Annotated in this window: 59 protein-coding genes (1 of these 59 running past the window's edge); 36 read left to right on the top strand and 23 right to left on the bottom strand. The window is 62.7% G+C overall.

The features are described 5' to 3' along the window. Window positions 1-71: 71 nt before the first annotated feature. The 4 genes from pgeF to A3AI_RS0102465 are packed head-to-tail and all read right to left on the bottom strand — an operon-like array spanning window position 72 to window position 3,566. Window positions 72-839: a peptidoglycan editing factor PgeF gene (gene pgeF / locus A3AI_RS0102480; RefSeq protein ID WP_024514050.1), complete on the bottom strand. Its 768-nt coding sequence runs from the start codon at window positions 837-839 to the stop codon at window positions 72-74. Beyond that, window positions 836-1,954, bottom strand: coding sequence for a class I SAM-dependent methyltransferase (locus A3AI_RS0102475; protein WP_024514049.1), 1,119 nt, complete (start codon window positions 1,952-1,954; stop codon window positions 836-838). Before A3AI_RS0102475 ends, pgeF begins: the two co-directional genes overlap by 4 nt. 26 nt (window positions 1,955-1,980) lie before the next feature. Then, entirely contained in the window at window positions 1,981-2,823 is an 843-nt protein-coding gene (gene lgt, locus A3AI_RS0102470) for a prolipoprotein diacylglyceryl transferase (protein WP_024514048.1), read from the bottom strand. Continuing rightward, window positions 2,823-3,566 carry a dienelactone hydrolase family protein gene (locus tag A3AI_RS0102465; RefSeq protein ID WP_024514047.1) on the bottom strand — a complete coding sequence of 248 codons (744 nt, stop codon included), beginning with the start codon at window positions 3,564-3,566 and terminating at the stop codon, window positions 2,823-2,825. The genes lgt and A3AI_RS0102465 overlap by 1 nt, the downstream gene beginning before the upstream one ends. 184 nt (window positions 3,567-3,750) lie before the next feature. Between A3AI_RS0102465 and A3AI_RS0102460 the strand changes: the two genes are divergently transcribed. The 4 genes from A3AI_RS0102460 to ychF all read left to right on the top strand — a co-directional run bounded on the left by A3AI_RS0102460 (window position 3,751) and on the right by ychF (window position 6,835). After that, window positions 3,751-4,029 (top strand): accessory factor UbiK family protein, encoded by a 279-nt coding sequence (locus A3AI_RS0102460; protein ID WP_024514046.1) that lies wholly within the window; start codon window positions 3,751-3,753, stop codon window positions 4,027-4,029. Between the two features lie 283 nt (window positions 4,030-4,312). After that, complete coding sequence (locus tag A3AI_RS0102455; RefSeq protein WP_024514045.1) at window positions 4,313-5,041, top strand: 50S ribosomal protein L25/general stress protein Ctc; 729 nt, start codon at window positions 4,313-4,315, stop codon at window positions 5,039-5,041. 21 nt (window positions 5,042-5,062) lie between these two features. Next, window positions 5,063-5,674, top strand: a complete 612-nt coding sequence (pth, locus tag A3AI_RS0102450) for an aminoacyl-tRNA hydrolase (RefSeq protein WP_024514044.1) — start codon at window positions 5,063-5,065, stop codon at window positions 5,672-5,674. A 63-nt stretch (window positions 5,675-5,737) separates the two neighbouring features. Then, the gene (ychF, locus tag A3AI_RS0102445) at window positions 5,738-6,835 is read left to right on the top strand and encodes a redox-regulated ATPase YchF (RefSeq protein ID WP_024514043.1); all 1,098 of its coding nucleotides are present in this window, start codon (window positions 5,738-5,740) and stop codon (window positions 6,833-6,835) included. Between the two features lie 142 nt (window positions 6,836-6,977). On the opposite strand, the gene A3AI_RS0102440 is transcribed toward ychF, so the two are convergent. Continuing rightward, the gene (locus tag A3AI_RS0102440; protein WP_024514042.1) at window positions 6,978-7,271 is read right to left on the bottom strand and encodes a DUF4282 domain-containing protein; all 294 of its coding nucleotides are present in this window, start codon (window positions 7,269-7,271) and stop codon (window positions 6,978-6,980) included. Window positions 7,272-7,438: 167 nt separating this feature from the next. On the opposite strand from A3AI_RS0102440, the gene A3AI_RS0102435 reads away from it, so the two are divergent. The 5 genes from A3AI_RS0102435 (at window position 7,439) to A3AI_RS0102410 (ending at window position 10,677) form a co-directional block, all read left to right on the top strand. Next, complete coding sequence (locus A3AI_RS0102435) at window positions 7,439-8,104, top strand: DUF6610 family protein (protein ID WP_024514041.1); 666 nt, start codon at window positions 7,439-7,441, stop codon at window positions 8,102-8,104. Beyond that, window positions 8,097-8,726 carry a hypothetical protein gene (locus tag A3AI_RS0102430; RefSeq protein ID WP_024514040.1) on the top strand — a complete coding sequence of 210 codons (630 nt, stop codon included), beginning with the start codon at window positions 8,097-8,099 and terminating at the stop codon, window positions 8,724-8,726. The genes A3AI_RS0102435 and A3AI_RS0102430 overlap by 8 nt, the downstream gene beginning before the upstream one ends. 664 nt (window positions 8,727-9,390) lie before the next feature. Then, window positions 9,391-9,855 carry a MaoC family dehydratase gene (locus A3AI_RS0102420; protein ID WP_024514039.1) on the top strand — a complete coding sequence of 155 codons (465 nt, stop codon included), beginning with the start codon at window positions 9,391-9,393 and terminating at the stop codon, window positions 9,853-9,855. Then, window positions 9,855-10,337 (top strand): MaoC family dehydratase, encoded by a 483-nt coding sequence (locus A3AI_RS0102415; protein ID WP_024514038.1) that lies wholly within the window; start codon window positions 9,855-9,857, stop codon window positions 10,335-10,337. Before A3AI_RS0102420 ends, A3AI_RS0102415 begins: the two co-directional genes overlap by 1 nt. A gap of 160 nt (window positions 10,338-10,497) precedes the next feature. Then, the gene (locus A3AI_RS0102410; protein WP_024514037.1) at window positions 10,498-10,677 is read left to right on the top strand and encodes a hypothetical protein; all 180 of its coding nucleotides are present in this window, start codon (window positions 10,498-10,500) and stop codon (window positions 10,675-10,677) included. Here A3AI_RS0102410 and A3AI_RS47175 read toward each other — a convergent pair. From A3AI_RS47175 to A3AI_RS0102380, 6 genes are all read right to left on the bottom strand, one after another. Continuing rightward, on the bottom strand, window positions 10,665-10,877 hold the full coding sequence (locus A3AI_RS47175; RefSeq protein ID WP_156927598.1) for a hypothetical protein: 213 nt from the start codon (window positions 10,875-10,877) through the stop codon (window positions 10,665-10,667). The two genes, A3AI_RS0102410 and A3AI_RS47175, sit on opposite strands and share 13 nt — an antisense overlap. A gap of 100 nt (window positions 10,878-10,977) precedes the next feature. Then, on the bottom strand, window positions 10,978-11,400 hold the full coding sequence (locus A3AI_RS0102400; RefSeq protein ID WP_024514036.1) for a hypothetical protein: 423 nt from the start codon (window positions 11,398-11,400) through the stop codon (window positions 10,978-10,980). Window positions 11,401-11,599: 199 nt separating this feature from the next. Further along, window positions 11,600-12,574, bottom strand: coding sequence for a hypothetical protein (locus tag A3AI_RS0102395; RefSeq protein WP_024514035.1), 975 nt, complete (start codon window positions 12,572-12,574; stop codon window positions 11,600-11,602). 200 nt (window positions 12,575-12,774) lie between these two features. After that, a complete protein-coding gene (locus A3AI_RS0102390) occupies window positions 12,775-13,212 on the bottom strand; it encodes a nuclear transport factor 2 family protein (RefSeq protein ID WP_024514034.1) in 438 nt (145 codons plus the stop codon). A gap of 192 nt (window positions 13,213-13,404) precedes the next feature. Continuing rightward, window positions 13,405-13,668: a hypothetical protein gene (locus A3AI_RS0102385; protein WP_024514033.1), complete on the bottom strand. Its 264-nt coding sequence runs from the start codon at window positions 13,666-13,668 to the stop codon at window positions 13,405-13,407. A gap of 99 nt (window positions 13,669-13,767) precedes the next feature. Continuing rightward, window positions 13,768-14,217 (bottom strand): nuclear transport factor 2 family protein, encoded by a 450-nt coding sequence (locus A3AI_RS0102380; protein WP_024514032.1) that lies wholly within the window; start codon window positions 14,215-14,217, stop codon window positions 13,768-13,770. A gap of 311 nt (window positions 14,218-14,528) precedes the next feature. Between A3AI_RS0102380 and A3AI_RS0102370 the strand changes: the two genes are divergently transcribed. From A3AI_RS0102370 to A3AI_RS50165, 4 genes are all read left to right on the top strand, one after another. Further along, window positions 14,529-14,762, top strand: coding sequence for a hypothetical protein (locus A3AI_RS0102370; RefSeq protein WP_024514031.1), 234 nt, complete (start codon window positions 14,529-14,531; stop codon window positions 14,760-14,762). Between the two features lie 418 nt (window positions 14,763-15,180). Further along, complete coding sequence (locus tag A3AI_RS0102360; protein WP_024514030.1) at window positions 15,181-15,744, top strand: hemerythrin domain-containing protein; 564 nt, start codon at window positions 15,181-15,183, stop codon at window positions 15,742-15,744. 123 nt (window positions 15,745-15,867) lie between these two features. Further along, on the top strand, window positions 15,868-16,191 hold the full coding sequence (locus A3AI_RS0102355) for a c-type cytochrome (RefSeq protein ID WP_063615446.1): 324 nt from the start codon (window positions 15,868-15,870) through the stop codon (window positions 16,189-16,191). A gap of 246 nt (window positions 16,192-16,437) precedes the next feature. Further along, entirely contained in the window at window positions 16,438-16,845 is a 408-nt protein-coding gene (locus A3AI_RS50165; RefSeq protein ID WP_024514028.1) for a hypothetical protein, read from the top strand. A 108-nt stretch (window positions 16,846-16,953) separates the two neighbouring features. Here the strand turns inward: A3AI_RS50165 and uvrB are convergent, their stop codons facing one another. The 4 genes from uvrB to A3AI_RS0102330 all read right to left on the bottom strand — a co-directional run bounded on the left by uvrB (window position 16,954) and on the right by A3AI_RS0102330 (window position 21,709). Beyond that, window positions 16,954-20,031 (bottom strand): excinuclease ABC subunit UvrB, encoded by a 3,078-nt coding sequence (gene uvrB, locus A3AI_RS0102345; RefSeq protein ID WP_024514027.1) that lies wholly within the window; start codon window positions 20,029-20,031, stop codon window positions 16,954-16,956. A 200-nt stretch (window positions 20,032-20,231) separates the two neighbouring features. After that, window positions 20,232-20,444, bottom strand: a complete 213-nt coding sequence (locus A3AI_RS0102340; protein ID WP_024514026.1) for a hypothetical protein — start codon at window positions 20,442-20,444, stop codon at window positions 20,232-20,234. A 14-nt stretch (window positions 20,445-20,458) separates the two neighbouring features. Next, window positions 20,459-20,710, bottom strand: a complete 252-nt coding sequence (locus A3AI_RS0102335) for a hypothetical protein (RefSeq protein WP_024514025.1) — start codon at window positions 20,708-20,710, stop codon at window positions 20,459-20,461. 84 nt (window positions 20,711-20,794) lie between these two features. Next, entirely contained in the window at window positions 20,795-21,709 is a 915-nt protein-coding gene (locus A3AI_RS0102330) for a LysR substrate-binding domain-containing protein (RefSeq protein ID WP_024514024.1), read from the bottom strand. 102 nt (window positions 21,710-21,811) lie between these two features. Between A3AI_RS0102330 and A3AI_RS0102325 the strand changes: the two genes are divergently transcribed. From A3AI_RS0102325 to A3AI_RS0102315, 3 genes are all read left to right on the top strand, one after another. Next, a complete protein-coding gene (locus tag A3AI_RS0102325; RefSeq protein WP_024514023.1) occupies window positions 21,812-22,048 on the top strand; it encodes a hypothetical protein in 237 nt (78 codons plus the stop codon). Between the two features lie 126 nt (window positions 22,049-22,174). Further along, the gene (locus tag A3AI_RS0102320; RefSeq protein ID WP_024514022.1) at window positions 22,175-22,882 is read left to right on the top strand and encodes a glutathione binding-like protein; all 708 of its coding nucleotides are present in this window, start codon (window positions 22,175-22,177) and stop codon (window positions 22,880-22,882) included. A gap of 137 nt (window positions 22,883-23,019) precedes the next feature. Then, complete coding sequence (locus A3AI_RS0102315; RefSeq protein ID WP_024514021.1) at window positions 23,020-23,715, top strand: glutathione S-transferase family protein; 696 nt, start codon at window positions 23,020-23,022, stop codon at window positions 23,713-23,715. On the opposite strand, the gene A3AI_RS0102310 is transcribed toward A3AI_RS0102315, so the two are convergent. Further along, on the bottom strand, window positions 23,716-24,630 hold the full coding sequence (locus A3AI_RS0102310; RefSeq protein ID WP_024514020.1) for a PepSY domain-containing protein: 915 nt from the start codon (window positions 24,628-24,630) through the stop codon (window positions 23,716-23,718). 594 nt (window positions 24,631-25,224) lie between these two features. Between A3AI_RS0102310 and A3AI_RS0102300 the strand changes: the two genes are divergently transcribed. Both A3AI_RS0102300 and A3AI_RS0102295 read left to right on the top strand, forming a co-directional pair. After that, complete coding sequence (locus A3AI_RS0102300; RefSeq protein WP_024514019.1) at window positions 25,225-26,790, top strand: DUF1800 domain-containing protein; 1,566 nt, start codon at window positions 25,225-25,227, stop codon at window positions 26,788-26,790. Then, on the top strand, window positions 26,787-28,025 hold the full coding sequence (locus tag A3AI_RS0102295; protein ID WP_024514018.1) for a DUF1501 domain-containing protein: 1,239 nt from the start codon (window positions 26,787-26,789) through the stop codon (window positions 28,023-28,025). The genes A3AI_RS0102300 and A3AI_RS0102295 overlap by 4 nt, the downstream gene beginning before the upstream one ends. A gap of 52 nt (window positions 28,026-28,077) precedes the next feature. On the opposite strand, the gene A3AI_RS0102290 is transcribed toward A3AI_RS0102295, so the two are convergent. From A3AI_RS0102290 to A3AI_RS0102255, 6 genes are all read right to left on the bottom strand, one after another. Further along, window positions 28,078-29,016, bottom strand: a complete 939-nt coding sequence (locus tag A3AI_RS0102290) for an aldo/keto reductase (protein ID WP_024514017.1) — start codon at window positions 29,014-29,016, stop codon at window positions 28,078-28,080. A gap of 300 nt (window positions 29,017-29,316) precedes the next feature. Then, window positions 29,317-29,775, bottom strand: coding sequence for a GNAT family N-acetyltransferase (locus tag A3AI_RS0102285; protein ID WP_024514016.1), 459 nt, complete (start codon window positions 29,773-29,775; stop codon window positions 29,317-29,319). 657 nt (window positions 29,776-30,432) lie between these two features. After that, window positions 30,433-30,657: a hypothetical protein gene (locus A3AI_RS0102270; RefSeq protein WP_156927597.1), complete on the bottom strand. Its 225-nt coding sequence runs from the start codon at window positions 30,655-30,657 to the stop codon at window positions 30,433-30,435. A gap of 5 nt (window positions 30,658-30,662) precedes the next feature. Further along, window positions 30,663-31,478, bottom strand: coding sequence for a PAS-domain containing protein (locus A3AI_RS0102265; protein WP_024514014.1), 816 nt, complete (start codon window positions 31,476-31,478; stop codon window positions 30,663-30,665). 148 nt (window positions 31,479-31,626) lie between these two features. After that, window positions 31,627-31,803 (bottom strand): hypothetical protein, encoded by a 177-nt coding sequence (locus A3AI_RS48660; RefSeq protein WP_198030044.1) that lies wholly within the window; start codon window positions 31,801-31,803, stop codon window positions 31,627-31,629. A 260-nt stretch (window positions 31,804-32,063) separates the two neighbouring features. Further along, window positions 32,064-32,717 carry a glutathione S-transferase family protein gene (locus A3AI_RS0102255; protein WP_024514013.1) on the bottom strand — a complete coding sequence of 218 codons (654 nt, stop codon included), beginning with the start codon at window positions 32,715-32,717 and terminating at the stop codon, window positions 32,064-32,066. Between the two features lie 758 nt (window positions 32,718-33,475). Here A3AI_RS0102255 and A3AI_RS0102250 point away from each other — a divergent pair. The 12 genes from A3AI_RS0102250 to A3AI_RS0102190 all read left to right on the top strand — a co-directional run bounded on the left by A3AI_RS0102250 (window position 33,476) and on the right by A3AI_RS0102190 (window position 47,442). Continuing rightward, on the top strand, window positions 33,476-34,678 hold the full coding sequence (locus A3AI_RS0102250) for a pyridoxal phosphate-dependent aminotransferase (protein WP_024514012.1): 1,203 nt from the start codon (window positions 33,476-33,478) through the stop codon (window positions 34,676-34,678). Window positions 34,679-34,859: 181 nt separating this feature from the next. Further along, a complete protein-coding gene (locus tag A3AI_RS0102245; RefSeq protein ID WP_024514011.1) occupies window positions 34,860-35,342 on the top strand; it encodes a DUF992 domain-containing protein in 483 nt (160 codons plus the stop codon). Window positions 35,343-35,569: 227 nt separating this feature from the next. Next, window positions 35,570-37,618, top strand: a complete 2,049-nt coding sequence (locus A3AI_RS0102240) for an elongation factor G (protein ID WP_024514010.1) — start codon at window positions 35,570-35,572, stop codon at window positions 37,616-37,618. A 233-nt stretch (window positions 37,619-37,851) separates the two neighbouring features. Next, window positions 37,852-38,124 carry a helix-turn-helix domain-containing protein gene (locus A3AI_RS0102235; protein WP_024514009.1) on the top strand — a complete coding sequence of 91 codons (273 nt, stop codon included), beginning with the start codon at window positions 37,852-37,854 and terminating at the stop codon, window positions 38,122-38,124. A gap of 56 nt (window positions 38,125-38,180) precedes the next feature. Further along, window positions 38,181-39,941: a SulP family inorganic anion transporter gene (locus A3AI_RS0102230; protein ID WP_024514008.1), complete on the top strand. Its 1,761-nt coding sequence runs from the start codon at window positions 38,181-38,183 to the stop codon at window positions 39,939-39,941. A 182-nt stretch (window positions 39,942-40,123) separates the two neighbouring features. After that, window positions 40,124-40,759 (top strand): YoaK family protein, encoded by a 636-nt coding sequence (locus tag A3AI_RS0102225; protein ID WP_024514007.1) that lies wholly within the window; start codon window positions 40,124-40,126, stop codon window positions 40,757-40,759. Window positions 40,760-40,796: 37 nt separating this feature from the next. Then, window positions 40,797-41,642: a shikimate dehydrogenase gene (locus A3AI_RS0102220; RefSeq protein WP_024514006.1), complete on the top strand. Its 846-nt coding sequence runs from the start codon at window positions 40,797-40,799 to the stop codon at window positions 41,640-41,642. A 235-nt stretch (window positions 41,643-41,877) separates the two neighbouring features. Further along, on the top strand, window positions 41,878-42,504 hold the full coding sequence (locus A3AI_RS0102215) for a hypothetical protein (protein WP_024514005.1): 627 nt from the start codon (window positions 41,878-41,880) through the stop codon (window positions 42,502-42,504). 126 nt (window positions 42,505-42,630) lie between these two features. Further along, complete coding sequence (locus A3AI_RS0102210) at window positions 42,631-43,245, top strand: hypothetical protein (RefSeq protein ID WP_024514004.1); 615 nt, start codon at window positions 42,631-42,633, stop codon at window positions 43,243-43,245. A 629-nt stretch (window positions 43,246-43,874) separates the two neighbouring features. Beyond that, window positions 43,875-46,079: an FUSC family protein gene (locus A3AI_RS0102200; RefSeq protein WP_036047286.1), complete on the top strand. Its 2,205-nt coding sequence runs from the start codon at window positions 43,875-43,877 to the stop codon at window positions 46,077-46,079. A gap of 14 nt (window positions 46,080-46,093) precedes the next feature. Beyond that, window positions 46,094-46,306: a DUF1656 domain-containing protein gene (locus A3AI_RS0102195; protein ID WP_024514002.1), complete on the top strand. Its 213-nt coding sequence runs from the start codon at window positions 46,094-46,096 to the stop codon at window positions 46,304-46,306. 5 nt (window positions 46,307-46,311) lie between these two features. Next, window positions 46,312-47,442 carry an HlyD family secretion protein gene (locus A3AI_RS0102190; RefSeq protein WP_024514001.1) on the top strand — a complete coding sequence of 377 codons (1,131 nt, stop codon included), beginning with the start codon at window positions 46,312-46,314 and terminating at the stop codon, window positions 47,440-47,442. Between the two features lie 271 nt (window positions 47,443-47,713). On the opposite strand, the gene A3AI_RS0102185 is transcribed toward A3AI_RS0102190, so the two are convergent. Beyond that, the gene (locus tag A3AI_RS0102185; RefSeq protein WP_024514000.1) at window positions 47,714-48,850 is read right to left on the bottom strand and encodes an alpha-hydroxy acid oxidase; all 1,137 of its coding nucleotides are present in this window, start codon (window positions 48,848-48,850) and stop codon (window positions 47,714-47,716) included. A 95-nt stretch (window positions 48,851-48,945) separates the two neighbouring features. Between A3AI_RS0102185 and A3AI_RS42025 the strand changes: the two genes are divergently transcribed. The 6 genes from A3AI_RS42025 to A3AI_RS0102155 all read left to right on the top strand — a co-directional run. Beyond that, window positions 48,946-49,131: a hypothetical protein gene (locus A3AI_RS42025; protein WP_036047285.1), complete on the top strand. Its 186-nt coding sequence runs from the start codon at window positions 48,946-48,948 to the stop codon at window positions 49,129-49,131. Between the two features lie 193 nt (window positions 49,132-49,324). Then, window positions 49,325-50,671 (top strand): phosphoglucosamine mutase, encoded by a 1,347-nt coding sequence (gene glmM, locus A3AI_RS0102175; protein ID WP_024513999.1) that lies wholly within the window; start codon window positions 49,325-49,327, stop codon window positions 50,669-50,671. Between the two features lie 192 nt (window positions 50,672-50,863). Beyond that, window positions 50,864-52,117, top strand: coding sequence for an MFS transporter (locus A3AI_RS0102170; protein WP_024513998.1), 1,254 nt, complete (start codon window positions 50,864-50,866; stop codon window positions 52,115-52,117). A gap of 276 nt (window positions 52,118-52,393) precedes the next feature. Next, a complete protein-coding gene (locus A3AI_RS0102165) occupies window positions 52,394-53,224 on the top strand; it encodes an outer membrane protein (RefSeq protein WP_024513997.1) in 831 nt (276 codons plus the stop codon). Window positions 53,225-53,410: 186 nt separating this feature from the next. Further along, a complete protein-coding gene (locus A3AI_RS0102160; protein ID WP_024513996.1) occupies window positions 53,411-54,226 on the top strand; it encodes an outer membrane protein in 816 nt (271 codons plus the stop codon). Window positions 54,227-54,311: 85 nt separating this feature from the next. Then, window positions 54,312-54,708, top strand: partial view of a glutathione S-transferase family protein gene (locus A3AI_RS0102155; protein ID WP_024513995.1) — the 5' portion only. It continues 194 nt past the right edge of the window; the window shows 397 of its 591 coding nt (coding positions 1-397); the start codon lies at window positions 54,312-54,314; its stop codon lies off the right edge, out of view.

Genomic DNA, 54,708 nt, shown 5'->3' with positions numbered 1-54,708 from the left:
ATATCGTTAAAATCGATTAACGTCTAGGGCAGGAGGAACACACCGGGGACAGGCCCCTTCAACATCCCCGGTCACGATTCCAGCGCAATCGCATGGATGTGGCGGCCGTAGTCCGGCTCCTTGCGGTGCACCGAACGGCGATAGCTGAAGCAGCGCTCGTCGGAATAGGTATCGACGCCGAGATCGTCGATCATCAGGATGCCGGCATTCTCCAGCCGCATGCGGATGAAGCCGGCGAGATCGAACATCGCGTGGCCCTCGCGCTCCGAGGGAATGAAGAACACGGCGTTGTTCGCGTCCGCATCGAGAAAACGTTCGACGAACTCGCCGCCCACCTCATAGCTCGGCTGGCGAATCAGGGGGCCGATCGCGGCGACGATGCCGCCGCGGTCTGCCCCCAATCTCTCCATCGCCGCAATGGTCGACTCAAGGATGCCGGTGAGCGCGCCTTTCCAGCCGGCATGCGACGCACCGATCACGCGCGCATGTGGATCGACGAACAGAATTGGCCCGCAATCGGCCGTAGTGATACCGATCGCGAGATTGGGTGTCGACGTCACGACGGCATCGGCCTTCGGTCTTGTGCTCGTCTCCCACGGTCCAGTTGCGACCACCGCATCCGGCGAGTGGACCTGGTGGGCGTTGATCAGGCGATCGGCTGTCACCCCCATCTGCTCGGCCATGCGACGGCGATTTTCCGCAACGATTGCGGGATCGTCATTGGAGCCGAGGCCGCCATTGAGGCTTTCATAGATGCCGCTGGAGGCGCCGCCCTCGCGGGTGAAGAAGGCGTGGCGCAGGCCGGGGATGGCCGAGAGCAGGGGGGATGCGAGGATCATGATGATGCGGCAGGTTGCTCGTCGCTCAAGCCCGGAAGGGCCGGGATATCGGGGGCCGACACGCCCAGCACCTTGAACATCATCCCCATGCCGCCAGGGCCGCCGCCGACGAGCCGCTTCAGCGCGGAGGAAATGTCCTCGGATACTTCAGGCGAAGCCTTGGCCATCAGGGTCACCGCGCGGGTCTCGATGCCAATCCTCTTCAGGAACTCGCCTTGCGTCACCGGGCCGTGCACGCGCGCGCCGACATCTTCGGCAGCGTGTGCCAGCGCCTGGAAATCGACATGGGCGGTGACGTCGGCCAGTCCCGGCGTCTTCAGGGGATCAGTGAAGCTGTGACGGGCGATGGCCTGGAACGTGTCGCCGGCGTCGCTGCGCAAATGGCCGTAATCGATGATCAGCGCCGCGCCGCCCTGCTCGCGCAAGCGGCGGGCGATCTTCATCATCTCCGCATCCGGCCGCCATTCGAAGACGGCGCCAATGGGAGCTGCGCGGACCAAAGGTGGCAGCAGCACGTCGAAACGCGGGATTGGTTCGGCGCTGGCGCCGAATTCGAGTAAGCCCTCGCCATCGAGTTCAATGACGCGCTCGTGCCAGCCATTCTCGCCCTTGATCGCCTGGTGGATCGGCAGCACGTCGAAATATTCATTGGCGAGAATGATGACCGGACCTTCCGGGATTTCGTCGATATTGTCGTGCCAGCTGATATTGCGCATGCCGGTCAACGTCGTTCGCTGCTTCTCGCGCAAGACCGGATTGATCTCGACCAGGTGTACGTTCAAGGTCTGGTACAGCGGCGGCACCACGCGAAGCGCGCGCAAGGCATCCGCCATCATCGTGCCGCGGCCCGGGCCGATCTCGACCAGATGGAATGCGGCCGGCGAGCCCATCGATTTCCACACGGAGGCTGCCCAGAGGCCCAGGAGCTCGCCGAACATCTGGCTGACTTCCGGCGCGGTGGTGAAGTCGCCTTCGCGGCCGAGCGGATCGCGTGAGACGTAATAGCCCAGCGTCGGGTGCATCAGGCACAGTTCCATGTAGCGCCAGACCGGCATCGGGCCGGAGGATCTGATCAGTCGCTTGATCTCTGACAGGAGCGGCGAAAATTCGGTCACGGGCCTCAACGCTTTTGAAAAAGGAATTAGCTAACTGACTGGGCCTGTGGCGTCTTACGCCGCAGCGCCCTCACTATGATAATAATGCCTGCAATGACCATGGGCACCGACAAGAGCATTCCCATGGTCAAACCACCCCACAAAAAGCCGAGCTGCGGGTCCGGCTCCCGGAAATGCTCCCCGGTGATCCGCGCAAGGCCGTAGATGGTGATGAAGGAGCCGAGGATCAGCCCCGGCCGCTTCAGGGCGCCGAAGCGAATCATCACCGCCAGCACTGTGAACAGCAGAATGCCTTCCATACCCGCTTCATAGAGCTGGCTCGGGTGCCGCGGCAGATGCAAGACATCGTTGGGGAAGATCATCGCCCAGGGCAGATCGGCGTCGGCCGCGCGGCCCCATAATTCGCCGTTGATGAAATTGGCGATGCGGCCGAGGAACAGGCCGATCGGGCCGACGGCGGTGGTGATGTCGCCGAGCGAGAGGATCGGGACGTTGTTTACGCGCGCGAACCAGATCACAGCGATCACGCAGCCCATGAAGCCGCCGTGGAAGGACATGCCGCCTTTCCAGAGTTCGAAAATCTCCAGGGGGTGCTGGATGAAGAAGGGCAGGTTGTAGAACAGCACGTAGCCGGTGCGGCCGCCGAGGATGATGCCGATCGTGACCCAGAGAATGAAATCGTCGAGCTGGACAACGGAGATCGGCGCCGGGCCGCCCCACAATCTCTCATTCTTCAGAAGCGAGCGCGCATAGATCCAGCCGAGTACGATGCCGCCGATATAGGCGAGCGCGTACCAGCGGATCGCGAACGGTCCAAGCGAGATCGCGATCGGGTCGAAGACCGGAAATTTGATCAGCAGGAAGGACATCAAGCGGCGATGCCTGAGAGGTTGCTGCGATAGAGCGCGAGCAGCCGTTCCCAGTGCCGTTCGGCCGCGTCGCGGTGATAGACGGGGCGCTTGGGAAAAGCGAAGCCGTGATGGGTGCCGGGATAGATTTCGACCTCGGCATTGGCGCCTGTCATGCTGTCCTTCACCTTCTTGATGATGTCCATCGGCGCGTAGATGTCGGTCTCGGCGCAGGCAAAATAGAGTTCCGCCCTGGTCTTTTGCGCCGCGAGGTGCGGGCTGTCCGGCTGGTCGGTGACCAGATGCGTGCCGTAGATCGAGGCGGCGGCCTTGACGCTGTCAGCAAAATGCGTCGCCGCGTTGATCGCATAGCGTCCGCTCATGCAGTAGCCGACGGTGCCGACGATGTCGGTGCGCGCCGCGGCTTGCGTCCTGGCATGGGCGAGCAGTGCGCGCGTGTCTTCCATGACGAGCGGGATGTCGATCGAGTTCATCAACTCGTACATACGCTTTCGCCCAGGCGAGTCCGGATCCGGCGGCACCGGGCCGATTTCCATGACGCCGGAGCGGTAATAGAGGTTCGGCAGCATCACGTAATAGCCTGATGTGCCAAGCCTTCGCGCCATGTCGCGCAGCTCTTCGCGGATGGCCGGCGCGTCCATGTAGAAGATGATCGCCGGAAACGGGCCGCCGCGCTCGGGATGGGTGATGAAGGTCGTGGTCTGACCGTCCCTGGTGGGGATGTCGATCTGCTGGTCGATCATGGCGTTTCTGGTGCCGTTTCGGTCTGTGTTGGATTCGCAAGGCTATTCATACGAATACAGCGAAACCGCCGCGTGACAAGGCAAGAGGTCGCGAGGGGGCGGGCGGGTCTTGAACGCCGCCGCGTCTATCGCCATTCTGTGCGGCAGGACAGTTGCGCAAACCGCGGGCCACCGGAGTTGTTTCATGACCCAGACCACCAACCGCTTTTTTGACGAGATCGGCCGCCTGATGAACGATGCCGCCGGTGCGGCGCAGGGCATGAAAAAGGAGGTCGATACGCTCTGGCGTGCCCAGGCCGAAAAAATCCTGCGCGACCTCGACCTGGTCAAGCGCGAGGAGTTCGAGGCGGTCAAGGAGATGGCCCGTATCGCGCGGGAAGAGAACGAGGGGCTGAAGGCGCGGATTTTGGCACTGGAGGCCAAGCTCGGCGTGTCCGCCAATAGCTCCAGCGCCGCCAGCTGAAGACCGACGGCTGAGGCGGTTTACGCGCTCCCTGTGGTCAGTCCGAGGTGGTCCGAAGGACCAGACCCGGAATCTCGGGTTCTGGTTCGCTGCTTGCGCATGGTCCCGGCATGACGCGGGTCGGTCACTCGCATAAAAATCCCCTTCATTTCCTTGTCATTTCGCCGCTTTGCGGCTAAAAGCCCGCCACGTCCGCGGCCCCCGCACCCCTGGAGGCATGCTAGCGGACAGGAAAACGGGCCGCATTGCGGCCTTTAGCTTTTAAAAACAAGGACTTAAGACAATGGCGACCGTCAAGGAATTGAAGGCGACCGCACGTCCGTCAGTCGGCAAGGGGGCCGCACGGGCAGAGCGTCGCGCCGGGAGAGTTCCCGGAGTGATCTATGGCAACAACCAGCCCCCGCTGCCGATCTCGGTGGAAGACCGCGAACTGCGCCAGCGCATCCTGGCAGGCCGGTTCCTCACCACGATTTACGACATCGATCTCGAGGGCAAGAAGCACCGCGTGATTCCACGCGACTTCCACCTCGATCCGGTGCGCGACTTCCCGATCCATGTCGACTTCATGCGGCTCGGCGAAGGCGCGACCATCCGCATCAGCGTTCCCTTGCATGTGCAGCGCGCGGAGTCCTCTCCGGGCGTGAAGCGCGGCGGCACGGTCAACATCGTCACCCACACGATCGACCTGGAATGCACGGCCGAGAACATCCCTCAATATCTCGAAGCCGATGTCGGCGCGCTCGAGATCGGCTATTCGCTACATCTGTCCGATATCAAGCTGCCGACGGGCGTGAAGGCGCTGAGCCGCGAGGACGCAACGCTGGTCACCATCGTGCCGCCGTCCGGTTACGCCGAAGAGCAGAAGGCGGCTGCGGCCGCGGCTGCAGGTGCCCCGGCGGCTGGTGCTGCGCCTGCTGCTGCCGCACCCGCGGCGGCTGCGCCGGCGGCCGGTGCCGCTGCTCCGGCAGCGGGCGCCAAGGCGCCTGCCGGTGGCGGCGACAAGAAGAAGTAAGCTGGCGCGGGATGCCGCGTCATGCAGCTCTTCGTCGGACTCGGCAACCCCGGCTCGAAATACGCGCGTAACCGACACAATATCGGTTTTCTCGCGGTCGACGAAATCGCGCGGCGTCATGGTTTCGCGCCATGGCGCCGCCGCTTCCAGGGCGAGACCTCGGAAGGTACGATCGACCATGAGCGCGTGATCCTGCTCAAGCCCACGACCTACATGAACGAGTCGGGGCGCGCGGTGCAGGAGGCGGCGAACTTCTTCAAGCTTGCCGCTGGCGAAGTCACGGTATTCCAGGACGAGCTCGAGCTTCCGCAGGCGAAGGTCCGCGTCAAGGTCGGCGGCGGCATTGCCGGCCACAACGGCCTGCGCTCGGTCACCTCGCATATCGGCAACGAGTACCGCAGGGTGCGGCTCGGTATTGGTCATCCCGGCGTCAAGGAGCTGGTGCACAGCCACGTGCTGTCCGACTTCGCCAAGGACGAGATGGGCTGGGTTGCGGCCCTCTGCGAGGCAGTTGCGGATAATGCCGGCCTGATTGCGACGGGGCGCGACTCGACGTTCCAGAACAAGGTGCATCTGGCGATGCAGGCGAAGGGATTTTTCGACAAGGGCGAGAGCGGAGAGAAGCAGGGCTAATGCCTCCGCGGCGTCATGGCCGGGTCAGATCCCGACATGACCAGAATGGAATTTGAGGACACGATGGGATTCAAATGCGGTATCGTCGGGTTGCCCAATGTCGGCAAGTCGACGCTGTTCAACGCGCTGACCGAGACGGCAGCGGCGCAGGCGGCGAATTATCCGTTCTGCACCATCGAGCCGAATGTCGGTGAGGTCGCGGTCCCCGATCCGCGACTCGACAAGCTCTCGGCCATCGCCAAGTCGGCGCAGATCATTCCGACGCGGCTGACCTTCGTCGATATCGCAGGCCTTGTGCGCGGCGCGTCCAAGGGCGAAGGCCTCGGCAACCAGTTCCTCGCCAATATCCGCGAGGTCGATGCCATCGCGCATGTGGTGCGCTGCTTCGAGGATTCCGACATCACCCATGTCGAGGGCAAGATCGCCCCGCTGGCCGATATCGAGACCATCGAGACCGAGCTGATGCTCGCCGATCTCGACAGCCTGGAGAAGCGGGTCGACAATCTCGCAAAAAAGGCCAAGGGCAACGACAAGGACGCCAAGGAGCAGCTCGACCTCGTCAACCGCGCACTGGTACTGCTCCGTGACGGCAAGCCGGCGCGCCTGCTCGAGCGCAAGGCGGAGGAGGAGCGCAATTTCGCCATGCTTGGGCTTCTCACATCAAAGCCCGTCCTCTATGTCTGCAATGTCGAGGAGGCCTCGGCGGCGACAGGCAATTCGTTCTCCAAATCCGTCGAAGAGCAGGCGGCGAAGGAGGGGGCGGTTGCGGTCGTGATCTCCGCGAAGATCGAGTCGGAGATCGCAACGTTGTCGCGCGAGGAGCGTGTCGACTTTCTTGATACGCTGGGCCTGGAGGAGGCCGGCCTCGATCGCCTGATCCGCGCCGGCTACAAGCTGCTTGATCTCATTACCTATTTTACCGCCGGTCCGAAGGAAGCCCGCGCCTGGACTATCCATCGCGGCACCAAGGCGCCGGGGGCGGCCGGCGTAATCCACACCGATTTCGAAAAGGGCTTCATCCGCGCCGAGACCATCGCCTATGGCGACTACGTCGCGTTCAACGGCGAAGCCGGCGCGCGCGACGCGGGCAAGCTGCGGCTGGAAGGCAAGGAGTACGTCGTCGCCGACGGCGACGTGATGCACTTCCGGTTCAATACGTAGGCTATCTCGACGTTATCGCTCTTGAATGTTGCCGTCATTCCGGGCGCCTCGGAGAAGCTCAACCGGAATCTCAAGATTCCTTGATGTGCGAGCGCGCATCATGGTTCGATGCTTCGCATCGCCCCGGAATGAACAAGCTACATCACCGCATCCCGCCCTGGTCGCGGATGGCGCCGAGATGCTCGTTGATGCGGAACACGATCAGGATGAATTCCGCCACGATCCGCGAGAACACGATGCCGACGAGCACGCTTGCGATCGAGGACAAGAGCACCAGAAAGCCGCCGAACGGGCTGATCGCCATCGCGGCGAGGCCTGAGAAAATCCCTGAAAGGCCGAACAGGCAGATCAGCGCAATGACGAGCCAGTAGAACGTCTTGATGATGGTCGGCGTGATAAACCTATCCCATTGGAATAGGTCGCGAAATTGAAACATGGGTGGTCCCCCCTCAGTCCCACTAGAATTGTGACGACAGGCATGAATTGCTGCAAATAGCGGCCACAATCGGGCCCCCAAAAAAGTCTGCAAAATCGTAGTTTATAACATGAATATCTCGCTTACTTTAGGTTGAAATCGCCTCATGGCGCGCTCATTCTCCCTCAATGGGGCGAAGGAACGTTCTGAAATTCGTTGCACATAGTGCGACGGTTTTAGAGATTGCTGTGCAGCATGGTTGGATGCCGGGCGCGCGCTACACTAATTTGCGTGACGTCAAGCGTTTCTCCAAACTTGGATTTTTAGACATAGATTGGAAGAGCTATGACTTCCGTCGACACCTTGCGGCGGCGGAGGTGACGCGTCCTCTGATAACGGTGGCCCGGGATATCGAGGAGCGTCGCGACCTAAAGCGGATCGTAGACCAAGCCTATAGGCTGCTTGAATTTGCTACCCACGTCGTTGTGGTGCCGAAAGACCCATTGCTAGAAGCGCGCCTGTGCAAATGCATTCCTACAGAGTTTTTGCTTGGGTTTAGTGTTCCGACAAAGTACGGCGGAACGAAACTTTCACCGAAGGCGTTTCGACGACCGGTTCACTTGCTTGGTGGAAGACCAGACGTGCAAAGAAGGTTGGCTGATCTGATGCCGGTATTTAGCTTCGACACAAACAGGTTTACCTTGGATGCTGCTTTCGGTGACTATTTCGATGGGCGTATGTTTCGGCCTCATCCCATTGGCGGGTACAGAAACTGTCTAGCGGCCTCTTTGAAAAACATGACTTCGCTCTGGGCCACCTATCACGCTAAAGCAATTGTGAAACGAGATGGCTGACGACACTGATCCTGATAAACCCCGTCGCGACTTCCTGTTGGCAATGTACGGGCAGCTCATGAATGACATAAACCGTCATATCGTGGTTGTCTGGCAATCAGTGGGCGTGTTGTTCGGTGCGTTTGCGATTTTCGCGCTGGTGGAGAAAAAGGTGGTGTCGTTGGACATCGCCAGTTCGCTAATCCTGCTGTTGTGCGCTTGGCTGATTGCTCACGTTTATGACGCTGGTTATTGGTATAATCGTAATCTGGTAATCATTGCGAACATTGAACGCCAATTCTTGCGACCATCAGACCTTAGAGAGATACACTACTACTTTGGGCGACACAGGAGGGCTGGCGCACTAATCACGCATCTTGAAATCCAGCTATTTCTCGCTATTGGCGTTGGCCTCTTAGTTTTGGCTTTGCATTTCTTTACGGTAGTGCTGCCGGTATGGCAGAAGGCCAAAGAAGGAACGGGGCTTACTTATCTCCCGTGGGTGACAGCCCTCGCGGGCATCTTTGTCTGGTGGTGGTCAAGGAAGAAGGCCTCAGACCGCTATACGAACTTTCTCAAAAACTCACCCGGCAAGGAAATTGACGACGCTGGCATCAGTCACGGGACGGGCCATCCCGTTTGACGTTGCTAGGATGGCGGCTTGCTTGGCGTGCTCACGGCTTTTCTAGAAGCCCAATCTCGGTAAGGTGTTTGACCAACCAGTCCTGGTACAGGAGAGTTGGTCTGGACCGTTTCGCGGCACTAAACTCGCACCTGATCTCGCGATGCTGCTGAGGAGGAAGACCGCGCATGATCTCTATAGCGATCATCCGGTGCTCACGTATTGATGCCGCGCGCGATTTGCCCGGTTTTTGCCGCGCCTCGCGCTCCAATGTAATTTGAATTGGCGCGAAGCTCGGACGGTTTGAGACCAATTTACCGGCTCCAAGTCGAAATCGACCTAAAAGAACGAATTCAGGTTCAGGTGACGAATTGGCGTTCTCTTTTTTTCGCTTCGATTTGCATCTTCCGGTAGATCGCCCATCATGTTTCAGAATTGCCGGGTCAGTTAAAGCGGTCCCACTGGAATAGGTCCCTGAATTCAAACATCGGTCGACTCTCCCCCGGGCGAAGCGAAAGGTGCTTACGCTTGAACTGACGGCCCGGCCAGCCCGAACATGCCGTCCGGCAAGATTCGGACATCAGGATCGGGTATGGGCCATGCCGGCAAACAGGATTGAGATTGCCGGAAAGTGCGGCCACAATCTGGCTTTCCTCGCCGCAATCCCCAAAACAGCACGCAGGCAATGACCACGCTCAGATTTGAAGATTTCCCGCCCGGCCGCTTCGGCAGTTTCGGTCCACACCATGTCACGCGCGAGGACATTCTCGCTTTCGCCGGCGAGTTCGATCCGCAGCCGATGCACCTCGACGAGGAGGCGGCGGCGAAGTCCATGCTGAGGGGACTGTCCGGCTCGGGCTGGCACCTCTGCTCGCTCATGATGCGGATGCTGTGTGACGGCTTCATCGCCCGCACCGCTTCGCTCGGCTCACCGGGCGTCAACGAGGTGCGCTGGCTCGCTCCGCTGCGGCCGGGCGACGACCTGACGCTCGAGGTCGACGTGATCGAGGCGCGGGTGTCGAAAAGCCGGCCCGAGACCGGTATCGTCATGTTCAAGAGCACGGCGCGCAATGCGGCAGGTGAAGCGCTGTGCGAGATGACCTCGCCGATCATCGTCGGTCGGCGCGAGGGTGCGGAGGGTGCGCGCTGATGCTGTTCTTCGAGGACATGGAGATCGGGCAGCGGCGCGAGGTCGGCTCCTTCACCTTCACCGCGGAGGCGATCAAGGCCTTTGCCGCGCAATTCGATCCGCAGCGCTTTCATTTGAGTGAGGAGGAGGGCCGCAACTCACTGTTCGGCGGCCTTGCCGCCTCCGGATGGCATGTCGGCTCAGTTTGCATGAAGCTGATGGTCGTGGACGCCCAGCGGCGGATGAAGGAAGCGGTGGCGCGCGGTGAGACGGTCGCAGCGTGGGGACCTTCGCCCGGCTTTCGCGAGCTGCGCTGGCTGAAGCCGGTGCTGGCCGGCGACACCATCAGCTTTGCCAGCGAAATCGTCGCCAAGCGCATATCGGAGTCGCGTCCCAATTGGGGCGTTTTGCAGGCGCGCCAGACCGGAACCAATCAGCACGGGGAACCGGTGTATTCGCTGCTGGCAACGGCCTTCGTACCACGGCGCGAAACTGCATCCTGAGCGGCCCATCGCGTCGCCGGGTGATGCGCGGAAAACACGGTTAGCGAATAGTTGCATGATGCTGGCTCGCGGCGGCCGTTGAGCAAACAAATCATTCGCTAACCTGTTATGAACTTCTCGCTGTCTATTTGAGTTATGGGACAGACGGCGGGGAAGTACGATGGCTGATCGCGGCGCGTTGAAACTGGTGGGTTGGATTTTCGCAAGCGTCACGATTGCGGTGATGCTGACCGCGACCATCGTCGTGAAGGGCTATGCCGACGGCGTCTACAAGCTCGGCGCGCCCATCGAGAGCTCAAACGCTTCGCCAAGCCAGCCTAGATCAGCTCAGCGGCTGTAGATCAGCGCCAGCCCGACCACCGCCAAGACCAGCAGGACCGAGAAGCGGATCATGATGACGCCCATCCGGTGCGGCGTCGGCCGCAGCGCGATGGGATCGGTGTTTCCCGGGCGGAAGCTTTCCATGACGTGACAGGTCCCCCGATCGCCGCGAACACGCAGCGTCAGACCTTGGTCGCGCCGGGCGCCGGATGCGTTCAAGCACCTCGCCAGCTTTTTTGGGAACTCTCGAATCAGTACCGCCGCGCTCCCCTGCCGTGGGGAGGCGGCGGCTGATTTACGCGGAACGAGAACTTTGGTGTCAGCTGTTGCGGAGCGTCTCGGCTGCGCGCTTCCACTGCGAGACGTTGTCGGAGATCATGCGGGTCGACTTCATCGCCGCCTGGCTCAGCTGCGCATAGCCGGAGATCTCGCGCTGCACGCGCTGGCCCTCGGCATGCAGCAGGTCGCGCAGGGCTTCCAGCTCGGAGATCAGGTTCTCGATCTCCGACAGCGACGTGCCGGCGACGCGCTGGATCAGCGAATTGACATTGTTCACAGTGGCCTCCGCACTTCCGTCAAGCGCGGGCTCGGTGCTGGTATTGAGCGTGGCCGGCCGGCGCAGATAGGCGATGTCGTTGCGCACGAAATCACGAATGCCAGCCTCGACTTCCGTCACCGCTGCGAGATTGGTGTCAACCTCGCCTTCGGCGGATTCAGTCTTCTCCGAACGCAGAATGCTCATCGGCCTTAACCCCTGTTTCGCGTTTGCTTCGTGTTGAGCGCGAGTGTCCCCCGCACGACGAATTGCAGATGCATAGGGGCGGTTGAATTTGACCGCATCGCGGCCAATCTGCGGCAATGCGCGATCATTAGATGGATTTGCCGTGGCGCAACATGACGCGTTTTTATCAAGCATGATCCGGATCATGCTTGACAGAGCGTTACCAGCTCTTCTTGAAGCCCGCGGTGACGCTCTTGTTGGTTACGCCTTGTGCCGTCTCACCGATCGAGCCGGAGATGGTGACGCCGTCGGAGAGCTTCTGCTCGGCGCCGATCTTGCGCAGCCATTTGTCGTCGGCCGACGACAGGCTCTGGCCGGCTGTGACGCTGGCCCCGGTGTTGCCGATGTCGAGCTTGGCTGACTGGTCGGTCTCGTAGCTGCGCATGGTGCGGCCGCCAATGCCGGGCACCGCGACCGCGCCCTGATCGGTGACGTTGTAGCCATTCTGCAGCGTGACCGAATACTGGTTGGCCAGCGGCACCTGCTTGCTGATGGAGGTACCGAGCTTGCTCTGGTCCTGGGAGGGATCGAGGCGCGCCTCGATCGCCGTCTTGTCCCAGAGCGAGCCTGCGCCCGGCGCGGTGATCGCCGCCCATGCGGTGCCGGAGGATTGCAGTGCGTTGCCGCCATTGGCGGACTTCTCGGCGAGCAACTCGGACATGGTGGTGGGCTCGCGCGCCACCGTCATGTCGGCGCCGACGCGGGTATCCCAGAACGGCGAGATCGACTGCTTCACCGACACCGCGGATGAGCCGTTGGCCTGGTTCTCAGACGACCACTTGATCTCGCTGCCGTCATCGGCCTTCTTCGCCGCCGCCTTCACCCTGGCGTCGGCAACCGCAGAGGTGTCGGCGCTGAGGAGGCTCCAGTCGAGCTTGCTGACGTCGACATCCTTCATTTTGGGCATGTCGGGGTCGTTGGCGTCGGCGACGGCCGGCTTTTCGGCCGGGGTATCATCTGAATCTTCCTCGGCCTCGGCCGGTTGTACGGGCCAGACCGGCGCCGGCTTCGCTTCAGCAGGTTTCGCTTGGTTGGATAATACCTGCTGCGCTCGCGCCGGCAGCGCTTGCACAACCAAAAACCCTGCCGCCAGCGCCAGAACGCTCAGCCTGCCCGTGGAGAGAACGGAAATCATTGTTCCAGCCCGCAACTTGTCATTCCATCGCCAAGGATGCGGTGATTTCCGTACCAAATTGTGGCGGGATGGATCAAGTTACCGTCAGGTGCGATTTGGCGCCGTAGGTGGGCAAGGCGCAAGCGTGCCCACCGATCATCTGCCGTGAGGCGCGATCGGCGGGCACGGCGCGGCGCCTTCGCCCACCCTATGGAGTCACTTCACGCAAGCGCCATTCTCGGAAGATGGATCGGCCGGCCCAGTGCCTGCTCGACCAGGTCGAAACTGTCGAGCAGCACGCGCAGCCGGCTTAGCCGTCCCGCCTTGAACTGGGCGAAATGGGCGAGCCGCAGCGCGACCGGCTTGTCGGAATCGAGCGCGGTGAAGGTGAAGCGCAGCATCGAGGCGGCGGTGTCGACGCCGAGCATCACGGTCTCGCGGTCGAAGCGATGCACCCGGAAGTTCTCCGCGATCTGCCTGATCACCTCCAGCACCGCGGCCTTGCCGAGCCGTGCGCCAAGGAAGGGAAACATGTCGATCGGCCCGTAGATGGCCCACTCCACCTCGTCGTCGATCAGTTCCGCGATGTCGTCGATTTGGCGTTCGTTGATCGCGCGAAAAAACGCGCGTGAAAAACGCCAGAGGCTGTGCTCTGTCATTCGGCTCGTTCCTGAAAATGGCGGTAAAAAAAGCAGCNAACAAGCCGATAGCGGCGCGTCATTGGCGACGTGCCCGGCTTCGTTGCTGCATCAATCGTTGGCGCACAAATAGTGCGGACGGCCCGAAGTGCAAGTCACAATTCTGCAATGCACGGATGCGGCCATTCCGAAATCAATTATGCGGGAGAATGGTTAGTCGCGCGGCCGCCCGTGCTCGCGCTCGATCGCGATCTCATTGTCGCGGACGGCCAGCACGCCGAACAGGAAGGCGCCGCCGAGCCCGCCGATCATGGCGCCCGCCGGCATGAAGGTGAAGAACACCAGCATGCCGCTATAGCCTTCGAAATCCGTGGGTTTGAAGATTTCGACCCAGGCGAGCCCCAGCCCGATTCCGAGCGCAGCCCCGCCGACGGTACCCAGCACCAGGCCGAGCAAAGCAAACAACGCAATTTTCATGAATGAAATGTTCGGTTCGCAATGTCCCGTGTTTAAGTCGCCGCAGCGGGCGGTTGGGTTCAATGGAGGCGGGGCAATGACGGTGCGAGCGTCTCGCGCCTACGCTTCGTCCGGCTTCCGCCCGGTCAACTCCGCACCGATGTCGCGCTCCAGCACCTGCTGGACCAGGTCATAGGTATCGAGGATCTCGCGGATATGGGTGATGCGCCCGGCGCGTAGCGTGTAGAAGGCGGCGAGGTCGAACTGCACCACGCGCTGATTGTCGGCCTTGCGGAAGAAGACGCGGATGTTGGCGGCCACCTTGTCGCCGTCGGCGATGATGATGGGCACGTCGTAGCGCATCTCGCAATAGCGGGCGTGGACGGTCCGCCACATCGTCCGCACCTGGTCCTTGCCCTTGCGATGACCCAAATGGGCCAGGATATCGGTGGGCGCATTGGCGAAGAATTCGACATCGTCGCTGCAACGGGCCAATGCCCCTTCGATGTCTCCCGAATAGAAGATTTCGAGAAACTTCAGCACGCGTGTCCGGTTAAGATTGGCGACCATCCGCTCTCCGCATCGCGTCACGCTTCGTGTGGCGTGATCGCGCTCATTCCGCTCCAATTCGCGGGCCGCATCAATCAGGAAAAAGACCTAGACATCGTTAAGCGACACGTCGCCGAAACGTTGACGGCGGTTCACCATGATACCCGCAGCGCATGCGATCTTTCGTGATGTTCAGTCGGCAAGATTGCGCGCGCCGATAGATCGCGTGGGGGTTGCAGGTCCGGTGCGCGCGCTGTGCAGCCCGGAACTTGATCGCGATGCGCGGATTGTAATTGCAAACACATCGCCACCGCCAACCATCCGAGGGTCACATGAAGATCGCCGTCGCCGCTCTCGTCGCCGTGCTTGCGTTTGCCGTCGCCTCGTCCGCCGATGCCAAGGGCTGCATCAAGGGCGCCATCGTCGGCGGCGTCGCCGGCCATTATGCCGGCCACCACGGTGCGCTCGGTGCCGCCGCCGGCTGCCTCTATGGCCGGCACCGCGCTCACGAGCAGGACAAGCAGCAGGAGCAACAGAGCCAGGCCAACGGCCAGGGGAAAATCTGACAGGGGAAAATCTGAGGCAAGAATTTGAGGCGAGCGACCGCTCGCGCGGGGAGCGATGCTGCGTGCCGCGCAGGTCAGCTTTCGGATTCAATTGTCAAACAGCCACTAACTCCGCTGTCATCGTCCAACTCCGCTGTCATCCGGTTTGACCGGACGATCCAGTATTCCAGAGACGCCACTGCTTGAGCCGAAAGGCCGCAGCGTACTGGATCGCCCGCCTTCGCGGGCGATGACGATCGAGACAAATGTTCATGGCAGTCATTGCGAGGAGCAACGCGACGAAGCAATCCAGGGCGCGCGCGACGGCCAGGCGGCGCAAATGGGAACGTCAAGACCGAGTGATTTTGATGTAACGCAAAGAGCAGCGATAAACTTCGGTTAGGCTTATTTGTCTTCCAATAGTTTGTTGAAGGCTACAATGATTATTGAGCGGCTATCCCGAGAGCATCGCAATGTTGAGGTGCTCCTCTCCATACTTGAGCGCGAACTGGAAATTTTCGATCGCAGCGGGCGCCCCGACTATGAGGTCATTCGCGCGATCATAAGCTATTTCGAAGTTTATACGGAGATATACCATCATCCGCAGGAAGACCTGGTCCTTGCCAAGCTAGAAATTCGCGATCCTGCCGCGGCCAAGAAGGTTGGTAGCCTTGCACTTGAGCACCAAAAGGGGTCTCAGCGTCTGCGCCGTGTCGCCGGGGCAATAGATGCTGTCCTTGCCGATCGTGAAATTCTCCGGGACAGCGTGGACAACATCATTCGCGACTTTATAGAGCATGAGCGGCGTCACATCATGATGGAAGATCGTGATTTCTTTCCGGCCGCCCTCAAGGCATTGGAGCCCCAGGATTGGACGGAGATCAATTCGGCCTTGACCAGTTGTGAGGATCCGCTGTTCAGCGACGCAGCCGAAGAGACGTTTGACGCGGTACGAGCGCTTATCTTGCAGTTGGAGCAAGAGGCGGAGGCCGAACGACACTAGATTCCAGTCTCGCTCCTCGGGTTGATCTGGTGGTGCCGCTGTATTTGTCCGTCCTGTGCGAAGGTTCATTTTATAAACTGGCAGACTGGCCATAAGACCAAGGTCGCGAAGAAAGAGGTTAGGATGCTGAGAGATCGGATGTCGTGCACGCTGCTGGTGGGCGGGTGCGCATTTGGCGTCGCTCTCGGATCATCGGCGCTCGCGGCCGAGGCCGACAATGGCAAGACCCTCGCAAACCGCTGGTGTTCAAGCTGCCATGTCGTGGACCGCGAGCAGAAACTGGCGACCGATCAAGCTCCGCCATTTGCGTCGCTCGCGAAAGTACCTGCCTTCGATGCGAACAAGCTGGCATTTCTCCTGCTAAAGCCGCATCCGAACATGCCGACCTTGTCTCTTAGCCGGGCAGAAATCGCCGATATCGCGGAGTATATCGCGACGCAGAAGTAGCAGTCGGTGATCGAATGGGCCATTGCAGGGCAAGAGTACGAAAGTGGCCCACCGTGTCGATATTAGGAGTCCGCCTTTCCAGCGCTCCTGAAGGCGAAGCAGGCGTAACCGGCTTGGCTTCGAATTGGACGGCGGACAAAATCAGGGCTGATGTTTGAACCGTCAGCGCCACGATCGCGCCGCACGAAAAGTCGAATTGCAAAGCTAAAGTGTCCCAGGATGACGCAAGATGGGGGACACCAGACGATGCCCTACGCACTGTTTTGCCACGAGGCGAAGCTGAGCAAGACCTATCCGACCGAAGCGGATGTCTGGGAACGGGCCCGACAAAGTGGGCTCCTGGTTGACATGGCCTCGGGGGACAATGAGGCAATGCCGCGACCGGTATTCGAGAATGACTACGAGATCAGGCCGTGCCTGCCGGATCCGCTGGAAGATTTGGCCGAAAACCACGCCGAGGCAGAGTGGCGCGCCGAGAGCGACTTTGTGCCGCGCTGGGCTGATGGGGATAGCAGTCAGCTGGTCATAATGAATACAGCCGCGCCTGGCCCGCTATCAGCAGCTGCTTTGAAGAGGGCGATGGCAATACGGATTCAGGTTCTAACCGGGCTCAAAGCCGGTTGGACGCGCGGTCGGCATCGCGGCCGAATTTGACCCTGCACCTGTCGCGGTCATCCTGCTGAGGCCGCTCGTGTTTTCTCTGAGCAACGTTTCGTCAGGCCAGCCCAACGAAAGTCGGTCGCTTTGCCAGCCTGCGTTACCTTACCTCTTCTTCCACCCACCGCGCTTGCCCGGCGCGCCACCCGTCGACCGCGGAGCCGGGCCGAACTCAGGGCCTGACTCGCGAGAGTTGGTCGGCTGGATGATCTTGCTGGTGCCGCCGAAGGGCTTGTTCGGCAGCGCGCGGTCCGGGCGGTAGGGGAGGGACTCCGGGCCGTGCATCTCATCGAGATGCGGCTTGTGGACTTTGGAGGCACCGCCGCGCGGCTTGGTGCTGCTGCGGGCGTCGTCGTCCTCGAACGGAGAGAAGGCGAGGGGGTCTTCTTGTTTTGCGCCGCCTCGCGCACCTGCGCCGCGCGCTCCTCCCGCTCCCGGGGCTGAACCGAACGACGTGCGTCTCCCGCCGCCGCTCTGCTTGGCGTATTTGCCGGCGCGGCTGACGATTTCAGGCAAATTGGCGGCATCGCCGTATTTCCTTGCGCCGGTGTAGGCGCCCGCGCGCTCCTGCACCGTGCGCTGGCGCGTGGTGGGATCGTCAACGACCGCGAGCTCGGTGGCGCGCAGGCGTTTCACCTCGTCGCGCAATCTCGCGGCTTCCTCGAAGTTCAGATCGGCGGCCGCTTCGCGCATCCTGGTTTCGAGATCGGCCAGCACCGCTTCGAAATTGTGGCCGATCGAGATGACATCCTCGGCCATGCCTTGCTGGCCGACATCGACCAGCACGTGGTCGCGCTCATAGACCGAGTTGAGGATGTCGCCGATCGACTTCTTCACGCTCTCCGGCGTGATGCCGTTGGCCGTGTTGTACTCGACCTGCTTCTCGCGGCGGCGGGTGGTCTCGGCGATAGCGCGCTCCATCGAGCCGGTCATCGAGTCGGCATAGAGCACGACCTTGCCGTCGACGTTGCGCGCGGCGCGGCCGATGGTCTGGATCAGCGAGGTCTCGCTGCGCAGAAAGCCTTCCTTGTCGGCGTCGAGAATGGCGACCAGCGCGCATTCGGGAATGTCGAGACCCTCGCGCAACAGGTTGATGCCGACCAGCGCGTCGAAGGCGCCTAGCCGCAGATCCCTGATGATCTCGATGCGCTCGATGGTGTCGATATCAGAGTGCATGTAGCGCACGCGAATGCCCTGCTCATGCAGATATTCAGTGAGGTCCTCCGCCATGCGTTTTGTGAGAACCGTGATCAGCGCGCGATAGCCGGCGGCGGCGGTCGCACGTACCTCGCCGACGAGATCGTCGACCTGGGTGCGGGCCGGGCGGATTTCGACCGGCGGATCGATCAGCCCGGTCGGACGGATCACCTGCTCGACGAACACGCCGCCGCTTTCGTTCAGCTCCCAGCCGCCCGGCGTCGCCGACACCGCGACCGTCTGCGGCCGCATCATGTCCCATTCCTCGAAACGCAAGGGGCGGTTGTCCATGCAGGACGGCAGGCGGAAGCCGTATTCTGCGAGCGTCGCCTTGCGGCGGAAGTCGCCGCGGAACATGCCGCCGATCTGCGGCACCGTGACATGGCTTTCATCGGCGAACACAAGCGCATTGTCGGGCACATATTCGAACAGCGTCGGCGGCGGCTCGCCGGGCAGGCGCCCGGTGAGATAGCGCGAATAGTTCTCGATACCGGCGCAGCTGCCCGTGGCCTCCATCATCTCGATGTCGAAGGTGGTGCGCTGCTCCAGCCGCTGCGCCTCGAGCAGGCGGCCCTGCGCGTTGAGCTGGTCGAGCCGGAGCTTCAATTCGCCCTTGATGGACTTGATCGCCTGCACCAGCGTCGGGCGCGGCGTCACATAATGCGAATTGGCGTAGACCTTGATGAATTCGAGCTCGTCCTGCTTGTGGCCGGTGAGCGGATCGAACTCCTCGATATTCTCGACGGTGTCGCCGAACAGGTTCACGCGCCAGGCGCGGTCCTCATAGTGGGCGGGGAAGATATCGATGATGTCGCCGCGGACGCGGAAGGTGCCGCGGGTGAAATCCGCCGAGGTGCGCTTGTATTGCAGCGCGACCAGGTCGGCGATGAGCTGGCGCTGGTCGATGCGCTCGCCCTTCTTCAGCGCGAAGGTCATCGCGGTGTAGGTCTCGACCGAGCCGATACCATAGATGCAGGAGACGGAGGCGACGATGATGACATCGTCGCGTTCGAGCAGCGCGCGCGTCGCCGCATGGCGCATGCGGTCGATCTGCTCGTTGATCGAGGAATCCTTTTCTATGTAGGTGTCGGTGCGCGGAACGTAGGCTTCCGGCTGGTAGTAATCGTAATAGCTGACAAAATATTCCACCGCATTGTCGGGGAAGAAGCTCTTGAACTCGCCATAGAGCTGCGCGGCCAACGTCTTGTTCGGCGCCAGGATCAGCGCCGGCCGCTGCGTCGCCTCGATCACCTTGGCCATGGTGTAGGTCTTGCCCGAGCCGGTGACGCCGAGCAGCACCTGGGTGCGGTCGGTGCGGCCGATGCCTTCGACCAGTTCGGCGATCGCGCCGGGCTGGTCGCCCCTGGGCTCATAGGTGGACTTGATCTCGAAGCGGACACCGCCTTCGCTCTTCTCCGGGCGCGGCGGCCGGTGCGGCGTCCACACCCGCGTCGAGCCGTCCTCCTTGCGGAATTCCGGGCGGCCCTCGCGGATCAGCGCCTCCAGCGCGTCGGCGGTCGCCTTGACGCCCAGCACTTCGGTCTTGCTGCGCGGCGGACGGGCAAGCGCCTCCGCATCATCCTCCTCGGTCGGCAACCCAAGCTGGCGCGCGAGTTCAGGATCGAGGAAGGGCACTGTTGCCGTCGTGCCGTAGTGCGCTTGCGGCGCTTCGGCCAGACCGTTCGCCGGCGCGGCTTCGCTCGCGCTGTCGCCCGTCAAGGTATCGCGTCTGGCCACCTCCTCGCTCTTGTCGCGGGTCGAGGCGCGCGCCCGATGCGCGGCCGCCTCGCCGCCGGAGCGGCGGTCCCAGGAATTATCAGGCGGCGGCTGCAGACCGGTCGACGAGCCGATGCCGCTCTCGCCGCGATTGATCGCGGGGTTGAGCAATTCGGCCAGCGCCGGCCCGATCGGGAGAACCTCGGGTCGGTGGGCCTTGGATTTCGGGGTTTTGCCGGGCTTTTTCGGCCGATCGGGAGTCTTCGCCATCAGGCGAATATGGGACGAGTGAGGTCGATATAAAAGAGTGAAACGGGACGTGTGGAGCAGGCGGGAACTGGAGCGCGGCTGTCAGCAGGTGTCAGTACATGACGTGATGTGCAGGGATCGGCATTGCGGGGGTCAGCATGTGCAGGGCTCGGCGGGCCCACCTCTCCCTGTTGGGAGAGGTGAAACCGCGTCCGTTCGGTTCAGCTTTCGGCGCGCTGGCTCGCCGCTGCCGCCGCCGACTGCACGATATCCAGATGAATCGCGCCACAACTGGTGCAACGCTGGGTCCAGTATTCGGTGCCGGCGCGACCGCCGAATACGCGCAGGATGGCCAGCTCGCCACGGCATTCCGGACATTCGGAGCGCACGGGCGGAGCGGAGAGGGAAGGTTGCACGGATTCAAGGTTCGGCATGGCCGGCCTCGTCGTTACAGGAAGGGCTGGATGTCGCATTCGTCGTCGGCCGGCTCGCTCCAGAAATCCTTGGCTCGATCGATCTGCTTTTTGGCATCGACGATGGCGGCTTCCTGGTCAGGCCAGGCAAAGCCGACTTCGACCTTGGGAAACAAGGCGCCGTCGATGAGGAGGGGTTTCAGGTCGGCGCGGCGGATGCGCGCGTGCCACAGGTCCTTCCCGGCTTCGAAGGATTCGATGTCGTAACCTTGATAGATGCAGTCCATGACTATCCCCGTTTGGAGGCTATTCCCGTTGGATCAGGGGCGGACACCAAACCACGCCTCACGGCGATAGCCGTGTGAAGCCGTTCACACGGCGCGGAGTTTTTTCGGGGAGAGGTCGGCTTGCGCCGCGGGCTGCGCGGCCGCCTGGATGATCCAGCGTCGGAACGCGGCGAAGTCGCGCTGGGTGGCCTGGAAGCTGCGGTAGACCAGGTACCATCGCATGCCCTTCGGCACCGTGAGCGCGAACGGCGCCACCAGCCGGCCGGCGGCGAGGTCGTCGTCGATATAGGGCCGGATGCCCATGGCGATGCCGAGCCCGTCAGCGGCGGCCTGCAGCGCCTGGCCGTAATACTGGAACTCAGGACCGCGTGCGTTCAGCCGCGGCAGCCCCGCGGCCTTGAGCCAGAGCGGCCAGTCCTCGCTCGCGTGCGCGACGCGCAAGAGCGCGGGGCCCTTGAGCTCGGACGCCTTTTTCAGCGTAGCCGCCAGCCGGGGAATGCAGACCGGCTGCAGGTCGGCGGCAAACAGGGGCTCGGCGACCAGGCCCGGCCAATCGCCGTCGCCGAGCTTGATGCCGCAGCTCCAGTCGTCGCCGAAGGGAGCGGCGACCCCGCCCGCGGTGATGCGGACCTCGATATCAGGCTGGGCCTTGCGGAAATCGGCGAGGTGCGGGATCAGCCAGCGCATCGCAAAGGTCGGGCCGACGCCGATGGTGAGCACGCGCCTGGCGACTGGCGCGGTGACCTGCGCGGTCAGCGTGGCCAGCGCGTCGAAGATCGGCGTCAACCCGTTCTGATAGACGCGCCCCGCGGCAGTCAGCGCAAGCTTGTTGGCCTTGCGTTCGAACAGAGCCACACCGAGCCGCTCCTCCAAGAGATGCACCATCCGGCTGATCGCCGCCGCCGAGACATTGAGCTCCTGCCCCGCAGCGGCAAAGCTGCCGCCCCGCGCCGCCGCCTCGAATGCCTTGATGCCGTTGAGAAAAAGCAGCCGCCGCAAATCCAAACACCCTCAGGAAAGCTGATGCTTGGGGCAACATAACTCGGTTTGCGTGCAAGGGACAAGCGAGCGAAAAGCAAGTGCCGATTCCGGGAGATGTCGATGACAGAAGCAGCCGATCCGCTGGTGCTGGATTTCGTCGAATGGATCGCGCGCGAGCCGCGCGCCTATTCCGAGGTGATCGGCGCCTGGAAGACCTCCTGTCCGCGCCTGACCATCTGGGAGGACGCGGCCGAGCGCGGCTATGTCACGCGTGAGACCATCGCCGGTTTTGGCATCGTGGTGACGGTGACGGAGGACGGAGAGAAATTGCTGCGGGCTAACGGCCGGATGTCCTGAGGCAAAAGCAGATCACGTTTGCGGGTTTGCCTGATGGAGCGGGATTGACTTGGGCGCCGGCCGGCGCGAAGTTCATGCAATCGCATCTTTCTCGATGCATGGAAAACGCCAGCAGGGACGCCGCCTATGATCGACCTTTATTACTGGTCCACGCCGAACGGCCACAAGATAACGATGTTCCTCGAGGAGACCGGGCTTCCCTACAAGGTCTTTCCGATCAACATCGGCAAGGGCGACCAGTTCAAGCCGGAGTTCCTGGAGGTGGCGCCGAACAACCGGATTCCCGCCATCGTCGATCACGCGCCCAAGGGCGGCGCAAAACCGCTGCCGCTATTCGAATCTGGCGCCATCCTGCTCTATCTCGCCGAGAAGACCGGCAAGTTCCTGCCGACCGATCTCTATAGCCGCTACGACGCGATCCAGTGGACGTTCTGGCAGATGGGCGGACTCGGGCCGATGGCCGGCCAGAACCATCACTTCCGCAACTATGCGGTGGACAAGCTGCAATACGCTATCGACCGCTATGTCAACGAGACCAACCGGCTCTACGGCGTGCTCAACAAGCGCCTCGCCGATCGCGAATTCATCGCCGGCGACTATTCCATCGCCGACATGGCGAGCTATCCCTGGGTCGTGCCGTACGAGAACCAGGGCCAGGACATCGGGCAGTTTCCGCATCTGAAGCGCTGGCTGGAGACCATCCGCGCGCGGCCTGCGACCGAACGTGCCTACGCCAAGGCGAAAGAGGTCAATCCGAATTTCGGCCAGCCCGCGATCCGCACCGAGGAAGAGCGCAAGATCCTGTTCGGCCAGACCGCGTCGACGGTGCGGTGAACCTGTGCAGACAGTCGCCTTCATGACCGGGCTTGACCCGGCCATGAACGTATGGCCACAAACAAGGTAGGTCGTGGATACCCGGTCAAGCTCGGGCATCACCAGAAAGATGCGGTCCACTCGATGCAGTCCACTCAATGACACTGAAACTCTACGAATTGGTCGGCACCGACGGCGGGCGCCCGTTCAGCCCGTATTGCTGGCGGACGCGGATGGCGCTGGCGCACAAGGGGCTGACGGCCAACTCGATTCCCTGGCGCTTCACCGAGAAGGCGTCGATCGCGCCGCACGGCTCGGAGAAAGTGCCGGTGCTGCTGCATGGCGACAAGCCCGTGGTCGAATCCTGGGTGATCGCGAATTATCTGGAAGACGCTTTTCCGGATCGTGCCTCGCTGTTCGGCGGCGAAGGCGGCCGTGCGACAATGCGGATGCTGAACTGGTGGGGCGATATCGCTGTGGTCGGCGGCATCTTTCCGCTGATCGCTGCCGACATTCCCGGCCATCTCGGCGAGGCCGATGCGGCCTATTTCCGTGCCTCGCGCGAGGCGCGGCTCGGCAGGCCGCTGGAAGAGGTTGCCAGTATGCGTGACAAGGGTGTCGTCAATTTTCGCAAATCGCTCGATCCGCTGCGGCTGACCCTGAAGACGCAACCCTATCTCGGCGGCGATGCGCCGAACTATGCCGACTTCATCGTGTTCGGCGGCTTCCAATGGGCGCGCGTGGTGAGCCCGTTCAAACTGCTCGAAGCCGACGACCCAGTCTATGCCTGGCGCGAGCGCTTGCTCGACGCGTTCGACGGCCTGGCGCGGAAATCGCCGGGTTTTGCGGTGTGACTACGCCGCCGATTTCAGCGGCACGGCCACGCGGTGGCGGCGCAAGTGTCTCAGCCGCGCCCACCGCCGCCCCCAGTGCGTGACGCCTGTCACCAGCAGCGTCAGCAGCACCAGCGACACCAAGGCATTGAGCAGGCTCGTGACGGGCACCGTACCGTTGCCCTCATGGATCAGGCGCGGCCAGTTGCGCGGCAGCGGCGTGAGGCCATCGGCGCCGACTGAATAGAAACGGAGTTCGCCGCCGTCATAAAGCCGCGCCATCATGCGGCCGCCGCGCGAGGTGATGGAGATGACGGAGGCGAGGTCGCGGGACTGCGCGACCGCGCGCACCGCGTCGGGCAGCGACAGCGAGCGTCCCTTCGATGCCGGCGCCTCGCTCGCAAAGGTGAGGCCGAACGCCATGCAAAGACCGGTCAGCGGGCAAAGCAGGATCAGCGGCAATGAGATCCAGGCCGCGCCCTTGTGCCAGCCCGCGAGATTGTTGCGCAGCCGTGGAAAACCCATGGCGATGCCGATCAGCATCACAGCCAGCATCGCAATGGTCGAAGCGATGACCAGCCATTGCTGGCCGAGCAGTCGCTCATGGTTGAAGCGGGCCCAGACGATGATGTCGGCGAGGTCGAGGCCGGGCTCGACTTTCTCGCCGCTCGAAAGATCGATCTGCAGCGCGCCGGAGCCCTGAAATCTCAGCCGCTGCGCGGTTGCATTGATGAAGACGCCGCGTGCCTTGCCGTCAGGATCGTAGCGCTTGATGAGATCGACCACGCGCGTCGCGTCGACGGAGTTTGCTACACCACTGTGCTGCACCATCGGTTCCAAGGAGAGAATGACTCCCGTCAGGATGATGGCAAGCAGCGGCAGTGCGAACACGAGGCTTGCCCAGCGGTGAAGCTTGAGCAGCAGGCTTTTAGTCACGGATGTCTCCGGCGGACGAGCAAAACTGGCGTGCTCGCAGATGCAGAACAAAAGAGAATTTGTCCATGCATCGCACCTTGATTCAGAACAAATCTAAATTCGTCGCCGTGCTTGTTTTGCAGGCGGCGAATGATGCGTGCTTCATGAAGAAATTTTTAATCACGCATCACGCGACATCGTCGTGATGTCGTCACGAACGAAGCAGCGTCAGCTGCTGGTCTGCTGCTGTTCACGCGCGCGTTTGCGCAGGCAGCTTGGGCACAGGCAACCGGCAGCGCCTTCTTCCGGCATTGGTAGCCGCGCCGTTTCATCCATGCACCAGCACGCGCCGTCGGGATCGCAGCCGAAGGCTGTTCCGCAAGATGAACAGTTAACCCGGCGTGAAGTGAGGGATTCTTTCCGATTTGTCATGCAAAGTCGCGCGAATCCGCCGCGGTCTTAAGGTGGGGTTCATCACGGACGGCGCTACCATGATCGCCGACGATTATAGCAGCGCTGTATCCTGACGCCACCGGGCTGGGCCCGGAGACGTGGGCTCCGAGACATGGGCCCGAAGACATGGGTCCGAAGACATGGCGCGAAGGGAAGACGACAATGTCCCGCGATTCGCAAGCAGCTCTCGTTGCGCTTCATCGGTTCGGCTTTGGGGCGCGGGGTGGCGCGTCAGGCGATTTTGTCGATGCGGCCTCCGATCCCCGCGGCTTTGTGAAGGCTGAGCTTCTGCGCGCCAGCGGCGCGCTGTTGGAGGCGCGGGGCTTGCAGTCCACGCCGCTGCTGGCGCAAGCCGCCTTCGCCTATCAGCTCGAAGTCAGGAAGGCGCGCGAGGCCGCCCCCAAATCGGGACAGCCCGTGGAGATGCTGCCTGCGCCGACCACAGACGACAAGCCGCAGCGGCACAACCTCTCGCTCAACGCCATGGACATGACTGCACAGCCGCAGGCGATGAAAGCGCCAGACAATGCCGCCGGCGGCACTGTCGCGACCGCGCCCGAGACGATGCAGTCGAACGCGGCAAAGCCGCAAGTCGCGCAGCCGGCGCAGCAACCCAACGTGATCCAGAAGACGTTTCGCGCGGAGGCGCTGGCACGGCTGCAGCGCGCCGTGCTCGCCGATTGCGGCGTCACCGAGCGGCTGGTCGCATTCTGGTCCAATCATTTCTGCATCTCCGCCAGCAAGGGGCAGCTGGGCCGGATCTGGGCCGGCTCCTTCGAGCGTGAAGCCATCCGCCCGCATGTGCTCGGCCGCTTCGCCGACATGCTGAAGGCGGTGGAGCAGCACCCGGCCATGCTGTTCTTCCTCGACAACCAGCAGTCTTTGGGGCCGGATTCGCGGGCCGGGCAGAACCGCAAGCGCGGCTTGAACGAAAATCTCGCGCGCGAGATCATGGAATTGCACACGCTCGGCGTCGGCGGCGGCTACACGCAAGAGGACGTTACCTCGCTTGCGCGCATCATCACCGGCTGGACCTTCGTCGGGCGCCAGGGCATTCTCGGCCAGCCCGGCAGCTTCGTATTCAACGCCAATGCGCACGAGCCGGGTCCGCAAATGCTGCTCGGCAAGAGCTATCCGGCCGGCGGCGTCGAGCAGGGCGAGGCCGCGCTCGCCGACATCGCACGCCATCCCTCCACCGCAAAATTCATCGCAACCAAGCTTGTCAGGCATTTCGTCGCGGACGATCCGCCGCCCGCGCTGGTCGCGCGCCTCGCCGACACTTTCGCCAAAACCGACGGCGATCTGAAAGCCGTGACATTGGCGCTGCTAGATTCCGACGAAGCCTGGTCGGCGCCGTTGACCAAGATGCGCAGCCCCTATGAATACCTCATCGCGACCGGGCGGCTGCTTGCGCATGTGCCGGAGGAGCCCGGTCCCTATCTCGGCGGGCTCAACGTGCTAGGCCAACCGCTGTGGTCGCCGGCAGGCCCGAACGGTTTCCCCGATACCAACGCCGCCTGGGCGGCGCCCGAGGGCATGAAGCTGCGCCTGGACATTGCCGCGCAGGTGTCGTCCCGCGTCGGCAACAACATCGATGCGCGCGAGCTGCTCGAGTTCGCGTTTGCGGACACGGCCTCGCCCGAGACGCGCCGCACCATCGAGCGTGCGGAAACGCGCCAGCAGGCGCTGGCGCTGCTTTTGATGTCGCCGGAATTCCAGAGGAGATGACCATGGAATGCTGTGAGAGCCGTCTGCTGACCTCGCGGCGTGCACTTCTGATCGGCGGCGCGAGCTTCGCGGCCTGGGCTTACATGCCGAAATTTGCGCGCGCGGCCGATGGCCGCGATCCGCGCATGATCACGGTGATCCTGCGCGGCGCGCTCGACGGCCTCGCCACCGTGGCACCGGTCGGCGATCCCGATTATGCCCCGCTGCATGGCGCGATCGCGCTGACCCGCGACGGGGCGCACGCGGCGCCGATGCTGGATTCTTTCTTTGCGCTGCATCCGTCGATGCCGGAGTTCGCGCGGATGTTTGGGAACAAGCAGGCCGCGGTCGTCCATGCGGTGTCGACGCCCTACCGCGACCGCTCGCATTTCGACGGTCAGGACGTGCTGGAAAGCGGCTTTGCCGGTCCCGGCCGGGTGCAGTCCGGCTGGCTCAACCGCGCGCTGCAGGCACTGCCGCAGGGCGAGCGCGTCACGGGCGCGCTTGCGGTTGGTCCGACCACGCCGTTGGTGTTGCGCGGCCCGGCGCTCACTGTCGGCTGGGAGCCGGTAGCGCTGCCGCAGGCCGCCGACGATACCGCGGCGCGACTGATCGAGCTCTACCGGCATCGCGATCCCGCGCTTGCGACCTCGCTGCAGGAAGGCATCGCGCTCGACAGGCAGGCACAAGGAGATGCCATGAATCGCGACGACATGAAGCCGAAGCCCGGCAGCGGGGCGCCGGCGCGGATGCGCCAGGTCGCGCGCGGCGCGGCAAAGCTGATGGCGGCCGATGACGGCCCGCGCATTGCGGCACTCGCTTTCGACGGCTGGGATACGCATGCGAATGAAGGCGGCCCGGTCGGCCGGCTCGCCGGCCTGCTCTCCGGCCTCGACGGCGCGCTTTCGGAATTCGAAAGCGGCCTGGGGCCGCATTGGCGCGACGCCGTGATCGTGGTCGCGACCGAGTTCGGCCGCACCGCGCGCATCAACGGCACCGAGGGCACAGATCATGGCACCGGCACCATCGCGTTGCTCGCCGGTGGCGCGGTGAAAGGCGGCCGCGTGATCACGAACTGGCCGTCTCTGAAGGCCTCCAGCCTTTATGAAGGCCGCGACCTCGCGCCAACCATCGACTTGCGCACCGTGATCAAGGGCGTGCTCGCGGATCACTTGGGTCTCGGCGAGCGCGTGCTCGCGGACGCCGTGTTTCCCGACAGTGCGATGGCAAAGCCGATGAAGGGGCTGATTGCTTGACTTCCCTTGCCTCTCCCCACGAAGAGGGCGGGGAGAGGGGGAGGAGACACACCTACTTCGTGATCTCGTCGATCTCCGCCATGTCCTGCGCGGTCGGGCTCCAGGCGATCGCCTTCACGTTTTGCTCGACCTGCTCGACGCGGGTGGCACCCGCGATGACGCTGGCGACTTGCGGCCGGGCGGCGAGCCAGGAGAAGGCGAGCTCGAGCAGGGTGTGGCCGCGCGCTTCGGCGAAGGCCTTGAGCTTGTCGACGATCTCCTCGTTGCGTGGCGTGATGTAGCGGTCGCGCAGCACCTGGACCTTGCCTAAGCGCGTATCCGCAGGGGCCGCCGCGCCCCGCTGGTACTTGCCGGTGAGGAGCCCACTGGCCAGCGGAAAGAACGGCAGCAGTCCGAGCTTGTATTCCTGCGCGGCCGGCAGCAGGTCCTTCTCGATATCGCGCACCACGAGGCTGTACTCGTCCTGGCAGGAGATGAAGCGGTTTGCATTCATCGCGCGCGCGGTGAACTCGGCTTCGGCGATGCGCCAGGCGGGGAAGTTGGAATTGCCGAGATAGCGCACCTTGCCCTGCCGCACGAGGTCGTCGAGCGCGCGCAGCGTCTCCTCGATCGGCGTCAGGGAATCGTAATCGTGCTGCTGGTAGAGGTCGATATAGTCGGTCTTCAGCCGCCTCAGGCTGGCGTCCACCGCCTCCATGATGTAGCGGCGCGAGGCGCCCTGCTTGGTGCCGTCGGTCGCCATCGGCTTCGAGAATTTGGTGGCAAGCACGATGTCCTTGCGGCGGTCGCCGAGCACGGTGCCAAGCACTGTCTCCGAGCCGCCCATGCCCGCATAGATGTCGGCGGTGTCGAACAGCGTAATGCCGAGATCAAGCGCCCTGTGGATGACTTTCCGCGAGGTTTCGAGATCCGTGCGCTGGCCGAAATTGTTGCAGCCGAGGCCGACCGCGGAAACGCGTAAGCCGGAGCCGCCGAGATTGCGAATTTGCATGAATGATCCTGTAACCAAACGGGGAGGGCGTGCATTGTGACGCGCAGGAAGGCTTGCCGCAAGACGCGGGTCTGTCACGCAAAATCATGCAATGGGGCAGCGGTTGCGTCCCGACCGATCGACAAACAGGCCCTAAAAAAGTGCGGCCCCGGTCAGACGCGGCGACTGACGGGGACCGCTGGGGCGCTTGATCCGTGACGGGGGGCCTGATCAGACGCAGCCGCAGCGTAGCCATGCATTGTAACGTGGCGGTGACATCTTGACTTATCCACAGGCTGGTGACGTCAGAGAAAAGCCGTTTCAAAACAACTTGCGGTAGACAATGAAGCCGGACCGTTCGGCGATGCGATCGTAGAGTTGTTGCGCGGTGATGTTGGTCTCGTGGGTCTGCCAATAGACGCGCGACGATCCCGCAAGCTTGGCCTGTTCATAGACGCCTTCGATCAGCGCGCGCCCGACGCCCTTGCCACGCGCGGCCTGCGCCGTGAAGAGGTCCTGCAGGTAGCAGATCGGCGCAATCGCGGTGGTGCTGCGGTGAAACAGGTAATGCACGAGCCCCAGCAACGCGCCGCCATCATCGGCGACCAGCGCACGCACTGGCTCGTAGGCATCGAAGAAGCGTGACCACGTCATGTCGGTGATCTCGCGCTTGAGCGCGGTCGCACCGGCGCGACCGTAAAACGCGTTGTAGCCGTCCCACAAGGGCAGCCATTTGTCGAAGTCGTCGCGGCGAACAGGGCGGATGGAGGGCGAGGACATTTCAATTCTTTCCAAACTTTGCACCAATGAGGCATCGCCATCGGCGATGCGGCGCTGGGCCCAGGTTAGACTAGGGCTTGAACTCGTAAACTGCCAGCGGCGGATTGCTTGCAGAAACAAAGAGGCCCGGCGCAAACGCTGGGGCTTTTGCTGACAGCGGCCTGGGCCGGCTGTTTAGCGATGTCGCGTCGGTTGATCATTTGGCGCGGAAGGGTCCCACATCAACGGATGATACCCTTTGACGTTCCGGCATCATTCGCTGACACCCAAGCCGCTCCAAAAGCCTGGCCCAAAGCGGCCACGGTCTTCGCGACGCCGCTTGAGCCGTTGACCAAGCCGAAGTGATTGCCGCAGCCTACCCGTTTCAGCCGGCTGCGTTGGCGCGTTATTTCGCGGGGTCGGCCAGAATGATCTCGCAACGCACACATGGCCCCTGTGACCCGAAACGGCGGTAATTCGTGCTTGTTAGCCGGCATTCGCGGGTGCATGATTGAGGGCATGCCTTCTGGGCTAGGGAGCGCGTGTCATGCGTCGTTTCATTGAAAGCGAAACCGCTTATCGGGTCGGCATGATCGGTCTCGGGCTTCTCCCCATCGGAATGGTGCTGGCTGTTCTGTTCGTTGAGTGAACCGCGCTTCGCGACGACGGGAAGTTCTTTCAGTCGACGAGCGGAAGAACGATCGCGCCCTCGCGCATGACGTCGATCTCGTCCGCCCAATGCTGCAATAGCTCAACGCGTTCGGGCAAGCGGTCGAGCCTGTCCTGTTGCATCTCCACCAGATCGCGCTCGGACCTTCTGCGGCCGTTGACGCGCTCGCGGTTCAGCACCGTCGTGGATGAGGAGCGGAAGCCGTGGGCGCACAACGGGCGAGGGTGAACCAAAGAGGCTACTCCGCGGCGCGCAGATTCCGCGCTAGCCCCCGAGTGCCACCGCCGCGCAGCGAACGGAGATAGTCTGCATCTGCGGGATTGTCGCCGTGGCGGACGAGGTCGGTGATCGGCGTGTAGCTCAGCATGCGCCCGCCGTCGGGCAATGCGGTGCAGGAGAAACGCAGCACCGGGCCGTCCTTGAGACGAATGTTGATCGGCGTGGAGTCGCCAATCCGCATCATCTCCATGCGCCTTGCAATGAAGGCGTTCAATTCGTCCGCCGGCAGCTCGAACGCGCCAGTGTCGCGGCCGTGATACATCAACGCGACGAAAGCAGGCCTGGAGTCGGCTTTCGCATCGGGCAGGCCGAAATAGTTGCGGAAGGCGCGGTTGATGAACTCGGCGCGGGTGTCGGCATCGAGCAGCACGATGCCGATGTCGACCTGGTCAAGCGCTGCCGCCAGCCGTTGCGCAGTGGCGTGCTCGGCGCGCTCATGCGCGAACGAGTCCATCAGCTGCTGCCGCAACAGCCCGGTGATCGCAGCCGTGCCGCCCGTGGTTGCGGCCAGCATCGCAAGCCGGACGAGATCGGACATCTGATAGCCGGGGGTCGCGCGGTGATCCAGGAAGAACAGCGCCGATCCGACAATCGCAATTCCCGCGCTGATCAGGCCCGAACGAAAGCCGCTCCACGACCCCGCCAGGGCGACGATCAACACCAGGAGTGGCGCCGGATTGGGAACGCCGATCAGGCCACGATCGATTGCGATCGCGGCCAGCGTTGTCGCTGCCGCCAGCACCGGACCGGAGATTGCGCGCCCATCGAATTGCATGCCGGTTCTTGCCCCTGCGAGGAGCTTAAGCGCCGGATGCGCCGGATTGTGTCTCGCGGCAGGGAATCTTTGCAGCGATGATGAAACACCGCTTGCACTGACGGTGCGAGTTTAACGATCTGTTGGATCAAATCGTAGGAAATCGCGGTTAACCGAGCAGAGGCATCGCCATGCTGGTCTTGGTCCCGAGCACGGTGAGGCACATCATGAGGCACAGCGAGACCGCGCCGAGCACGAGCGCCGCTGCGACGGCGTCAATCAGGCGGGACGACGCGACCGGGGCGCTGTGGCCGTTAAAGCCTGCAGAGCCGGACAACCGTTTCATGGCGAAATCAATCCTCATGCGTGCCGAACGAATCACTTGCGCGTTACTGCAATGTTGCAGCGATCACCGGCGAGATTGCGGCGGGAGCCGCGACGAAAGTGGCCGTTTCGCCGCAAAGGTTAACGTTCCGCTGCTTGTTGTTAACTTTTGACGCAATCTGAACCGGGACGGCGCCAACGCGCCTCCAGCGACAAACGGCGAAGCCGTTTGCGCAGGGATGACGGTGCGAGATGGGAGGCTGGTGTCGCCAAAAGTGACCCTCACAACCCCGCCACAATGCTGGTGGGCTCATCAACGATCTCCGCCGGCCTCCAGTCCATGGCGACGAAGTCAGGGGTGTGCTCGACGCGCTTCAGCCAGGCGCGGATGGCGGGGAAGGTCGAGAGGTCGAAGTCGCAGCGGTCGGCAACATGGGTGTAGCCGTAGAGCGCGATGTCGGCGACCGTGAGCTGGCCGGCGGCGAAATAGTCATGGTTCCTGAGGTGATTTTCCATCACCTGCAGCGCGCCGTAGCCGCGTTCCATCCAGTCCTCCAGCGCATGCGTCTGCAGGGCGCGGCCGCCCTTCACCAGCGCCAGCCAGAAATAGGCGGCGCCGATATTCGGCTCCAGCGCATGCTGCTCGAAGAACATCCATTGCAACGCCTCGGCTCGCTCAATACGGGATTCCGGTGCGAGCGGCGTGCCGCCGCAGACATACCAGAGAATGGCGTTGGACTCGGCGAGATAACGTCCCTCCGCAACCTCCAGAAGCGGCACCTGGCCGCTTGGATTCTTGGCGAGGAATTCCGGCGTACGGCTCTCGCCGCGCAGGATGTCGACTTCGATGGCGTCGTACGGCGCGTTCAGAAGCGCCAGCGCAAGGCGGACCTTGTAGCTGTTGCCCGAACGCTGCATCGAATAGAGCTTGTACATTCTGCTGGTTCGACCTGATGAAGCGAGGACGCGACGCTGGATTGTTAACTTGCGCCGCAACGCGGCTAAACAATGATGCTCTTGTTAAAACGCCGCAAGGGTCAATCACTGGAAAAAGTCGAAATGCTCTGCCGCACTGCAACCGCATGCAACAACTTTCCAACACGCGACGACAATTCGGATCACACTTGCGCTAGGCGACATGCGGGCAGCGGCCGGGATGCGTTCCGTACCCCTCACGAAGGCCACGAGTGGAGCTGAAACAACTTCAGCGCGAGCGGCGCTGCCGTCAGGGCAAGGGCCAGCAGGCTTGCGCAGCGGAGCCGTTCACCCTTCGAGGCCCGCGCGGAGTCGGTCACCGGGTCGCGCGTTGCGGGGACCCGTTGGCTCAGGCACCTTGAATGACGGGTTCGTGAGCCTGACGCTTCTCACGTTAACACCCGCGTTTGCGTAGCTCTCGGAGCAATGCTGGCGGCTCTCGGAGCAATACGGTGCCCACGGCGCCGGGGCAGATGTGTTGACGATGTGCCGCTGTAAGTCAGTCCAGCTGGTATATTGCCGGTTATGAGCCATTTCCTCGCCGGGATTTGCAAATGTTGCGCGATGCGGATCGGCCAACTCAGACATTCCCTAAAGTTGGACCGTTTTCGCCAAAGTTTCTTGCAGCGCAGCGGATCGCGGCCTAGGGTGAGGATGTTCCCCCATCATGAAGAGTCGTGGACGCGAAGAAGCCGTTCCACGCCTGCAAGGAGGCCATTATGCCCTTTCTGTCCGCTGCGCTCGACCGTGTGAAGCCGTCCGCGACGATTGCGGTCACGGATAAAGCACGCGCGCTCAAAGCGGCGGGGCGCAATGTCATCGGCCTCGGCGCAGGCGAGCCGGATTTCGACACGCCCGCCAACATCAAGCTGGCGGCGATCCAGGCCATCGAGGCCGGCAAGACCAAGTACACCGACGTGACCGGCATTCCCGAGCTGAAGGAGGCGATCATCGCCAAGTTCCAGCGCGAGAACGGTCTCGTCTACAAGCCGAACCAGGTGATCGTCTCCACCGGTGGCAAGCAGGTGCTGTACAACGCGCTGGTCGCGACCCTCAATCCGGGCGACGAGGTCATCGTCCCCGCGCCCTATTGGGTCAGCTATCCTGAGATGGTGGCGCTCGCCGGTGGTGAACCGGTCTCCGTGGTCTGCCCCGCCGATACCGGCTTCAAGCTGAAGCCGGAGGATCTCGAAAAGGCGATCACGCCGAAGACGAAGTGGATCATCCTCAACTCGCCGTCCAACCCGACGGGTGCGGCCTATACCCGCGCCGAGCTGAAGGCGCTCACCGATGTGCTCGTCAAGCATCCGCATGTCTGGGTGATGACCGACGACATGTATGAGCACCTCGTCTATGACGACTTCCAGTTCACGACGCCCGCGCAGATCGAGCCGCGGCTGCTCGATCGCACGCTGACGGTGAACGGCGTCTCCAAGGCCTATTGCATGACCGGCTGGCGCATCGGCTATGCCGGCGGTCCGGCATCGCTGATCAAGGCGATGGCGACCATCCAGTCGCAATCGACCTCGAACCCATGTTCGATTGCGCAATGGGCGTCGGTGGAGGCGTTGAACGGTCCGCAGGAATTCATCCCCGCCAACAACAAGGCCTTCAAGGAGCGGCGCGACCTCGTGGTCTCCATGCTCAACCAGGCCAAGGGCATCGATTGCCCGCGGCCCGAGGGTGCGTTCTACGTCTACCCATCCTGCGCCGGCACCATCGGCAAGACCACGCCGTCTGGCAAGTTGCTCGGCAATGACGAGGATTTTGTCACCGAGCTGCTGGAGAGCGAAGGCGTTGCAGTGGTGCACGGCTCGGCGTTCGGTCTCGGGCCGGCGTTCCGTATCTCCTACGCGACAAAGACCTCGGACCTGGAAGATGCGTGCAAGCGCATCCAGCGCTTCTGCGGCAACCTGCGCTAAAATCATTCTGAACCGGCGCTGAATGTTGAGGGGCCCGCGCAAGCGGGCCTCTTTTCCTATTGCACGCTTGCAGTGCCCGCGAATCTGGAACCGCTGCCGATCCTGTGCCATAGAGAGCAGCGCCGGGATTACCGGCGAGCGTTCATCTTGGCTCGCATCACATTCCTCAGCCGGAGTTTTCATGCGCTACTTTACGTCCGCCGCAGCGATTGCCGCGACCCTGTTCACAACTGTCGGCGTTGCTGATGCGCAGCAGCCGGCGGCGCGCGTGCGCATCGGCGTGCTCGAATGCCGCGGCGGCGCCAGCGTCGGCTTCATCGTGGGCTCGGTGACCAATCTCGGTTGCGTGTTCCGGGTCGAGGGCGTGCCGGAAGACCGTTATATCGCCACCATTCGCAAGGTCGGCATCGATCTCGGTATCACCGAGGAAACCGCGCTGGGGTGGGCAGTCTATGCGCCGGTCGAACGGCTCGGACCGGGCGATCTCTCCGGCGATTATGCCGGCGCGCAGGGCAGTGCCTCTGTTGGCGTCGGGCTCGGCGGCAATGTGCTGGTCGGCGGTTCCAACAACTCCATCGCGCTGCAGCCGCTGAGCCTGCAAGGCCAGGTCGGTATCAACGTCGCCGCGGGGCTGGAGAGTTTGGAACTGCGGCCGGGACGTTAAGCGATTTCGCCTTTCACTTCGAGTCATTGCGGGTTCGATGCTGACGCATCGCCCCGGAATGACGGAAGCCAAATTGCTTCACTCGCAATGACTGCTTTCCACCAAGGAGTCATTGTCTCCGCACCGCAGCGTGAATTTTTTCCTGCTTGCCAAACAACCGGGGCAGGCAGAGCATAGATGTTTGCCGACCCAATCACGGGCCGAGCTCCAAATGAAGGAGGCGGCGAATGGGACAAGACGTCAGAAGTCCCCGAGGTCCACGGTGCATTGCACTGGTGGGCCCTTTCCAAAGCGGTAAAACCACACTTCTAGAGGCGATACTGGCACGGACGGGCGCAGTCGCGCGTGCCGGCAGCGTCGATGCCGGCACGTCCGTCGGCGATGCAAGTGCCGAGGCGCGCCATCACAAGATGAGCGTGTCGCTGACGGCTGCGACCACGACTTTCATGGGCGACAGCTACACTTTCGTCGACTGTCCGGGGTCGGTGGAGTTTTCGCATGACATGCGTGCGGCGCTGCCCGCGGTCGACGCCGCGGTCGTGGTGTGCGAGGCCGACGAGAAGAAGCTGCCGCAGCTGCAGATCATTCTGCGCGAGCTCGAGGATTTGAAAATCCCGCGCTTCCTGTTTCTCAACAAGATCGATCGCGCCAACGCGCGCGTCCGCGAGACGCTCGCGACCTTGCAGCCCGCCTCACGCGTGCCGCTGGTGCTGCGCCAGATCCCGATCTGGAACGGCGAATTGATCGAGGGTTTTGTCGATCTCGCGCTTGAGCGCGCCTTCGTCTATCGCGAGCACAAGGCCTCCGAAGTGGTCGAGCTCGCGGGCGGCAATCTCGACCGCGAGAAGGAAGCGCGCTTCTCCATGCTGGAAAAGCTCGCCGACCATGACGACGCGCTGATGGAACAGCTTCTGGAAGACATCCAGCCGCCGCGCGATGCCGTGTTCGACGATCTCGCCCGCGAGCTGCGCGAGGGGCAGATCTGTCCCGTGCTGCTCGGCTCTGCCGCGCGCGAAAATGGTGTGCTGCGGTTGATGAAGGCGCTGCGTCACGAGGCGCCTGATGCCACCGCGACCGCGGCGCGGCTCGGCGTCCCCGCGTCCAAGGATGCGCTGGGCTATGTGTTCAAGACCCTGCATCTGCAGCACGGCGGCAAGCTGTCGCTGACGCGGCTGTTCGCCGGCCATCTCGACGACGGCGCGACGTTGCAATCCTCCACAGGCCAGAGCGCGCGGGTGTCGGGCATTTACGCGGCCGGCAGCAGCCAGGACGGCAAGCGTGCCTCGGCCGAGGCCGGCGACACGGTCGCGCTCGGCAAGCTCGACACCATCAAAACGGGGGAAACCGTTTCAAGCGGCAAGACCGCGCCTGCCGCGCTTCTGACCGTGGCGCCAATGCCGCCGGTGCTGGCGATCTCGATCGCGGCCGCCGATCGCAAGGACGACGTCAAGCTCGGCCAGGCGTTGCTGCGGCTGAACGAGGAGGATGCCTCCCTCACCATGGTGCAAAACCCGCGCACCCACGACACCGTGCTGTGGGGGCAAGGCGAGATGCATCTGCGCGTCGCGCTGGAGCGCCTGCGCGAACGCTTCGGCGTCAACGTCAAATCGCATCCGCCCGTGGTCGGCTATCAGGAGACCATCCGCAAGCCGATCACCCAGCGCGGCCGGCACAAGAAACAGTCCGGCGGCCACGGCCAGTTCGGCGACGTGGTGCTCGACATCAAGCCGCTGGCGCGCGGCGAGGGCTTCCAGTTCGCGGAGAAGGTGGTCGGCGGCGCGGTGCCGCGCAACTACATCCCGGCGGTGGAAGAGGGCGTGGTCGACGGGCTCACGCGCGGGCCGCTCGGCTTCCCCGTCACCGATCTGGCGGTGACGCTGACCGACGGCTCCTATCACAGCGTCGATTCCTCCGACCTTGCGTTCCGGACCGCGGCGCGGGTGGGCTTGAGCGAGGGCCTGCCGCTATGCCAGCCGGTGCTGCTCGAGCCGATCCACACCGTGGAGATCGTCTGTCCGACGGATGCCACCGCCAAGATCAACGCCATCCTGTCGGCGCGGCGCGGGCAGATCCTCTCCTTCGACACCCGTGACGGCTGGCAGGGCTGGGACTGCGTCCGTGCCCTGATGCCGGAATCGGAGATCGGCGAATTGATCGTGGAATTGCGCTCCGCCACCGCCGGCGCCGGCAGCTTCACGCGTCAGTTCGATCACATGGCTGAAGTCACCGGCCGCGCTGCCGACCAGATCATCGCTGCGCATCGGGATGCGGCCTGAACGTCTGATTGCAAGGCCATCAAATGGGTCATGAATCCGCAAGTGGGTTCATGACCTCTTTTTTACTCGGGTCTCGAGCCGGATTCGCCCATGGCTCGCGCGCTGTTCCGCGAAATGAAAGCGCGGCTATGTGCGGCTCGTACGCGACGCTTGCTTTCGGCTTCGCATGATGTATTTTACATCATTGTACTTGTTTTAAATATCAACTATGCTGCTTTTTACGTGAGGCCGCAGTGATCACGTCTTTTCAGATGCGAGCGGCACGCGCGCTGCTCGGGATCGATCAAAAAACGCTCGCCGAGCTCGCGGGCGTGTCCTTGCCGACGATCCAGCGGATGGAGGCCAGCACGGGCACCGTCCGCGGCGTCGTCGAAACGCTGATCAAGGTGGTCGATGCGCTTGATGGCGCCGGTGTCGAACTGATCGGCGAACACGCGCGCAGCGACGATGGCGGACGCGGCGTTCGCCTGAAGCAACCGGGACCGCCTCGCCGCACGGGCGGCTAGTGCCTCGTGATGCCGACAGTCGGCCGGCGATCCATGACGGTGGCGGAGCATTGGGCATGAGCATCGCAAGCGAGCGCGCCGGCAGGGCGCATCAGCTGCATCAACCGACCTTCACCGAGCTCTATTTGCCGAAGCTCGTTACGGTGCTGCGCGAGGGTTATGGTTTCGGTGATTTTCGCGCCGATGTGATCGCGGGCCTGACGGTTGCGATCGTGGCGCTGCCGCTCTCGATGGCGATCGCAATCGCCTCGGGCGTGACGCCGGATCGCGGGCTCTATACCGCCGTGGTCGGCGGCTTCATCGTTTCGTTGTTGGGCGGCAGCCGCTTTCAGATCGGCGGACCCGCCGGCGCCTTCATCGTGCTGGTGTCGCTGACCGCCGAGCGCCACGGCATCGACGGCGTCATACTGGCCACGCTGATGGCCGGGCTTATACTGGTCGCGGCAGGATTTCTGCGCCTCGGCACCTACATCAAGTTCATTCCCTATCCGGTGACGGTCGGCTTCACCGCCGGCATCGCCGTCATCATCTTTGTCAGCCAGCTGAAGGACCTGTTCGGCCTTACGCTGACCACGAAAGAGCCGGGCGAATTGATCCCGAAGCTCGAGGCGCTCGCGCACGCATTGCCCACGGCCAATCTCTCGGCGGTGATGATCGCAGCGCTCAGCGTCGGCATCATTGGCGTGTTGCGGAGATGGCGGCCGGCCTGGCCCGGCATCCTGATCGCAGTCGTCGTGGCGGCGCTCGCCACATGGGCGTTGTCGCTGCCGGTGGAAACCATCGGCAGCCGCTTTGGCGGAATTCCCCGGGAATTGCCGCTGCCGGCATTGCCGCTCTTCTCCGCGGAGAAGGCGCAGGCGGTGCTGCCCGATGCCATCGCGTTCGCACTGCTTGCGGCCATTGAATCGCTGTTGTCCGCCGTGGTCGCCGACGGCATGACCGGCCGCCGGCACCGCTCCAACTGCGAATTGGTGGCGCAGGGATTTGCCAATATCGGATCGGCGCTGTTCGGGGGTATTTGTGTCACGGGCCTGATCGCGCGAACCGCCACCAACGTCCGGGCCGGAGCGCGCGGTCCGGTCTCGGGTATGCTGCATTCGGTGTTCCTGCTGGCGTTCATGCTGATCGCGGCGCCGCTGGCGAGCTATATCCCGCTCGCGGCGCTGGCCGCAGTATTGGTGGTCGTCGCCTGGACCATGGCGGAGAAGCAGGAGTTCGCAACCCTGATCCGGTCTTCGCGCGGCGACGCCACGGTGTTGCTCGCCACTTTTCTGCTGACGGTTTTCCGCGACCTCACGGAAGGCATCCTGGTCGGCTTCGCGCTCGGCGCGGTGCTGTTCATCAACCGCATGGCACAGATGACCGGCATCGAGAACGACACGCCTTTGGTCACGGCAGATCGGGCCGACGACGGCAATGGCGATCGCGTGCCCTATGATGCAAAGCTCGCTGTCGACCCCGAGGTGCTGGTCTATCGCATCACCGGCGCGTTCTTCTTCGGCGCGGCGTCGGCGATAGGGGCCGCACTCGAAGGCGTCGCTGAAAAACGCAAGGCATTCGTGGTCGATTTCGCGGCGGTGCCGTTCCTGGATTCGACGGCGGCGAACGTGATTGCGCGCGTCGCCGCCAAGGCCGCCCGCCAGGGCATCAAGCTGTTCATCACCGGAGCGTCGCCGACGGTACGCCGCGCCTTGCTGACCCATGGCGTGGGCCCGCGACGCGCTCGCTATCGCGCGACCATCGCGCGGGCCGTTGCGGACATCAAGGGAAGTGCTTCCGGGCCCGGCGTCGTGACCGACGATCTCGCCGCGGGCTAAAGCGCGATGAGATTTGGTTGAATCGTCGTCGCGCTTTAGCTCTTTGATTGAGCATGATCTTTTCGGAAAACCGCTACACACTTTTCCGGATCATGCTTTAGCCGCCGGCGCAGCCGGACTTTTCAAGCCTGTCCGTTTCGTGAACACTGTCGTCCGTTCGTGGAACGACGGTGCTCAACTCCATGCTCGATTCCTCCCGCAATATCGCGCTCGCCTGCGCGCTCAGCGCGCTGGCCGGTTATGTCGACGGCATCGGCTATCTGCATCTTGGCGGCCTGTTTGTCTCGTTCATGAGCGGCAACTCGACGCGGCTGGGGGTCACCCTCGCCGCCGGACAATGGACGGCGGCCAGCCAGGCGCTTGTGCTGATTGTCCTGTTCGTGGCAGGTGCCGCCGGCGGTTGCCTGATCGTGCTCGGCAGAGGCGTGCATCGCCAGCCCTGGGTGTTGCTCATTGAAGCGCTGCTGCTTGCGCTTGCCGCGCTCAGCTACGCCTTCGGCCTGTCCAGGGTAGCGATCGCCGCGATCGTGCTGGCGATGGGGCTGGAGAATGCGGTGTTCCAGATCAAGGGCGGAGGCGGACTTGGCCTGACCTATGTGACGGGCGCACTGGTGAAGGTCGGCCAATTGATTGCCGCGGCGCTCACTGGCGGCGCCCGCTTGGCCTGGGTGCCGAACCTGCTTCTGTGGGCGGCGCTGGTGGCCGGCGCAGTGCTCGGCGCCACCGCCTATCACTGGATCAGTCTCGCCGCGATCTGGTTTGCCGCAGCTTTTGCGTTTGCCTTGAGCGGCATTCTCGCTGTGACGAACCATCGATGATATTGACAGCCGCCGTCGCTTGGCCGATTGGACGGTCATGACCGATGCCGACAAAAGACCGCCTGCCGCCTGCCTGATCGGATGGCCGGCCGCACATTCGCGCTCGCCGCTGATCCATCATTACTGGCTGCGCGCGCTCGGCATTGCCGGCGGCTATACGATCGAGGCCGTGCCGCCGGAAGGCTTTGCCGACTTCGTCATGCGGCTTGCGCGCCGCGGCTTCGTCGGCGCCAATGTCACCATCCCGCACAAGGAGCGGGTGCTCGCGCTGTCCGCTCCGGACGCGCGCGCGCAGGCCGTCGGCGCCGCCAACACGCTGTGGTACGAGGACGGCGAATTGCGCTCGACCAACACCGACGTCGAGGGCTTCATCAACAATCTCGATGCTTGCGCGCCCGGATGGGACAAGGCAGAGGACGCGCTGGTGGTCGGCGCCGGCGGCTCCTCGCGCGCGGTCGTGTTCGGCCTGATCGAGCGCGGCATCGGGCGTGTCCATCTCGCCAACCGCACCTTCGAGCGCGCGCAGGCGATGGCCGACCAGTTCGGCGAGACGGTGCGTCCCATTGCCTGGGACGGGATCGGCGAGGTGCTGCCGAAGGCGGGTCTGTTCGTCAACACCACCTCGCTTGGCATGTACCGCCAGCCAGCGCTCAAGATCGACATCGCGCGCCTGCCGGCGCAGGCGGTGGTGTCGGATCTCGTCTATGTGCCGCTGGAAACGCCGCTGCTCGCCGCCGCCAAGGCGCGAAACTTGAGGACCGCCGACGGGCTCGGCATGCTGCTGCACCAGGCGGTGCGCGGATTCGAGTTGTGGTTCGGCAAGCGCCCGGAGGTGACGCCCGAACTCCGCGCATTGGTGGAAGCCGATCTCGCGGGCGCGTGAATTGCGATCATCCCATTATCACATCTCCGCTCGCGAGGTCGCGAGACGGAATATCATGAAAGATCAGGTGTCTGTCACTGGAGCATGATCCGGACCCGGAGTGCCGCGTTAGCGCAGAGCGTGAAGTGGCTCTCCGAAAGCATCGTGCTCAATCGAAAACCTGAAGCGCGCCGGAGATTTAACCTCATCTCATCGCGTTTTAGCACAAAGCAAGCACCTGCCTGGAGATCTATACATGCTCTTGCGACGTTCAACTCTCACACGCCCGCTGATCGCCGTTGCGATGGTGGCTGGGTCCACCCTTTATGCCATCGCCCAGCAGGCGCCGACCCCCTCGCGCGTGCGCGGCACCCTCGAGGCGGTGAACGGCGACCTGCTGGACGTCAAGTCGCGCAGCGGCGAAGACGTCAAGCTGCACATGGGCAGCGACACCAAGATTTTCGGCATCACGAAGATCGCGCTCGCCGACGTCAAGGTCGGTTCTTTCATTGGAACCACCACGGTGCCGGGTCCTGACGGGACGCCCAAAGCGGTGGAGGTGCATGTGTTCCCGGAGGCCATGCGCGGCACCGGCGAGGGATCGCGGCCCTGGGATCTGCGCCCGAACTCGTCCATGACCAACGCCACCGTCTCCGAGAGCGTCGCCGGCGTCGACGGCCAGACGATCATGGTCAAGTACAAGGACGGCGAGAAGAAGGTCGTGATCTCGCAGGATACGCCGATCGTGACCTATGTGCCCGGCGACAAGGGCGACCTCAAGCCGGGCGCCAAGCTGATCGCCTTTGTCAAGAAGCTGCCCGACGGCTCCCTCGGCACCGACCGCATCAGCGTCGGCCGCGACGGCCTGACCCCGCCGATGTAACGAGCTTTACCCTCGCCCCTTCCGAGGGGCGAGGGCGCACGGTGCGGTTTGATTGTGACGGTGGAATAGCCTCGCCTCCGCGGGGTTTGCGAGTCGACCGTTACACCCTTGCCGGGAGATCAGCCCATGCCGAAAACCCTCACCGCCCTGCGCGTGCTCGCGGGCCTCGTCCTCTTCTCCAGCATCGCGGCCGCCCAGCAGGCGCCGACCGTGCGCATTCGCGGCACCATCGAGGCCGTCGATGGGCCCGTGCTGAGCATCAAGACGCGTGAAGGCAGTGACGTGAAGGTGAAGACGACCGACAATGTCGCGGTGTTCGGCGTGGCCAAGACCTCGCTATCGGAGATCAAGCCGGGATCCTATATCGGCGTCACCGCCATGCCCGAGCCCGACGGCATGCAGAAGGCCATCGCGGTGCACATCTTCCCGGAGAACCAGCGCGGCGCGGCCGAAGGTTTCCGGCCCTGGGATCTCCGCGCCAATTCGACCATGACCAACGCCACCGTCGCCGAGACGGTCGCGGGCACCGACGGCCAGCACATCGTGGTCAAATACAAGGACGGCGAGAAGAAGGTGCTGGTGCCGCCGGAGACGCCGATCGTCTCCTTCGTCGCCGGCGACAAGTCGGAGATGAAGCCGGGCGCCAAGGTCATCATCTTCGGCGCCAACAAGAAGGACGACGGCACGCTGGAAGCCAACCGCGTCAATGTCGGCCGCGACGGCATCACGCCGCCGATGTGACGGCGAGTCTTCCTCCTCCCCTTGGGAGACGGTGGCGCGCAGCGCCGGATGAGGGGTCTCTTTCCGCGGGCGAATCTCTCTTTGCCTAACTCGCGGAGACAGACCCCTCACCGGAGTGAGTCTGCATCTGCCGGCGGAGTTGCCCTCTCCGACGTTCCAGGAATGGCGCCGAGCCGTGACACCGCGGAATAGAGGCGCCTCAAAGCTCCGGCCCGGACCTCCTTCAGCTGATGTTGCTGCCATGGCCGGGCCGGAGTGACTTATCGGAGGACTGATCATGCCGGCACAAGTGCAATTCCAAGGCGCGTGGGGGTAGGCGGGCTCCCGTCACCCGCGCAAATGAGCGTGGCCGTCGGCATGTCGGCTTCGGGGGTGAAGCGGAAACCTTGTGCTCGATCACAGTATTACGGCTCATGACCCGAACGGACTTCCTTTGATTTAGGTCAAGACCACCCCAAAGCGTTTGCCGGTAACCCTATAATGGTCTCGACAGTTGCTTGGAGATCAATCTCATGCGCGCGGACCAGATGATGTCCCGACAGGTGATTGCTATTGGCGTCGATGCCAGCGACGGATCGGCGCGTTGATTGCTGACGCGGTCACGGCGGGGATACCGAAAACGGCCGTCGATGTTGAAGCTGCCAAGCGGCTTTACAATGATTTCAATCAGTGACCAGGGAGTATTGTCGGATCGGGTCAAGGCGGCAATCAAAACCGCCCTTGCCATGGTGCTTGCCTATGGCGTCGCCCTTTCCATGAACTGGGACAATGCTGATTGGGCCGCATTTTCCGTGGCGTTTTGCACCCTGTCGACGGTCGGAGAATCACTCAACAAGGGGCTATTGCGGTTATGCGGCACCTTTTTGGGGATCCTCGCGACCATCACCCTCATTGCTCTATTCCCGCAGGACCGCTGGCTGTTCCTGATTTTCATGAGCATCTTCACCGGCTTCTGCACCTATATGATGGCTGGCACTTCCCGATGGTATTTCTGGTACGTTGCCGGGTTCTCGGTGCCGCTCCTTGCACTTGCTGGCGGCTCCAACCCGCTCAATGATTTTCAGACAGTTATAACTCGTTTTGAGGAAACAGCGCTGGGCGTCGTGAGCTACAGCCTGGTCTGGCTCCTGATCTGGCCGACTAGTAGCCGTGAAGCCCTTGAGAACGCAGTACGTCAGTTCGTGGCCGGTCAGCGTCAACTCGCAGCGCACGATCTCACGCCGACAATAGGTGAAACGCGCGACGCGGGCCCAGACGCCCTCAGGCAACAGGCAACGCAAACACTAGCGCACCTTGGTGGTCTGCTCGACGGCGCGGAGGTCAGCAGCTACGAAGTATGGGAAGCCCGCCACGCCTGGCGAAGCCTGATCCATCAGCTTTTGCAACTGAGCAGCACATTTGAACGCCTGCGGCAGAGCTCTACGAAGCAGTTTAACCGCGAGCTGCTGATACCAGGGCTTCCAAAATTCGCTGCCGAGCTCGACCGCCGATTCTCTGAAATCGGATGCATGCTGGAAGGGCACCTGCCGGACCATGGGCCGTCTTCTGTGCCGTTGAACGTTGAAGAAAGTATCGGCTCGCTTTCGCCGTTCCACCGAGCAGCGCTCCTCCTCTATCGCAGTCAGCTCCAGGAAATCGACAAGCTTACGCGCGATCTCTTTGAGACGGTCGCCGACATCCGGAACTTCAGTCGCGCCAAGGTGGGTCCGGTCTACGAGAGGGTGTCGCTACTGTCATCAGCGCTCGATCCCGAGCGCCTCGCAAGCGTCGCGCGATGGTTCACGGGCCTGTGGCTGGCGTGGTTTATCGCGCTTTATGTGCCGGACATCCCCGATACGGTTGAGTTCATCGTTCTCACCAACACGCTCTCGATGGCGCTTTGCGTTATGCCGCAGGTGCCGATGGTGCGCGTGTTTTTGCCAGTTGCATTTGGCATCGCTCTTGGAGGCGCAATCTACGTCCTGGTGATGCCGCACCTCACGAGCTTCGTCGGCCTAGCGGTTGTGATTTTCGGAGCTGTCTTCCTGATCTGCTACCTGTTCCATCGGCCTACGCAGGCCGCGGGCAAGGCTGCGGCGCTTGGATTGTTTGTCATGACGTTGGGCGTCACCAACGAGCAGACCTACAACTTTCTCAATGTTGTGAACCTCGCGGTGGTCTTCCCGCTGATTTTTGCAGTATTGGCGGTCGCAACGCATTTCCCCATCTCATTCCGCGCTGAACGCGTGTTCCTCCGCCTGCTGGGCCGCTTCTTTGGCGCCTGCACGTATCTTGCGTCGACGCTGCAGTGGGACCCCACCAGCCGGCCGACGTGGTGGCAGCGTCTCAGGCGTGCGTGGCATCTCGGCGACCTGGCAAGAGTCCCGGGCAAACTCGCTATCTGGGGGAGTGCACTGCCCGCGGCCGCCTTGGGTCACTCTACGACCAAGCCGGTACTGGCGCTCGTCGAGAGCCTGCAGGCTCTTGCTTACCGCATGCAAGATCTTATTGAGACCCGCGCGCGAGAGCAATCGCAAGTGCTCGCGCGTGAATTGCTCTCCCAGCTGCGCGAGTGGCGGCTCGGGTTGCAGCATATCTTCGGCAATCTCTCGCAGCATCCCGAGGCTGCGGATTTTGGCGATTTTCGCGCGCGGCTTGATACGATGTTGGAGCAACTTGAAGCGCAGATCGAGAAAGCGGTCGCCGATGCAGACAGGGCGGGCATTTCGATACCAGAAAGTGAGAATTCAATTCGCCTGCTCGGCGCCTTTCGTGGGTTGTCCGAGGAGCTGGTGAATTTCGCGAAGCAGTCGGGTGAGATTGATTGGGCTTGCCTGCGTGAGGCCCGGTTCTGACGGAGTGGGTGTCGATGCATCTGATCCCGCACGAGCTACACATAGGGGAAGTTTTCTTCCCGCCGATACTGCTTGATGCCGCCTTGGGTCTCGTTGCTGCCTCGATTACGGCAGGTCTTTTGAATCGTTTCCGAGTGTCACGGTACTTCTATCATCCGTCGCTCGTGTTGATCGCGCTGGCCGTGATTTATACCGGCTTGCTCTCCATCTTTCTTTTTCCAGGGTGAGAGCTATGAAACCGATCATCAAGATCATCTCGACGGGCGCGATCGTGCTGGCGGCCCTTGGCATGATTGCCTACAAATACTTGGATTATATCAAATATCCTTGGACACGGGATGGCGTGGTGCGGGCACAGGTGATTCAGATCGTTCCGCGCCTATCCGGTCAGCTGGTTCGTGTACCGATCCGAAACAACCAGCTGGTGAAGCAAGGTGACCTTCTATTTGAAATCGACCCAAGTACGTTCCAATCGGACGTGAATTTGGCGCGTGCGCAATTCGACAACATGCGCGACATCATCAAGTCTCTTGCCGAACAGGTTGACGTAATGAGAGCCGCTGTCGAGCAAAGCGAAGCGGATCGCAACCAGGCGCGATTCGAGGTGGCGGGTTATGCCGCAAGCACGGAGAACGCGCGAGTCGAAATGGAACGCACCAAGATTCTGCTTGCGCAAGGGGTGACCGATCAGAGGGATTTCGACAACAAGAATACGACGTATCAGGACGACCTGGCTCAGTTGAACGGAGCCAAATCGCACGTGAACCAGATGACGGCTGACCTGGACCGATCGAAGGCCGGCCTGGCTCGTGCGATAGCCGATCTTGGTGCATTGGGAGAAGCCAACCCCAGGCTGCGCCGAGCTGAGGCGGACCTGAAGCTTGCCGAAGAGAACTTGAATTTCACCAAGGTGTGGGCGCCCTTGGATGGGTACATCACCAATCTGCAATTGCGAGTCGGAGATTCCGCGGTAGCCAATCAGCCGATAGTGGCCGTGATCGATCCCAATAGCTTCTACGTCGAGGCGTTTTTCCGTGAAACCTTTATCGGGAATTTTCAAAACGGAGATCGCGCGGTTGTCACGCTGATGAGCTATCCTGACATCCCGTTGCAAGGCAGGGTCGAGAGCATCGGCTGGGGGATTGCCCAGCAGAACGGCAGTACAGGCTTCCAGTTGTTGCCCTCCGTTCAGCCGACCTTCGAGTGGATCCGACTGGCGCAGCGCATACCGGTAATGGTGCGCCTCGAACAGGTTCCGGACACCGTCAAGTTGCGCGCCGGCACCACTGCCTCGGTGGTCGTCATCACCGGAACGAGCACGAATGCTGACCGAGTGCCACCAGTTCCCCGCCCATTGCAATGAAATGAGTAATTTCCGATCGTCCGGCCCGCCTCCTCAACAGTGTCTGGGCGATTGGCATCGCCATTCCGATGCATTTTCGCATAACATCGTCCAACGGTGTCTAGCGTTGCATAGACCGGACACCGACCGGACCCACGGCCCGGTTCTGAGCCGCTAACAGCCTGATCTAGCGGAATTTCGCCAAGGTCGTCACTTTGCAGAAAATCCCACAAGGGGCGAGGGCACAACAATGTGCACCGCGCTACGAGACGACGTCGTTCTTTGCCCGCTCTCACACCGCCAGCACGTGATCGTCGATCTCGGCGATGGTGTTGACGCCGCACAGGCCCATCGTGGTCAAGAGCTCCTTGCGGATGATGTCGATCGCCTTTTCGACGCCGGCCTGGCCGCCGGCGCCAAGGCCGTAAGTATAGGCGCGGCCGATCATGCAGGATTTGGCACCGAGCGCTAGCGCGCGCATCACGTCCTGCCCTGAGCGGATGCCGCCGTCGAACATGATCTCCATCCGGGAGCCGACGGCATCGACGATCTCCGGCAGCACCTCGATCGACGACGGCGCGCCGTCGAGCTGGCGGCCGCCATGGTTGGAGACGACGATAGCCTGCGCGCCGACCTTGGCGGCTTCCTCGGCATCCTCGACGTCGAGAATGCCCTTGATGATCAGTTTGCCCGGCCAGATCTTGCGGATCCAGTCGAGGTCCTTCCAGCTCAGCGAAGTGTCGAATTGCGACGCGGTCCATTCCGAGAGCTTGTCGAGATTCTCGGTGTTTTTGACATGGCCAGCGATGTTGCCGAAGGTGCGGCGCTTGCCCTGCAGGACGCCCGCGACCCAGGCCGGCTTGCTGGCGAAATCCAAGAGTTTCGACAGCGACCATTCCGGCGGCACGGTCATGCCGTTCTTGATGTCGGCATGGCGCTGGCCGATCACCTGCAGGTCGACGGTCAGGACCAGTGCGCTGCATTTGGCTGCGATCGCGCGTTCGATCAGCTCCCTGATGAAGCCGCGGTCCTTCATCACATAAAGCTGGAACCAGAACGGCTTCGATACGCTGGCGGCGATATCCTCGATCGAGCAGATCGACATCGTGCTTTGCGTGAAGGGGATACCGGCGGCTTGCGCCGCGCGACAGGCAAGGATCTCGCCATCGCCATGCTGCATGCCCAGGAGCCCGACCGGTGCCAGGATCAGCGGCATCGCGGAGGGCTCGCCGAGGATCGTGGTCGCGGTGTCGCGCTTGGAGACGTCGACCAGGATGCGCTGGCGGAATTTGATCTGCTGCAGATCCTCGCGGTTGGCGCGCAGCGTCTCCTCGGCATAGGAGCCGCGGTCCGCATAATCGAAAAAGGCTTTCGGCACCCGCCGCTTGTGCAGCAGGCGAAGATCCTCGATGCAGGTGATGTGCTTCATGAACGTTCCCGGCCCTCAAAAACCGTCTTGTAATTCCGACGCGCGTTGTCATCTAGCATGGTTGAGGCCGGTGCCAAATCGACGAACCGGCGTGCATGGAGGGCATGATGACCGGGTCTGGTTCCAAGCCCAAGCGAGAGGATAAGCACGGGCACAAGCCCGCCGGTGACGACGAAAAGCAGCGTCTGGACGAGGCGTTAAACGAGGGGCTGGAGGAGACCTTCCCGGCCTCCGATCCCGTGAGCGTAGCTCAACCGCTGGAACCACGGCGCAAAGGCTAGCCCGCCGGATCTCCGCAAACCTTAACGTTGACAAGACCTTAACGGGTGCGTCGCGCGGCCCCTCCCCCGTAATGATTAATCATATTTTTTGAAGCCATTTTAGCGGCGAAGCCATTATAACACCCCGAATTAGTGGGATTAGGGCACGCTCGCAAGTTGTGCGAGTATCGACGGCGCACTACTGGGGGTCTTAATGAGCCGCAACTATTTCGGTACCGATGGCATTCGTGGACGCGCCAACGGCCTGATCACGCCGGAGCTGGCGCTCAAGGTCGGTCAGGCCGCGGGGCTCGTGTTTCAGCGCGGCGAGCATCGCCACCGCGTCGTCATCGGCAAGGATACGCGGCTATCCGGCTACATGATCGAATACGCCATGGTCGCGGGCTTCACCTCGGTCGGCATGGACGTGCTCCTGGTCGGTCCGATGCCGACGCCCGCGGTCGCCATGCTCACCAAGTCCATGCGCGCCGATCTCGGCGTGATGATCTCCGCCTCCCACAATCTGTTCGAGGACAACGGCATCAAGCTGTTCGGTCCGCAGGGCTTCAAGCTCTCCGACGATGTCGAGCGTCAAATCGAGCGGCTGCTCGGCGAATCCCTCGACAAGCGCCTGGCGCAAAGCGCGAGCCTTGGGCGCGCCCGCCGCATCGACGGCGTGCACGACCGCTACATCGAATTCGCAAAGCGCACTTTGCCGCGCGACCTCTCGCTCGACGGCCTGCGCGTGGTGGTCGATTGCGCCAACGGTGCCGCTTACAAGGTGGTGCCGGAAGCGCTGTGGGAGCTGGGCGCCGACGTGATCTCCATCGGCGTCGAGCCTGACGGGTTCAACATCAACAAGGAATGCGGCTCGACCTCGCCGGAGGCGCTGGCACGCAAGGTGCGCGAGATGCGCGGCGACATCGGCATTGCGCTCGACGGTGACGCGGACCGCGTCATCCTGGTCGACGAGCGCGGCCATATCGTCGATGGCGACCAGCTGCTCGCCGTGATCGCGCAGAGCTGGAAGGAAGACGGACGCCTTTCGCAGCCCGGCATTGTCGCGACCGTGATGTCCAATCTCGGACTCGAGCGCTTCCTGAAGGAGCAGGGGCTCGAAGTCGTGCGCACCCCGGTCGGCGACCGCTATGTGCTCGAGCAGATGCTCGCGCGTGGCTATAATCTCGGTGGCGAACCCTCCGGGCACATCATCCTGTCGGACTACGCGACGACCGGCGACGGCTTTGTCGCGGCGCTGCAGGTCCTCGCCGTGGTGCAGAGGCTGCGTCGCCCGGTCTCGGAAGTCTGCCATCGCTTCGATCCGCTGCCGCAGATCCTCAAGAACGTGCGCTACCGCAGCGGCAAGCCGCTCGACAATGCCGAGGTCAAGTCGGCCATCACCGATGGCGAACAGCGACTCAACGGCCATGGCCGCCTGCTGGTGCGCTCCTCCGGCACCGAGCCCGTGATCCGGGTGATGGGCGAGGGCGACGACCGCATCCTGGTCGAGGAAGTCGTCGACACCATCGTCTCAGCGCTGGGCCAGGTGGCTGCCGCCTGAGGCTGGTCTCCGATCGAGCCGCATTCTCCTTCGCTCCCGACGAGGAGAGGCGGGAGATCCTGGTCTTGCTGGACAAGCGCGCGGGAACCGCGGTTGCATCGCAGCCATCGGCTATTGGCGGTGGTCGTGCGTGCGTCCCCCCTGTAGGAACGACGCATTGATTCCATCCGAATTTTCCCCGGGAAGTCCGCATTGAACAAGGCAGTCGTCGTATCGCAGGAAGCGCCGACCGAGCAGGTCGTCGTCAAGGACGCCGCGCCGTCGTTGGCCGCGAAGGCGGCTGGTCCCGCATACGTCGTGCTTGCCGGCATCAGCTTCTCGCATTTCCTCAACGACACCATGCAGTCGTTGATCGCGTCGGTGTATCCGATCCTGAAGGACAATTACGCGCTGGACTTCGCGCAGATCGGGCTGATCACGCTGGCCTTCCAGTTCACCGCCTCGCTGTTGCAGCCGGTGGTCGGGCATTTCACCGACAAGAAGGCACAGCCGTTCTCGCTGTCGGTTGGCATGGCCTCGACCTTCTTCGGATTGCTGCTGCTCTCGGTCGCGCACCGGTATCTGGTCATTCTGGTCGCGGCCGCGATGGTCGGGCTGGGATCTGCGGTGTTTCACCCGGAGTCCGCGCGCATCGCGCGGCTGGCGTCGGGTGGCCGCTACGGCTTTGCGCAATCGGTGTTCCAGCTCGGCGGCAGTTTCGGCACCGCGATGGGGCCGGTGCTCGCGGCGCTCATCGTCGTGCCGTTCGGGCAGGGCAGTATCGCCTGGTTCTCCTCGATCGCCTTTATCGCGATCGTGCTCCTGTGGCGGATCGGGCTCTGGTACAAGCCGCAGATCACGGCGCGGAAGATGGCGCCGATCGCCAGGGACCCGCATGCGCCGAGCGGCCGTCGCGTGCTCGTTGCGCTCGGCGTGCTGGTGATGCTGTTGTTCTCCAAGCAGCTCTATATCTCGAGCCTGTCCAGCTATTACATCTTCTATCTGATCGACAAGTTCGGCGTCTCGACCCAGGCCGCGCAGATCTATCTCTTCATCTTCCTTGCGGCGAATGCGGTCGGGGCCTTCTTCGGCGGCCCGCTCGGCGACCGTTTCGGCCGCAAGATCGTGATCTGGATTTCGATCGTCGGCGCGCTGCCATTCACGCTGGCCCTACCTTATGCGGGGCTTGCCGGAAGCGCGGTACTGAGCGTGATCATCGGCCTGATCATCTCGTCGACGACGCCCTCCATCATCGTGTTCGCGCAGGAGCTGGTGCCGCATCGCTTCGGCATGATCTCGGGCGTGTTCTTCGGCGTCGCCTTCGGCATCGGCGGACTCGGTGCGGCCGTGCTGGGCAAGGTCGCCGACCACACGTCGATCGCTTTCGTTTATCAGCTCTGCTCCTTCCTGCCGGCGATCGGGCTGCTTGCGGTGTTCCTGCCAAAGATGCCGCAGCACGCGCGCTGACGCGCGAAGTAGCCAATGGCGAGCAGCGAACAGGGCGTAGCGAATAGAACAGCACTCGTCCTTTTCGCCATACGCTATTCGCTCGCCTCGTAAACCAATCGTTGGCATTTGCGGCGGCTTGCGCCACGTTGGCCGCGGTTTCCGCACCTGCAGTCAGAGATCATCAACCTTAATAATTAGGGTTAAGTGCCGCTTAAGCTTTTGCTGGCATCGTCCAGCCGTGGATTTTTTACGTGGGGCTTCGTGTCTGCCTCACCGGCTAAAAGGACGAAGCCAATGCGTTGCGTTAAGTCACTGCTCGCCGCCGGAGCGGCGTCAATATTGTCCACCGCGGCGCTTGCCGCCGACCTGCCGATTGCGGCGCCTCCGATGTACGCGCCGCCGCCACCGGCCGAATTCTCCGGTTGGTACCTGCGCGGCGATATCGGCATGACCAACCAGCGCATCAAGTCGCTCGACAACCCCGATCCGAACGCCGCGCTATTCACGTCCGCTGGGATCGGCTTTGACTCGTCGATGCTGTGGGACATCGGCGTCGGTTATCAGTTCAACAACTGGTTTCGCGTCGACGTCATCGGCCAGTATCGCGGCCGCGCCAACTTCCACGGCTCGCAATTTACCGATGCTTTCGTGGGTTCAGCGCTGGCTGACAACTACTCGGGCTCCAAGTCTGAAACGGTCATCATGGCCAACGGCTATTTCGACCTCGGCACCTGGTGGTGCGTGACGCCGTTCATCGGCGGCGGCATTGGTGCTTCCTACAATCGGATCTCCGGCTTCCAAGATAACGGGATCGGCACCACCTTTGGCGTGGCCCTTCCGCCTAGCGTTGTGTACGCCTCTGACAACGGCAAGTGGAATTTCGCCTGGGCGCTGCATGCCGGCCTCGGCTACAGGGTCACGCCGGACGTGACCATCGAACTTGCCTATAGCTACATGAATCTCGGCGACGCGGTCACCGGCACCAACTCCAACTACGCCGGTACCGCGACCCCGCAATTCCCCTGGACGATGAGGAACATCACGTCGAACGACCTCAAGCTCGGCGTGCGCTGGGATCTCGATACTCTGCCGCCCCCGCCGCCGCCGCTCATTCGCAAGGGCTGATTTCGTTTTTCCCCTGTTAGGAATCGTTAACGGCGCGGGACCCTCCCGCGCCGTCTTTCTTTTCCGAGGCGCAGCGACTGTGGCGACGATGCGAAGAACTTGCGGCGAGGGGGCGGCCGACAACCATTGGTTAAGGTTAACAGGCGATGATCGTAGCCACAGTGAGTTTTGATTTGGAGCGTTGCGATGCGTAGGCTTTTGCTGGCGGCGGTGATGTGCGGGGCGATGACCGCGGCGAATGCTGCCGATCTTCCCATCCTCCGCGGCGGCTTCACCGACGGGCTTTCCACGTCGAGCGTGAACTGGGAAGGCTTCTATATCGGCGGCCAAGCCGGCTACGGCTCGTCGGACGAGAATTTCACCGGCTCCAATGCGAACATGATCGCCGCACTGCTCGACCACAATGTGATCCAGGAGATGCAGGTGTCATCCTGGAATCTCGGCATGGGAAAGGTGTCGGCACGCGCCCCGGGCTATGGCGCTTTCACCGGATATAATTGGCAGTGGGACGATGTGGTCGTCGGCGTCGAGGCGAGCTGGCTGCACGGCTCGTTCGGAGGCACCTCGAGTGCGAGCAAGGAACTCGTCAGCGGCGCCGCGCTGTCCGACCGCTTCTTTCATGATGTCGCGGTGACTTCATCGTCATCGATTTCGATTTCGGACATGGCGACGTTCCGCGGTCGCGCGGCCTACGCCTGGGGCTGTTTCCTGCCATATATGTTTGGCGGATTTGCGCTTGGCAATGCTGACATCACCCACGCCGTCGTCATCAACGACGCCGTCGCCACCACCATATCCGGCCCCTTCACTCCGCTGCAGCCATTGCAAGCAACGGATGCCCAGCACAACCACCTGATCTACGGCTACACCGCCGGCCTGGGCGTCGACATCAATATCGTGGGCGGCTTGTTCGCGCGTGCGGAGTGGGAGTATGTCCGCTTCACCGCCAGCGTCGATACCAGCATCAATACGGTGCGCGCCGGTCTCGGTTACAAGTTCTGAGCCCAGGCCCGCCGCCTCGTGCTATCGCGATTGACAGCTTTGCCTTTGCCTGTTGCTCTGTCGCCTCTCGGCAGCAGGTGGCGACATGAAGATTCTCGGCGACAGCAATTCTGGCAACTGCCTGAAGGTGAAGTGGGTGTCCGATTATCTCGGCCTGCGCTACGGCTGGGTCGAGGTCGACACGCTGCGCGGCGGCAGCCGGACGCCTGAATTCCTCGAGCTCAATCCGTTCGGGCAGGTGCCGGCGGTGGATTTCGAGGACGGCCGAACACTGGCCCAATCCAACGCCATCATCCGCTATCTCGCGCGCGACAGCGATCTCGTTCCCAAGGATGCGTTTGCTGCCGCGCGGATGGACGCCTGGCTGTTCTGGGAGCAGTACAGCCATGTGCCCTATGTGGCGGTGTGCCGTTTCCAGATGGTCTATCTCGGCAAGCGGCAGAGCGAGCTCGATCCGAACCTCGTGAAGCGCGGCTATGCCG

Source organism: Bradyrhizobium sp. Tv2a-2, from assembly GCF_000472425.1.
In the GTDB taxonomy this organism is placed as follows: domain Bacteria; phylum Pseudomonadota; class Alphaproteobacteria; order Rhizobiales; family Xanthobacteraceae; genus Bradyrhizobium.
This window is presented reverse-complemented; position numbering and strand designations above follow the sequence as displayed.

Excerpts from the sequence above, each read along its gene's own strand:
- pgeF (WP_024514050.1), bottom strand. The coding sequence starts at position 839 with ATGATCCTCGCATCCCCCCTGCTCTCGGCCATCCCCGGCCTGCGCCAC.
- lgt (WP_024514048.1), bottom strand. The coding sequence starts at position 2,823 with ATGTCCTTCCTGCTGATCAAATTTCCGGTCTTCGACCCGATCGCGATC.
- A3AI_RS0102465 (WP_024514047.1), bottom strand. The coding sequence starts at position 3,566 with ATGATCGACCAGCAGATCGACATCCCCACCAGGGACGGTCAGACCACG.
- A3AI_RS0102460 (WP_024514046.1), top strand. The coding sequence starts at position 3,751 with ATGACCCAGACCACCAACCGCTTTTTTGACGAGATCGGCCGCCTGATG.
- A3AI_RS0102455 (WP_024514045.1), top strand. The coding sequence starts at position 4,313 with ATGGCGACCGTCAAGGAATTGAAGGCGACCGCACGTCCGTCAGTCGGC.
- pth (WP_024514044.1), top strand. The coding sequence starts at position 5,063 with ATGCAGCTCTTCGTCGGACTCGGCAACCCCGGCTCGAAATACGCGCGT.
- ychF (WP_024514043.1), top strand. The coding sequence starts at position 5,738 with ATGGGATTCAAATGCGGTATCGTCGGGTTGCCCAATGTCGGCAAGTCG.
- A3AI_RS0102440 (WP_024514042.1), bottom strand. The coding sequence starts at position 7,271 with ATGTTTCAATTTCGCGACCTATTCCAATGGGATAGGTTTATCACGCCG.
- A3AI_RS0102435 (WP_024514041.1), top strand. The coding sequence starts at position 7,439 with ATGGGGCGAAGGAACGTTCTGAAATTCGTTGCACATAGTGCGACGGTT.
- A3AI_RS0102430 (WP_024514040.1), top strand. The coding sequence starts at position 8,097 with ATGGCTGACGACACTGATCCTGATAAACCCCGTCGCGACTTCCTGTTG.
- A3AI_RS0102420 (WP_024514039.1), top strand. The coding sequence starts at position 9,391 with ATGACCACGCTCAGATTTGAAGATTTCCCGCCCGGCCGCTTCGGCAGT.
- A3AI_RS0102415 (WP_024514038.1), top strand. The coding sequence starts at position 9,855 with ATGCTGTTCTTCGAGGACATGGAGATCGGGCAGCGGCGCGAGGTCGGC.
- A3AI_RS0102410 (WP_024514037.1), top strand. The coding sequence starts at position 10,498 with ATGGCTGATCGCGGCGCGTTGAAACTGGTGGGTTGGATTTTCGCAAGC.
- A3AI_RS0102400 (WP_024514036.1), bottom strand. The coding sequence starts at position 11,400 with ATGAGCATTCTGCGTTCGGAGAAGACTGAATCCGCCGAAGGCGAGGTT.
- A3AI_RS0102395 (WP_024514035.1), bottom strand. The coding sequence starts at position 12,574 with ATGATTTCCGTTCTCTCCACGGGCAGGCTGAGCGTTCTGGCGCTGGCG.
- A3AI_RS0102390 (WP_024514034.1), bottom strand. The coding sequence starts at position 13,212 with ATGACAGAGCACAGCCTCTGGCGTTTTTCACGCGCGTTTTTTCGCGCG.
- A3AI_RS0102385 (WP_024514033.1), bottom strand. The coding sequence starts at position 13,668 with ATGAAAATTGCGTTGTTTGCTTTGCTCGGCCTGGTGCTGGGTACCGTC.
- A3AI_RS0102380 (WP_024514032.1), bottom strand. The coding sequence starts at position 14,217 with ATGGTCGCCAATCTTAACCGGACACGCGTGCTGAAGTTTCTCGAAATC.
- A3AI_RS0102370 (WP_024514031.1), top strand. The coding sequence starts at position 14,529 with ATGAAGATCGCCGTCGCCGCTCTCGTCGCCGTGCTTGCGTTTGCCGTC.
- A3AI_RS0102360 (WP_024514030.1), top strand. The coding sequence starts at position 15,181 with ATGATTATTGAGCGGCTATCCCGAGAGCATCGCAATGTTGAGGTGCTC.
- A3AI_RS0102355 (WP_063615446.1), top strand. The coding sequence starts at position 15,868 with ATGCTGAGAGATCGGATGTCGTGCACGCTGCTGGTGGGCGGGTGCGCA.
- A3AI_RS50165 (WP_024514028.1), top strand. The coding sequence starts at position 16,438 with ATGCCCTACGCACTGTTTTGCCACGAGGCGAAGCTGAGCAAGACCTAT.
- uvrB (WP_024514027.1), bottom strand. The coding sequence starts at position 20,031 with ATGGCGAAGACTCCCGATCGGCCGAAAAAGCCCGGCAAAACCCCGAAA.
- A3AI_RS0102340 (WP_024514026.1), bottom strand. The coding sequence starts at position 20,444 with ATGCCGAACCTTGAATCCGTGCAACCTTCCCTCTCCGCTCCGCCCGTG.
- A3AI_RS0102335 (WP_024514025.1), bottom strand. The coding sequence starts at position 20,710 with ATGGACTGCATCTATCAAGGTTACGACATCGAATCCTTCGAAGCCGGG.
- A3AI_RS0102325 (WP_024514023.1), top strand. The coding sequence starts at position 21,812 with ATGACAGAAGCAGCCGATCCGCTGGTGCTGGATTTCGTCGAATGGATC.
- A3AI_RS0102320 (WP_024514022.1), top strand. The coding sequence starts at position 22,175 with ATGATCGACCTTTATTACTGGTCCACGCCGAACGGCCACAAGATAACG.
- A3AI_RS0102315 (WP_024514021.1), top strand. The coding sequence starts at position 23,020 with ATGACACTGAAACTCTACGAATTGGTCGGCACCGACGGCGGGCGCCCG.
- A3AI_RS0102300 (WP_024514019.1), top strand. The coding sequence starts at position 25,225 with ATGTCCCGCGATTCGCAAGCAGCTCTCGTTGCGCTTCATCGGTTCGGC.
- A3AI_RS0102295 (WP_024514018.1), top strand. The coding sequence starts at position 26,787 with ATGACCATGGAATGCTGTGAGAGCCGTCTGCTGACCTCGCGGCGTGCA.
- A3AI_RS0102290 (WP_024514017.1), bottom strand. The coding sequence starts at position 29,016 with ATGCAAATTCGCAATCTCGGCGGCTCCGGCTTACGCGTTTCCGCGGTC.
- A3AI_RS0102285 (WP_024514016.1), bottom strand. The coding sequence starts at position 29,775 with ATGTCCTCGCCCTCCATCCGCCCTGTTCGCCGCGACGACTTCGACAAA.
- A3AI_RS0102265 (WP_024514014.1), bottom strand. The coding sequence starts at position 31,478 with ATGCAATTCGATGGGCGCGCAATCTCCGGTCCGGTGCTGGCGGCAGCG.
- A3AI_RS48660 (WP_198030044.1), bottom strand. The coding sequence starts at position 31,803 with ATGAAACGGTTGTCCGGCTCTGCAGGCTTTAACGGCCACAGCGCCCCG.
- A3AI_RS0102255 (WP_024514013.1), bottom strand. The coding sequence starts at position 32,717 with ATGTACAAGCTCTATTCGATGCAGCGTTCGGGCAACAGCTACAAGGTC.
- A3AI_RS0102250 (WP_024514012.1), top strand. The coding sequence starts at position 33,476 with ATGCCCTTTCTGTCCGCTGCGCTCGACCGTGTGAAGCCGTCCGCGACG.
- A3AI_RS0102245 (WP_024514011.1), top strand. The coding sequence starts at position 34,860 with ATGCGCTACTTTACGTCCGCCGCAGCGATTGCCGCGACCCTGTTCACA.
- A3AI_RS0102240 (WP_024514010.1), top strand. The coding sequence starts at position 35,570 with ATGGGACAAGACGTCAGAAGTCCCCGAGGTCCACGGTGCATTGCACTG.
- A3AI_RS0102230 (WP_024514008.1), top strand. The coding sequence starts at position 38,181 with ATGAGCATCGCAAGCGAGCGCGCCGGCAGGGCGCATCAGCTGCATCAA.
- A3AI_RS0102225 (WP_024514007.1), top strand. The coding sequence starts at position 40,124 with ATGCTCGATTCCTCCCGCAATATCGCGCTCGCCTGCGCGCTCAGCGCG.
- A3AI_RS0102220 (WP_024514006.1), top strand. The coding sequence starts at position 40,797 with ATGACCGATGCCGACAAAAGACCGCCTGCCGCCTGCCTGATCGGATGG.
- A3AI_RS0102215 (WP_024514005.1), top strand. The coding sequence starts at position 41,878 with ATGCTCTTGCGACGTTCAACTCTCACACGCCCGCTGATCGCCGTTGCG.
- A3AI_RS0102210 (WP_024514004.1), top strand. The coding sequence starts at position 42,631 with ATGCCGAAAACCCTCACCGCCCTGCGCGTGCTCGCGGGCCTCGTCCTC.
- A3AI_RS0102200 (WP_036047286.1), top strand. The coding sequence starts at position 43,875 with ATGTTGAAGCTGCCAAGCGGCTTTACAATGATTTCAATCAGTGACCAG.
- A3AI_RS0102195 (WP_024514002.1), top strand. The coding sequence starts at position 46,094 with ATGCATCTGATCCCGCACGAGCTACACATAGGGGAAGTTTTCTTCCCG.
- A3AI_RS0102190 (WP_024514001.1), top strand. The coding sequence starts at position 46,312 with ATGAAACCGATCATCAAGATCATCTCGACGGGCGCGATCGTGCTGGCG.
- A3AI_RS0102185 (WP_024514000.1), bottom strand. The coding sequence starts at position 48,850 with ATGAAGCACATCACCTGCATCGAGGATCTTCGCCTGCTGCACAAGCGG.
- A3AI_RS42025 (WP_036047285.1), top strand. The coding sequence starts at position 48,946 with ATGGAGGGCATGATGACCGGGTCTGGTTCCAAGCCCAAGCGAGAGGAT.
- glmM (WP_024513999.1), top strand. The coding sequence starts at position 49,325 with ATGAGCCGCAACTATTTCGGTACCGATGGCATTCGTGGACGCGCCAAC.
- A3AI_RS0102165 (WP_024513997.1), top strand. The coding sequence starts at position 52,394 with ATGCGTTGCGTTAAGTCACTGCTCGCCGCCGGAGCGGCGTCAATATTG.
- A3AI_RS0102160 (WP_024513996.1), top strand. The coding sequence starts at position 53,411 with ATGCGTAGGCTTTTGCTGGCGGCGGTGATGTGCGGGGCGATGACCGCG.